This is a genomic window from Tenacibaculum xiamenense (assembly GCF_964513065.1).
Lineage (GTDB): Bacteria > Bacteroidota > Bacteroidia > Flavobacteriales > Flavobacteriaceae > Polaribacter > Polaribacter xiamenense.
Map to the genome: position 1 here is coordinate 230686 of NZ_CAZEQU010000005.1, position 57671 is coordinate 288356.

30 protein-coding genes and 2 tRNA genes (2 of these 32 only partly in view) are annotated in these 57671 nt (G+C 32.4%); 9 read left to right on the forward strand and 23 right to left on the reverse strand.

All coding sequences use genetic code 11. From position 1 onward, the window contains the following. From ACKTTV_RS01390 to ACKTTV_RS01405, 4 genes are all read right to left on the reverse strand, one after another. Window positions 1–444, reverse strand: partial view of a phytanoyl-CoA dioxygenase family protein gene (locus tag ACKTTV_RS01390; protein WP_408029012.1) — the start only. 534 nt of this gene lie to the left of the window's left edge; 444 of the gene's 978 nt are visible here — the first part of the coding sequence; its start codon is at window positions 442–444; the stop codon falls past the left edge of the window. Between the two features lie 394 nt (window positions 445–838). Further along, the gene (locus tag ACKTTV_RS01395) at window positions 839–1222 is read right to left on the reverse strand and encodes a lipocalin-like domain-containing protein (protein ID WP_408029013.1); all 384 of its coding nucleotides are present in this window, start codon (window positions 1220–1222) and stop codon (window positions 839–841) included. Between the two features lie 156 nt (window positions 1223–1378). Then, window positions 1379–1452: transfer RNA gene (locus ACKTTV_RS01400), tRNA-Asn, on the reverse strand. A gap of 63 nt (window positions 1453–1515) precedes the next feature. Further along, window positions 1516–1589 (reverse strand) — tRNA-Asn (locus ACKTTV_RS01405). 311 nt (window positions 1590–1900) lie between these two features. On the opposite strand from ACKTTV_RS01405, the gene ACKTTV_RS01410 reads away from it, so the two are divergent. The 3 genes from ACKTTV_RS01410 to ACKTTV_RS01420 all read left to right on the forward strand — a co-directional run bounded on the left by ACKTTV_RS01410 (window position 1901) and on the right by ACKTTV_RS01420 (window position 6537). After that, the gene (locus ACKTTV_RS01410; RefSeq protein WP_408029014.1) at window positions 1901–4660 is read left to right on the forward strand and encodes a 2-oxoglutarate dehydrogenase E1 component; all 2760 of its coding nucleotides are present in this window, start codon (window positions 1901–1903) and stop codon (window positions 4658–4660) included. Between the two features lie 36 nt (window positions 4661–4696). Further along, window positions 4697–5902, forward strand: a complete 1206-nt coding sequence (gene odhB, locus ACKTTV_RS01415) for a 2-oxoglutarate dehydrogenase complex dihydrolipoyllysine-residue succinyltransferase (RefSeq protein ID WP_408029015.1) — start codon at window positions 4697–4699, stop codon at window positions 5900–5902. Window positions 5903–6009: 107 nt separating this feature from the next. Continuing rightward, window positions 6010–6537, forward strand: a complete 528-nt coding sequence (locus ACKTTV_RS01420) for a GNAT family N-acetyltransferase (protein ID WP_408029016.1) — start codon at window positions 6010–6012, stop codon at window positions 6535–6537. Between the two features lie 60 nt (window positions 6538–6597). Here ACKTTV_RS01420 and ACKTTV_RS01425 read toward each other — a convergent pair whose 3' ends face one another. Beyond that, on the reverse strand, window positions 6598–7308 hold the full coding sequence (locus tag ACKTTV_RS01425; protein WP_408029017.1) for a DUF547 domain-containing protein: 711 nt from the start codon (window positions 7306–7308) through the stop codon (window positions 6598–6600). 464 nt (window positions 7309–7772) lie between these two features. Here ACKTTV_RS01425 and ACKTTV_RS01430 point away from each other — a divergent pair, with 464 nt between their 5' ends. The 4 genes from ACKTTV_RS01430 to ACKTTV_RS01445 all read left to right on the forward strand — a co-directional run bounded on the left by ACKTTV_RS01430 (window position 7773) and on the right by ACKTTV_RS01445 (window position 12989). Further along, complete coding sequence (locus tag ACKTTV_RS01430) at window positions 7773–8552, forward strand: helix-turn-helix domain-containing protein (protein WP_408029018.1); 780 nt, start codon at window positions 7773–7775, stop codon at window positions 8550–8552. An 88-nt stretch (window positions 8553–8640) separates the two neighbouring features. After that, window positions 8641–9903, forward strand: coding sequence for a S41 family peptidase (locus ACKTTV_RS01435; RefSeq protein ID WP_408029019.1), 1263 nt, complete (start codon window positions 8641–8643; stop codon window positions 9901–9903). Between the two features lie 166 nt (window positions 9904–10069). Beyond that, a complete protein-coding gene (locus ACKTTV_RS01440; protein ID WP_408029020.1) occupies window positions 10070–12409 on the forward strand; it encodes a trypsin-like peptidase domain-containing protein in 2340 nt (779 codons plus the stop codon). Between the two features lie 94 nt (window positions 12410–12503). Continuing rightward, on the forward strand, window positions 12504–12989 hold the full coding sequence (locus ACKTTV_RS01445; RefSeq protein WP_408029021.1) for an acyltransferase: 486 nt from the start codon (window positions 12504–12506) through the stop codon (window positions 12987–12989). Window positions 12990–13135: 146 nt separating this feature from the next. Here ACKTTV_RS01445 and ACKTTV_RS01450 read toward each other — a convergent pair whose 3' ends face one another. The 16 genes from ACKTTV_RS01450 to ACKTTV_RS01525 all read right to left on the reverse strand — a co-directional run bounded on the left by ACKTTV_RS01450 (window position 13136) and on the right by ACKTTV_RS01525 (window position 28532). Continuing rightward, window positions 13136–13531 carry a VOC family protein gene (locus ACKTTV_RS01450; RefSeq protein ID WP_408029022.1) on the reverse strand — a complete coding sequence of 132 codons (396 nt, stop codon included), beginning with the start codon at window positions 13529–13531 and terminating at the stop codon, window positions 13136–13138. Window positions 13532–13582: 51 nt separating this feature from the next. Then, window positions 13583–14509 (reverse strand): hypothetical protein, encoded by a 927-nt coding sequence (locus ACKTTV_RS01455; RefSeq protein ID WP_408029023.1) that lies wholly within the window; start codon window positions 14507–14509, stop codon window positions 13583–13585. Window positions 14510–14614: 105 nt separating this feature from the next. After that, complete coding sequence (locus ACKTTV_RS01460; RefSeq protein ID WP_408029024.1) at window positions 14615–15784, reverse strand: acyltransferase family protein; 1170 nt, start codon at window positions 15782–15784, stop codon at window positions 14615–14617. Window positions 15785–15873: 89 nt separating this feature from the next. Continuing rightward, on the reverse strand, window positions 15874–16749 hold the full coding sequence (locus ACKTTV_RS01465) for a LytR/AlgR family response regulator transcription factor (RefSeq protein WP_408029025.1): 876 nt from the start codon (window positions 16747–16749) through the stop codon (window positions 15874–15876). A 36-nt stretch (window positions 16750–16785) separates the two neighbouring features. Then, window positions 16786–17403 (reverse strand): hypothetical protein, encoded by a 618-nt coding sequence (locus tag ACKTTV_RS01470; RefSeq protein WP_408029026.1) that lies wholly within the window; start codon window positions 17401–17403, stop codon window positions 16786–16788. Window positions 17404–17493: 90 nt separating this feature from the next. After that, window positions 17494–18006, reverse strand: a complete 513-nt coding sequence (locus ACKTTV_RS01475) for an SMI1/KNR4 family protein (protein ID WP_408029027.1) — start codon at window positions 18004–18006, stop codon at window positions 17494–17496. Window positions 18007–18055: 49 nt separating this feature from the next. Next, window positions 18056–18574, reverse strand: coding sequence for a hypothetical protein (locus ACKTTV_RS01480; RefSeq protein ID WP_408029028.1), 519 nt, complete (start codon window positions 18572–18574; stop codon window positions 18056–18058). A gap of 399 nt (window positions 18575–18973) precedes the next feature. Beyond that, window positions 18974–19465, reverse strand: a complete 492-nt coding sequence (locus tag ACKTTV_RS01485; RefSeq protein ID WP_408029029.1) for a YdcF family protein — start codon at window positions 19463–19465, stop codon at window positions 18974–18976. 275 nt (window positions 19466–19740) lie between these two features. After that, a complete protein-coding gene (gene sufD / locus ACKTTV_RS01490) occupies window positions 19741–21054 on the reverse strand; it encodes a Fe-S cluster assembly protein SufD (RefSeq protein WP_408029068.1) in 1314 nt (437 codons plus the stop codon). A 64-nt stretch (window positions 21055–21118) separates the two neighbouring features. Next, complete coding sequence (sufC, locus tag ACKTTV_RS01495; protein WP_408029030.1) at window positions 21119–21871, reverse strand: Fe-S cluster assembly ATPase SufC; 753 nt, start codon at window positions 21869–21871, stop codon at window positions 21119–21121. A 73-nt stretch (window positions 21872–21944) separates the two neighbouring features. Continuing rightward, window positions 21945–23393 carry a Fe-S cluster assembly protein SufB gene (gene sufB, locus ACKTTV_RS01500; RefSeq protein ID WP_408029031.1) on the reverse strand — a complete coding sequence of 483 codons (1449 nt, stop codon included), beginning with the start codon at window positions 23391–23393 and terminating at the stop codon, window positions 21945–21947. 26 nt (window positions 23394–23419) lie between these two features. Beyond that, window positions 23420–23749 carry a HesB/IscA family protein gene (locus ACKTTV_RS01505; RefSeq protein WP_408029032.1) on the reverse strand — a complete coding sequence of 110 codons (330 nt, stop codon included), beginning with the start codon at window positions 23747–23749 and terminating at the stop codon, window positions 23420–23422. 114 nt (window positions 23750–23863) lie between these two features. Beyond that, window positions 23864–24922 (reverse strand): cytochrome-c peroxidase, encoded by a 1059-nt coding sequence (locus tag ACKTTV_RS01510; RefSeq protein ID WP_408029033.1) that lies wholly within the window; start codon window positions 24920–24922, stop codon window positions 23864–23866. A 34-nt stretch (window positions 24923–24956) separates the two neighbouring features. Continuing rightward, window positions 24957–25715, reverse strand: coding sequence for an MbnP family protein (locus ACKTTV_RS01515; RefSeq protein ID WP_408029034.1), 759 nt, complete (start codon window positions 25713–25715; stop codon window positions 24957–24959). Window positions 25716–25761: 46 nt separating this feature from the next. Further along, window positions 25762–27084, reverse strand: coding sequence for a hypothetical protein (locus tag ACKTTV_RS01520; RefSeq protein ID WP_408029035.1), 1323 nt, complete (start codon window positions 27082–27084; stop codon window positions 25762–25764). 2 nt (window positions 27085–27086) lie between these two features. Beyond that, a complete protein-coding gene (locus ACKTTV_RS01525; protein WP_408029036.1) occupies window positions 27087–28532 on the reverse strand; it encodes a choice-of-anchor B family protein in 1446 nt (481 codons plus the stop codon). A 144-nt stretch (window positions 28533–28676) separates the two neighbouring features. On the opposite strand from ACKTTV_RS01525, the gene thiL reads away from it, so the two are divergent. Both thiL and lysM read left to right on the forward strand, forming a co-directional pair. Continuing rightward, window positions 28677–29723 carry a thiamine-phosphate kinase gene (gene thiL, locus ACKTTV_RS01530; RefSeq protein ID WP_408029037.1) on the forward strand — a complete coding sequence of 349 codons (1047 nt, stop codon included), beginning with the start codon at window positions 28677–28679 and terminating at the stop codon, window positions 29721–29723. A 245-nt stretch (window positions 29724–29968) separates the two neighbouring features. Beyond that, window positions 29969–30439: a peptidoglycan-binding protein LysM gene (lysM, locus tag ACKTTV_RS01535; protein ID WP_408029038.1), complete on the forward strand. Its 471-nt coding sequence runs from the start codon at window positions 29969–29971 to the stop codon at window positions 30437–30439. A gap of 54 nt (window positions 30440–30493) precedes the next feature. Here lysM and ACKTTV_RS01540 read toward each other — a convergent pair whose 3' ends face one another. Continuing rightward, entirely contained in the window at window positions 30494–38242 is a 7749-nt protein-coding gene (locus ACKTTV_RS01540; protein WP_408029039.1) for an amino acid adenylation domain-containing protein, read from the reverse strand. A 1-nt stretch (window position 38243) separates the two neighbouring features. Continuing rightward, window positions 38244–57671, reverse strand: the 3' portion of a protein-coding gene (locus ACKTTV_RS01545) for a non-ribosomal peptide synthase/polyketide synthase (RefSeq protein ID WP_408029040.1). Its footprint extends 2775 nt past the window's final position; 19428 of the gene's 22203 nt are visible here — the last part of the coding sequence; its start codon lies beyond the right edge, outside the window; the stop codon is at window positions 38244–38246.

The window sequence follows — 57671 nt, forward strand, 5'->3', positions numbered from 1 at the left end:
CCAAGATGACTTGTCTTTTAGATCTGCATCAATTTGATTACAAATGAAGTCTACAGTTTTCTCACAATCTTCTTTCGAAATGGCATTTTTTAAAATTACAAAGCCTTCTTTATTCCAGTGTTCGATTTCTTTATGGGTTAAAACCTCTTCTTTTATCGAGTTCTTATAAACTTTTTCGTTTTCAATAATACTGTTGAAATGGTTTATTGCTCTTTTAGAAATTGTACCGTTTTGTTCTATCCAAGATTCAAAGTCATCAAAAGATTTTGATGAAGTCATCAAGTATTTTATGGTGGGTTCGCTACCTATTCTTAAAGTATTAAATACAGCATTAATATAATTCCATTTAATTTGTTTACTTGGTTCACGAGAATGTTTTAAATCGTTATGTTGACTCCATATTTCTTTTAAAAAATAAATTCCGATTTTTCCGTCTTTATTCATTGTAGTAGGTTTCTTTTCCTGTTATTGTTTATACATTTTGATATGTTGGTTGCTAAAGATATTTATTTTTTAAGTTACCATTGGGCTGGTTATGTTTCTTTGTGTGCAGAAAATATTCCTTGGCAGAGTTTCTAGCATTGGTAACAAAACCAACCCTTTTGAAATATTAATGAATTCACTTTCTAGTGACCTTATAAAAGGTTTAATTCGTTTTAAGTTGTTAGTTATGTTCTAGTAGACGATGTTTAATCTTTTATTTAAAGGTTGAAATATTTCAGAAATACTTTTTTGAGTCAATGGTAACGTTAAACTAAGTTATGTGGTGAAGGTATATTACCTATATCTTTCAAAAGTGTTTAGTCCAAATGATTGATATATTGCAATGTGTTTTAAATTATAGCTTGATGAATGTTCTGATAACAATTGTATTAGGCTCAATTTCTTCCATAACTAAAAGCTTTGTATCGTTATCAAAAAGTGATACCTCTGTCGTTGGTTTAGGGAAAACATCATTAAAATTAATAGAATAACTATTGTTTTCGTTTTTCCAATAGCCATTTTTTATCCCAGCTGAAGTACATGCTCCTCTAACCGAACCAAAAAATTCTGAAGATAAGGACTTATCAGATTTAAAGTGAACCACACCTTTGGTGTTGCACCTGTTTGTATGGTTTTCTCCGTTAACAGTTATATGAGTGAGTTTCCATTCACCGATAATTTTATCGGTATACACTTTTTCTTCGGTTATATCATTTTTACTACATGATAGTAATGACATAAATAAAATTATTAGCGATAAATTTTTCATGAATATATTGATTTAAGATAAACATGGTGGATGAGTCGTTGGGGTAAATGAAAGCTGACAAATTGAATAAGGTAAATTGTAAAACGAAGTAAATAAAAAAACACCACTGTTTAGTGGTGTTTTTTGCTCCTCTTCTTGGGCTCGAACCAAGGACCCTCTGATTAACAGTCAGATGCTCTAACCAACTGAGCTAAAGAGGAATGTTCTTTGATGAACAAATATATGTAAAATTTGGAAATTATCGGCTTCCAAGTTGCCTTCTGCTCCTCCTCTTGGGCTCGAACCAAGGACCCTCTGATTAACAGTCAGATGCTCTAACCAACTGAGCTAAGGAGGAATTTAAAAACTATATTGTTTTCAAATGCGAGTGCAAATTTAAGAGATTTTTATTTATCTGCAAATAAAAATGAATAAAAAACACAATGTTTTTTAGTGTGTTTTGAAAATCAATAATTTAAATCAATATAAAATTTGACTTAATTGTGTTTTGGTCAAAAAAAATAGGAGGAATACCTTGTTAAATTAAGATTAAAAAGAATCTTAGTTTTTACTAAAAGTTGTACTTTTGTAGCCATTATTCTTAGAATTCGTTTATAACATTGAAGTTTAATTGAATTCTTCTAAAAAAAGAAAAGTATAACATACAATATGGACAAGTTTTCGTTCTTAAACGCAGTACACACAGGTTTTATAGGTGATTTGTACGACCAATATCAAAGAAATCCTGATGCGGTAGAACCAAGTTGGAGAAGTTTTTTCCAAGGATATGATTTTGCAAGTGAAGATTATTTGGAAACAGATGAGAATTCATTTGAAGTTCCTGAAGAGGTTCGTAAGGAATTTTTAGTAATCGATTTAATAAATGGATACCGAACAAGAGGACATTTATTTACCAAAACAAACCCAGTAAGAGAGAGGAGAAAATATACTCCGACCTTAGATATTGAAAATTTTGGGCTTTCAAAGAACGACTTATCTACTGTTTTCCGTGCAGGTGAAATTTTAGGAATAGGAGCCAAAACATTAGCAGAAATCATTCAACACTTACAAACTATTTATTGTGATAGTATAGGGGTTGAATATATGTTTTTACGAAATCCTGAGGAGCTAAAATGGTGGCAAAATCGTTTAAATCAAAATGATAACCATCCTAAATATAATGATGAAACGAAGAAATATATTCTTTCTAAGTTAAATCAGGCAGTAGGGTTTGAAAACTTTTTACAAACAAAGTATGTTGGGCAAAAGCGTTTCTCTTTAGAAGGAGGTGAAACTTTAATTCCTGGTATTAGTATGGCGCTGAAAGATGCTGCTGAATCGTACGGAGTTAAAGAATGTGTGCTAGGAATGGCGCACAGAGGACGTTTAAATACATTGGTAAATATCTTCAGAAAGCCAGTAAGAGACTTATTTAGTGAGTTTGAAGGGAAGGATTTTGAAGATCAAGATATTGATGGTGATGTAAAGTATCACCTAGGGCTGACTTTAAGCAAGACTTATAAAGAAGGTCAGGAAATAAAAATGAACTTGGTACCTAACCCATCTCACTTAGAAACAGTGGATGCGGTTGTAGAAGGTATTGTTAGAGCTAAAATCGATAACGATTATGAAGGTGATAGTGGAAAAATTCTCCCTATTTTAGTTCATGGTGATGCTGCAATAGCAGGACAAGGAATTGTATACGAGGTGGTTCAAATGGCTCAATTAAATGGGTATAAAACTGGAGGTACAATTCACGTAGTCGTAAATAACCAAGTAGGATTTACTACAAATTACTTAGATGCGCGTTCAAGTACGTATTGTACTGATGTAGCTAAAGTTACATTATCTCCTGTACTTCATGTGAATGCTGATGATGCTGAAGCAGTTTGTCATGCAATGCAATTAGCGGTTGAATTCAGAATGAAATTCAAACGTGACGTATTCATAGACTTGTTAGGGTATAGAAAGTACGGTCATAACGAAGGTGATGAACCAACATTTACACAACCTAATTTATATAAGGCAATTGCAAAACATCAGAATCCAAAAGTAATTTATGCTGAAAAATTAAAAGCAGAAGGAAAACTGGATGATTCATATGTTGATCAAATGACAACTGACTTTAAAGGAATGCTTGAATCGGAATTCCAAGAGTCTAAAAAACAAGAGTCATCACGCGTAAATGAATTTATGCCTGAGGTTTGGGAAGGATTTATAAGAAAGCACCTAGAAGCAATGCTTCAACCTGTTGATACATCTTATGATCTTGAAAAGTTAAAAGGAATTGCGAAAGTTATTTCTACAGCTCCTGAAGGCGTTAAGTTTGTTAGAAAAGCAAATAGAATATTAAAGGACAGAGCAAAAAGAGTTTTTGAAACAAACCAATTAGATTGGGGAACTGCAGAAAACTTGGCTTATGGTACTTTATTAGAGGAAGGTTATGATGTAAGAATCTCAGGAGAGGATGTTGAAAGAGGAACATTTTCACATCGTCATGCTATCATGAGAGATGAGGTTTCAGAAGAAAGAATCAACCTTTTAAATACAAATGCGAATAATAAAGGGGAAATGACCATTTATAATTCTCATTTATCAGAATACGGAGTTCTTGGTTTTGATTATGGATATGCAATGGCAGCTCCAAATACCTTAACTATTTGGGAAGCTCAGTTTGGAGATTTTGCCAATGGAGCACAAATTATGTTTGATCAGTACATATCTTCGGCTGAAGATAAGTGGAAACTTCAAAATGGATTGGTAATGTTATTACCTCATGGTTATGAAGGTCAAGGACCTGAGCACTCTTCTGCAAGAATTGAACGTTTCTTACAATCATGTGGTAAAGATAACTGGACAATAGCAAACTGTTCTACTCCAGCAAACATCTATCATATTTTACGTAGACAGATGAAGCGTGATTTCAGAAAGCCTTTAATTGTATTTACACCAAAAAGCTTATTACGTTTACCGAAAGCTGTAAGTACCATGGAAGAATTAGCTTCTGGAGGTTTCCAAGAAGTGATCGACGACACCATTGCTCCTGAAAATGTAAAGAAAATGGTGTTCTGTACAGGGAAATTCTACTATGATCTTGAACAAAAGAGAGAATTACTGAACAGAAATGATGTTGCCTTAATTAGAATTGAGCAGTTATTCCCATTGCATACTGAGAAGATCAAAGAGATCATGGATAAGTATCCAAATGTAGAGCGTTATGTTTGGGCTCAAGAAGAACCTAAGAACATGGGAGCTTGGGCGCATATGTTAGAGCGTTTTGAATTGGCACGTTTAGAATGTGTTTCAAGAAATTACCGTTCGGCACCAGCCGCTGGATCTAAAAAGCGTTACGAACGTCGTCAAGATACTGTGATGGCAAAAGTGTTTGACTTGGATGTTGATGCATTCAGAGAGTTAACAAAAAAATAAACAAAAAAATAAATTCAGATATAAAATTTAGAACTGATGGTTTTAGAAATGAAAGTTCCTTCTCCGGGGGAATCAATTACCGAAGTAGAAATAGCAACATGGTTAGTTGAAGATGGTGATTATGTTGAAAAAGATCAACCAATTGCCGAAGTTGATTCTGACAAAGCAACGTTAGAGTTACCTGCCGAGGAAAGTGGAATAATCACCTTAAAAGCTGAAGAGGGAGACGCTGTTGAAGTTGGGGCTGTAGTTTGTTTAATTGATATGGATGCTCCAAAACCAGAAGGGGCTTCTGCAGCAAAGGTTGAACCAGCAAAAGAAGAAAAGAAAGAGGCTCCAAAGGCTGAACCAGCAAAAGAAACCTATGCAACAGGTACGGCTTCTCCAGCCGCTAAGAAAGTATTAGCAGAAAAAGGAATGAGTGCTTCTGATGTAAAAGGAACTGGAAAAGATGGTAGAGTAACCAAGGAAGACGCTGTTAATGCGGTTCCTTCAATGGGAACTCCAGGAAATGGTACTCGTACAACTGAGCGTAAAAAACTTTCTATGTTACGTAGAAAAGTGGCACAGCGTTTAGTATCTGTAAAAAATGAAACAGCAATGTTAACTACATTTAACGAAGTTAACATGCAGCCAATATTCGATTTACGTAAAGAATATAAAGAAACATTTAAAGCAAAACACGGAGTTAGTTTAGGATTTATGTCATTCTTCACTTTAGCTGTGGTAAGAGCTTTAAGAATGTATCCAGATGTAAACTCAATGATTGATGGGGATTTCAAAATATCTCACGATTTCCAAGATATCTCTATCGCAGTTTCTGGACCTAAAGGATTAATGGTTCCTGTAATTAGAAATGCAGAAAACCTTTCTTTTAGAGGTGTTGAAAGCGAAGTAAAGCGTTTAGCTTTAAGAGCAAGAGACGGTCAAATTACTGTTGATGAAATGACTGGTGGTACTTTTACTATTACAAATGGTGGAGTATTTGGTTCTATGTTATCAACTCCTATTATCAACCCTCCTCAGAGTGGAATTTTAGGAATGCACAACATTGTAAATCGTCCAGTAGCGGAAGATGGTCAAGTTGTTATTAGACCAATTATGTATGTAGCATTATCTTATGATCACAGAATTATTGACGGACGTGAGTCTGTTGGATTCTTAGTGGCTGTAAAAGAAGCTTTAGAAAACCCAGTTGAGTTATTAATGGATAACAATCCAACCAAGGCATTAGAGTTATAATATATTTTTCTAGGTATATATTAACTTTTAACATATTTGAATTAAAAAACCCATATCAATTGATATGGGTTTTTTAAATTTAAGGACATATTTAATTGATTAAATAAATGAAAAGCTACCCAATATTAGATACTGAAAGATTAACACTAAAACTAACAGATCTCGATGATGCCTCTTTTGTTTTAGAATTATTAAATACACCCAAATGGAAGCAATATATAGGGGATAGGAATGTTCATAACCTTGAAGATGCAACTCAATATATTAAGGAGAGAATGCTGCCTCAAAGTGAAAGGTTAGGCTATGGTAACTATATTGTAATAAGAAAGGAAGATGGTGTTAAAATCGGAAGCTGTGGTTTGTATGATCGGGAAGGAGTTGAAGGAGTAGATGTCGGTTTTGCTTTTTTACCTGGTTATGAAGGTAAAGGTTATGCTTACGAGGCTTCGCAGAAAATTATGGAAATGGCTTTTACCGATTTTGGAATTTCAAAAGTATCAGGAGTGACTGTAAAGGAAAATGTAGCTTCTCAAGGACTACTGAAAAAGTTAGGATTGACCTTTAAAAAATATGTCAATCTTCCAAATGATGATGAAGAACTTATGTTGTTTTCTGTTCAAAAAAAAGAGGATTAGAATAAATCTAATCCCCTACCTTCTAGACAATGTAGTAATAAGCATTATTTAACGTTGTCTTTATTTTTCATTTAATGTCCAGTCGTAATCTAAATAAACAACTTGTGCATTATCATTAGCCTTTATTTTAGAGTATTTGTTTAAGTAGTCAACAAGTGAAATTTTTAAAGTAAAATCCTCTTGGTACCATTCAAATATTTTCGAAACTTCAACTTTGTCAAGTGAAATTTTATTTTTAGTTGTGTCATTAATAAAATCACTCATTAACCCTTCTAATTTCTTGTCGATATTGGCTTCCGTAAAAGCGAAATTCACAAATTTAGGTCCAGATTTCGAAGCTGCATTTATTCCAACATGAATTCTAGGGTCGTCATGCCATCTGCGTAAAATTTTATGTTCAATATAATCTAATGAATATGTTTCGTTACCAACTTTAGCAAAAGGTATTTTCCATGCATTTCTTCCTTTTCTTTTAATAGCGGTAATCTTTTTCAGAGGGTAGCTGTCTAAGATTAATTTAATAGTATAAGCATTGTATACATTTATCCAAAATGCTTTCGATTTGTTCGAAGACCACCTTTTACCTGGAATGGTCTTTTCAAGGTGTTTTAAATAGATATTTAAAACCGCTTTGTTTTTACGTAAACCAACATAATCAACATTTCCTTCGTTGTCAACATATGTCTTTAATAAGGCATCAAAAACATCTGTTTGAGCCTGTGTTTGGACGCCTATGAAAAGAAAAAGGCAGATTGTAATTATTTTTCGCATAATTTTTCAGTTTTTGAATCTTTGATACCTTTTTGGACGTATAAAACGGGGGCTCATTACATTTTTAAATGAAAAATATCTTTAATTAGGAGAAAGTTTTTACTTTGCGTATTAGTTTTTTTGATCTAAAAGAGTATCTCTAAATTGACTGGAAAAGTTATATGAACCTATCGTTTTTACAAATTTTCACACTTATTTCTATTATTCATAGCTTCTTACTCGGAGTAGTAGTTTTATCATCTAAATTACTTAGAAGTAAAGCGAATTTTTATTTAGGGATTTCCCTTGTAATACTGGCAATTGTTGGAATTAATAATTGGTTTTGGGATATTGGTAAAAATCCTCTTCTGGTACGTTTTTTCGATCTTTTTTTATGGCAGTTTTTATATCCAACAACGCTGTTCAAATACTTTCTTCTGGTAACAAAAAGCAAATCTTTAAAAAATTCATTTAAATGGTTTTATATGCCATTTATTATCTTATCACTTTTTAACATAATAGTAACATTTCAGAATCTTTATGGATGGATAAATATTTCTTTTCTTACTGAAGAAACGATTCATATATTCTATAAAATAATAAGTTTTTTATCGATAATTTACTCATTATCCTTGTTATTGGTTTCTTTTGGAATGATTTTCTTGAAAAAAACGAAAGCTCATTTCTTATGGGTAAAGATATTTTGGGGACTTTTTTTCTTCATAGATTCGTATGGCGCCGTTTTAGAATTAGGAAGGTTTTATACAAATGAACGAAAATCCCATACATATTTATGGGTTGCTTTTAGTGTTGTTATTTATTGGATGATATACATCGGGTTGTATAAATTCAAGTTTTCCAATGAAAAGTTTGAAATCCGAAAGTTTTTAGAGAACACAAAAGCATCTAACTTAGAATCGAAAGGAACGAATGATTATTTGGATAAACTTCTCAATCTACTTACTACGCAGAAAATATATTTAAATGCGCAATTAAATAGAGAAAAGGTTGCCGAAATGCTTAACATTAGTCCTGGATATTTATCTCAGGTTTTAAGTAAAACTGAGTATAAAAACCTTACGGCAATCATTAATTATTATCGAGTAGAGGAAGCAAAACGTTTATTGAGGAACTCAGAGTTTAAAAACTATAGCTTAGTTTCTGTTGGTTTGGAAGTCGGGTTTAATTCGAAGTCTACTTTTTATAATACATTCAAAAAGCAAACAGGACTAACACCCAATGAATTCAAAAAACAGGTTTTATAGGTGTTATTTTGTTAGGATCTAACATTTCTACACCTCTTAACTCTTACATCTCCATAGGTTTGCAGTCGTAAACTTAAAAGAATTAATAATGATTAAAGAGATCGTAAAGAGTTTGTCAATGTTAGCAGTACTGTTTATCACAGTTCAATTTTCCGTGTTTCCACAATCGAAAGTGGTTAGTGATTGGTCAACAGATATTGACGTTTATCATAAAAACTTAGAAGAAAAACATATTGATCTTTATAACAAAATATCTAAAGTTGAATTTGAGAAAGAGTTGTCTTCAATAAAACAAAAGCTGCACAAGAAGAATCAAATCGATGTGATTATCGACTTAATGCGTTTAACAAGAAAGATAGGAGATGGTCACACTTCCGTTTCACTTAGAACTATCAAAAAACATGTTTTTCCTTTCGAATTATATCCGGTAAATGGAGAATGGAGGGTTGTAAAAGCTATTTCAAAGTACAAACATTTGTTAGGTAAAAGGTTGCTTAAAATTCAAGGGATGAATGTTGAAGAGGTAGCCAAAAGAGTTTCAGAGGTAGCACAATTTGTAGAAAACAGACATTCCAAAATAATACGAACGGGTCAATACATGACAATTTCAGAATTATTATTCAATCTAGGCGTAATTGATAATTCTCAAAAGGCGGAATTTTCCTTTTTGAATGATTATAATGAAGAGTTTGAAGCTGTTATTGAAGTCGTTGAAAGTAATGATTATCGAAAAAGAGAAAAGGAAAAATTAGAAAGAAAAGAAGGGGCTTTGAAGCAACCAGATAATGCTAAGCACGATTTTCTTTGGTTTACTTCTTTAGAGTCTCTTTCCGCGGTGTATATAAAGTTTGAAAGCTATCCGTCATTTGATGAAATGAAAACTTTTGGAGCTAGTGTTTTGGGGCACATTCAAAAAAACAGAACCAAACGATTAATTATTGATTTGAGAAACAATGGGGGAGGAGATTTTTTTGTTGGAACATTTTTGGCATATTACTTAAACTTGGCAGATAGCATTGACTGGAAAAATGGAGTGTATGTTTTAACAGACAAGGTTACTTTCTCAGCGGCAACAAGTAATGCTTCACAATATAGACAAATGCTTAATGCTAAAATTGTCGGTGAACCAACAGGGTCTAATCCAACTGGTTACCAAGACATGGGGCAATTTACATTACCAAACTCTAAGTTGGTAATTACATATTCAAAAAGGTTGTTTCGATTCCAAGATACTTTTATTGAAGGAGTACAACCAGACAAGGTAATTCATTATGATTGGAAAAGTTATACATCAGGAAGTGATCCTATGTTGGAATGGGTTTTTAAGGATATTAAAAACGAAAATAATTAAAAAGTGTAAGAGGTTAATAAATAATAACTTAACTAATGGTAGGATTATTGTAGGGTTTAGTGAGTTTTTCGTAGAAAATTATCTAAATTTTAACATTAATCTTGTAATATAGATTGATTATTAATAATTTAGCTGTTAAATATTAACCAATAATACCCTTCTAAAAATGAAAAATCACTTTTTCAAAGTGGTCATAATGGCCATGGTTTTTTTGTGCGCTACAACTACAAGCGCTCAGAAAATTTTTAAGATCGGAGATGAGTTTGACTCCGATATTAAAGTAACCAAAACTTACCAAAGATTTAAAAGAGCAAATTCCAACAAATCGGGAACAGAGCTTGTTTATCAGAAAGAATTTTATTCAAAAAATTCATCTTACATCAAACTTTATTTTAAGAATTTTGATTTAGCACCTGGAGACTATGTTGAGATTACAGGAAGTAACTCAAAGGAAACTATAATATATGGTGGTAAAGGGAAAATTGTAGATGATCAAATGACTATGATTAGTGATTTCTGGTCGAAAGTACTTTTTGATGATAAAGTAGTTTTAAAACTTTATTCGTCAGGAGCTGCTGAACGTTATAAAGGATTTGAAATAGGCAAAGTAGCCTATGGTTATAGCGAAGAAAAAATAGAGGCAACTTTAGCTGGACAAACAAGATCAATTTGTGGATCGGATAACAAAGAGCGTATTGCTTGTTATCAAGGAACAACAATGTTTGATAAAGGGAAAGCTGTTTGTCGTTTATTAATCGGAGGTAGTTCTCTTTGTACTGGATGGTTGTTAGGAAGTGAAGGTCACTTAATGACAAATAACCACTGTATTGGTACAGCTTCAAGAGCTCAGAATACTGATTATATTTTTAACTATCAACATCAAGGCTGTACTGGAAGTACTTTAGCTCAACAAGATGTAGTAGCACAATCAGCAACGTTTATTAAAACAAATTCTACATTAGACTATACCTTGGTAAAGTTACCAACGAATCCAACGAACACTTATGGATATTTAAGTTTAAGTTCTGCGGTGCCTGCTGCAGGAGATAGAATTTATATTCCTCAACATCCAGGAGGAAGAAGAAAAGAGATTTCTGTTAAAACTGATACGGATGCAACCGCTGGTGGATTTTCGAGAGTTTACCAAAGTTCATCAGGATCAGGTCAGCAAGTAAGATATTATGCAGATACTGAAGGAGGAAGTTCAGGATCACCTGTATTAGATTATAATTCTAACTTAGTTATTGCAATTCACAATACAGGAGGATGTCCAAATGGTTCTTACGGTAGATGTGATAATTTAATTAGTGCTATCGGTAACGACATGCCAGCAAACGGAGTTGACAACTCTGGAGGCGGCGGTGGCGGTGGCGGAGGAGATCCGAAATGTGAAAGCACAGTGTCATCTTTCCCGTACAGCCAGAGTTTCGAAAATACTTTAGGTAGTTGGAAACAAAGTACCTCAGATGATTTTAATTGGGCAACACGTTCAGGATCAACTCCATCAAGAAATACAGGACCATCATCGGCTAATGCTGGGTCTTATTATTTATATGTAGAGTCATCTTCACCAAATTACCCTTCGAAATCAGCAATCGTAACTTCTCCATGTTTTGATTTAAGTCAAGTAACAAGTGCTTCATTTACATTTGATTATCATATGTATGGAGCTTCTGGTATGGGTAACTTAAAACTTGAAGCTAGTACTGATAAAGGAGCTACCTGGACAAGCGTATGGCAAAAGTCGGGGAATCAAGGTAATTCTTGGTCATCTGCTTCGGTAAACTTAAATAGTTATGCTGGAAGTCAAGTTAAATTAAGGTTTAACGGAACTACAGGATCTACTTGGCAAGGAGATATGGCAATAGATAAATTAGGCTTATCTACCAATGGTTCTGGTGGCGGAGGAGGAAACTCTACTGTTACTTTAGAAATTGTATTGGATAACTATCCAGGAGAAACAACTTGGGAAATAAAGAATAGCGCTGGGTCAATAGTATCATCTGGTGGAACTTATTCGAACGCAGATAAACCTAAAGTAACAAAAACTATCACATTATCTAATGGTTGCTATAGTTTAACATTTAAAGATTCTTATGGAGATGGTATTTGCTGTGCGTATGGAAGTGGTTCTTATACACTTTCAAGTAGCACAGGAGCAGTATTGGCTTCAGGAGGGCAATTTGCAAGTTCTGAAACTAAGAATTTTTGTGTGGGAGAAAGTGCTAATGAATCATTCGTAGAAAAGTTTGTGCCAACAACTCAAGTAATTGATGATTTAATGATTTATCCTAATCCAGTACAAGGAGCTTTAAGTCTTAAAATTCCAGAGAGAGAATTAAATGGAACTTATAAAATTGTAAATGTTACTGGAGCGGTTATTCAAACAGGTAAACTATCTAGAGATATATCAGTTAATCAAATGCAAGAAGGAGTATATATTTTAGAAGTAAAAACTGATAAGTCAACATATTCTAAAACTTTCGTAAAAGTAAAAGGAAAATAACAACAAGAAAAAATCTAACCATAAGTTAGAGAGTAACAGAACTGCTCGGATGAAGATCCGAGCAGTTTTTTTTAACTTATTTATATAATTAATTATGATTGAAAAAAATGAAGACAGTTTTTTTATACACTCATTAGCAGATGTTAATACACCTCATATTGGTTCAAGAACAAGAGTATGGCAGTATAGTGTTATTATGACTGAGGTTTATATTGGACAAAACTGTAACATAGGTTCTCACACATTTATAGAGAATAATGTTCGATTAGGAGATAACGTAACGATAAAAAATGGTGTTTTTCTGTGGGATGGGATAACGTTGGAGAATGATGTGTTTGTGGGGCCGAACGTTACATTTACAAATGATAAATATCCAAGATCAAAGGAATATAAAGAGAGTTACCAGAAAATAACAGTGAAGAATGGAGCTTCAATTGGAGCGAATTGCACAATTTTAGGAGGTGTTGTAATCGGAGAAAAAGCTATGATCGGTGCTGGAAGTATTGTAACAAAGGATATTCCTAGTGGCGAATTATGGGTAGGAAGTCCTGCGAGGTTTGTTAGAAAAATAGAAGAATAAAAAGCTCGTTTTACTACTCATTCCGTTGCATATTTATACACTGTAGTTGGGAGCTAATGAAGTGAGCTCAATAGATATTTTCACTACAAGAATTTACTCTTCGAAAAAGTAAATAATTATAGTACGTGTTTTTTATTTAAAACTTACTAATTCATTTTAACAGGTGTGCATATTTCGATTAGAAACCCGTTGTTATCTCTTACATAACCAACTTTTTGTCCCCAAGGTTTTTCAGTTAAAGGTTCAAATTCGATTGCTCCCATTTCAAGGGCTCTTTTAAAGTCCGATTCAATATTTTCACTCACAAATGCCATCTCTACTCCTAAAGGTTTTTCACCATTGTTAGCCTGTATAAATCCATTTTTAAAGTTGGAACTACCTAATTCAATTGAACCGAAAGCAATTGTTGTTTCTCCTGAAATCAATTCTCCATAATCATTTTCTGGCGTTACGAATTTCTCCTGAAAGCCAAATGCCTTTTTGTAGAACTCAATAGTCTCTTTAACATTTTCAACATAAACTATAGTATATCCGTATTTCATTCTGCTTTTGTTTTTTGACTTATGGATACACTAAATTAGTAAATATTGAGTCTATTGTGTGGCAAAAAGCAATTCATCGGCTTTTACCCAATAAACTTCTCCTTTTACAACACCTGCCCATCCTCTTTTTTCAGGGGTGTTATATTTTCTGGAGTAGATAAAATATTTTCCGTCTGAAGACATATATGGACAATAATAGCGCCAATTGTTTTCATATTTTAAAGGTATTTCTTTTGGTTTTGTCCATTCACCATTGTCATTAAATGTAATTTGAAATTTCCCTTGTCCGTTAGTTATTGCGTAACGTTCGTCTGGTGAAACATAAGTGATAAGTTCCTTTTTTTCTGTTTTAGTATTTATAATAACAGGATTTGCAAATTTTTCATTTCCTAAATACTGTGCACGATAGGTATGCATACCACCTTTATCACTTGGTCTATTCGAACGAAAATATAAACTCCCGTCCTCTGTAACTACTGGGTAAGTTTCTATATATTCTGTAGAAATAGAAAAATCTACTTTTGAAGCTAATTCCCACTTTCCATTTACTTTTTTACTTTTATAGATGTCTGGAGGGATTCGGTAAAGCTTTTCTCGGGTAATATCATTTTTATAAAGTTTGGGATCTACACCAAGAAAATACATTGTCTTTCCATCTTTAGTAATTGTGGGATCACAAGCGACTGAAACTAAGATGCTATCACTATACATTTTAATAGGTTTGATCTTAGACCACTTACCATTAATTAATTCTGAATGATGAATAACAAAGCTGTTGTCAACAATTCTTGAGAAGAACATTTCTGTATTATCATAATTAAAAACCACATTAAGCTCAATGTTTTTAGTATTAACAACTGACGGAGCAAATAACTTTGGGGTTGTAGATGGAGGCTCTTGATCGAAATATGAAATAGCATTGTTTTTACAACTATAAAATACTACGACAAATAAAAAAATAGATAAAAGTTTATTCATTGTAATTAAAAGTTTGCCAAGGGTTTTGAATATGAAATTCAGTGCGTTTTATCCTCGCTAATTTTAAGCTTTACGATTACTCCAAATTTATTAAATTTCCTTTGTTTAAGGCTTTCGTAGCTGTTTTTTATGTATGTTGTTGTAACCCTTTTCTTTAATAGAGTTATTTTTATGATTTTTCATTCCGAAAAGTATTCTTGTTATTTTAAAGGGATAGATGAAGAAACGATAAATACATATAATCGTTAAAAACGAACTAACAGATAAAATAATTAGTTTTATTAGAATGTTAAGCTCTAGTTGAATGATATAATATGCAAAAATGACAATAATAGTTTGATGTAAAATATAAAATGGATAAATAGCTTCATTCATTCTTTTTAGGTGTTGACTTGGTTGATTAAAATAAACCTGTCCGTACCCCAATATTGTCAAAACAAAACTCCATCCTAATGTACAGCATAAGCCATACCAAATGTCCCAACGAATAGAAATACTTAAGTAGGGTTTTACAAAACTATTTGGGATGAAATAGTAACCGTAGAATAGAAGTGAGCTAATTATAAAAAGGACAAAATGAAACCGCCTTTTTGTTTTGAGGTTTTCCCAAAATATTTGAGAGTTGGCGAACAAAATACCAGCGATAAAAAAGTACGTATAGTAGAACGTTTCGGAAAGATTGGTCAAAGATGATGATCCAGAGGGATAATACCTTTTAAGAATTATTGTTCCAATAACTAAAGGAAATCCAATGAGTAAAAAACCAATTTTACGGGAAGATATTTTTTCAAACCAGTTTTTAATCTTTCCAGATCTTTTGGATTTAAGAAAGATGATTAAAGGAATTACAAGAATAGAAATTACGTATAGGTTTTCTATAAACCAAAGATGGTTGGTTTCAAATTTTACTTCCTTATATATCTGCCAATAAGAATTGAATTCAGTTATATATTGATAATATGTTTGGGGAGGTACTATAAAAATTACCCCGAAAAAAAGAGGGACTAAAAGCCTTCTGCTTCGTTCCTTAAAAAATTGCTTCCAAGTCCGTTTTGAAAATGCTAACACTGTTCCCGTTCCTGATATCAAAAAAAGTAGTGGGAGCCTAAACTGTTCAAAGTAAACCATAATATCATCTAATAACTTACTGGATTCAGAATTCATAATATGAAAATCATCTCCGTTAAAAGGCATTCCAATGTGATGAAAATAAACAGCAAGAATAGCAATGACTCTCAGCCAATCTAAATCGTATCTTCTTTTTGAAGTATTCATTTATTTTGTTTTTTGACAATGATAAAAACAAAATCAACGTGTTTTTTAGTTAAGTGATGAATGGCAATCCATAGTGACGAAAAGCAAACTTAGTTTTTTTTTAAGCTTGTGTAAACTTGGTTGAACTCTTTAATTTTTGAACGAGAAACTGGGATTGTTCTTTGGGGATAGTCTTTTAAATAAAGTGCATATCCTTGGGCATTTCCGGAAACAGATTCAATAGCGTTAAGGTTTACAACATAAGAGCGATGCGTTTTAAAAATGAACGGATAAGATTTTAACTGATCTAAAAACTCTTTAAGAGCTAGCCTTTTCAGTTTTTTTTCATAACCACTTGAATCGTCATAAAATATTTCCAGATAATTACCATCTACTTTTGCATAAATAAAGGTCTGGATGTTTAGATTAAAATTTTCCTCTTTTATTGATGTAACAATTTGGGTATTTGCATTGAGGTCATTGAAATACTGTTTGCTAATGGATATCTTTTTTAAATCATTAGAGTGCTTGTTAATCAAACGTTGTAAATTCAGCGGTAAAATAATTATCAATAAAAGAATGCCTACTAAAAAGGTATTTCTTATTTCTTCCCATAAATAACGAAAAGACCAATTGTCTGGATTTGTATAAATAAAATCTCGAATCAAGAAGCTGGCAATACCAATAAGAAACAGAAGTACTGCCAAATGCAAAAATTCCTTACCTAGGGTCCAATTTTCAATGTTTTTTATCGATTTGTTGAGCAAGAAAAAATAGATAAATGCAATAGGAATTGGTAGAACTGAGTGGAATACCATAATCCATATGTAGTCTATTTTATGTTCCTTAACATTAACAACAAATGGTTCAAATAAATATGTAAAAGTAAAACTTGCTATTGCAAGAAAACAAAGCAATAGTAATACTCTTTTTAATTCCTTATAGTAAAATGGATAAGGTTGTTTTAGGTAGGCTTTAATTTCCATAAATTTTATTTGACCAACTTTGTATTCGGATCATTGTTAATTTAAATTATCAACTACAACTGGCAATCTATAATTTTCTTGAGAATATTTCCTTTTTATTTCTTTCCCCTTTCCATTAATTTGAATGAGATGTTTTTTAATTATTACCTCATTGTTTTTATAGTTGTCTTTTATTAAACGATTGGAGTTTCGAATAACAAACCTATTTGTTGTCAAAACGTCATCAAAGCCTTTTCTATCAACGGTAATTATGCTGTCTTTGATTATGAAAGTACCATAAAAATGTGTTCTACTCGCCCAACTTCCACTGATAATTACATATTCTCCATTTTTTTTAAAATCAACATATCCACCAAATATTAAAGCTTTTATAAGTGTTGGCTTATTGACTTTTATTTCATAATATGAATAAATACCTACGTTTATTGAAATAACAAGTACACCAATTATAAGGGACTTCCAATTTGTTAGATTACCATTATTGGTTTTTTGTGATTTTATCCACTCAATAATTGATTTAAAGAACAAAAAAACCAAAGGAATTCCTAGTAATAAATATATATATAATTGGAAAATATTATCATAGTGATATGATCTATAAAGAGTAAAAGCAAAAAGACTTCCAAAAATTATTATTGAAATCTGTCTATTCATTTATTTTCATTTTCTTAAAAAGCTTGAAGTTTCTTTAATGACTGCCAATGTTTTTTGGTATGTGTAGTTGCGATTTTTTACAGATGATAATCAAAAATTATCACTAGTAACAAGACCTCGAATAAAAGTTTCAAAATTATTAGCAATAATAGTTTTTTTATAGTCATATTCTTGATCTACATGCACTACTTTAGGTTCTCCATCTTTATTTAAGTTAGCATAGTCGAGCATAACCATATCATGACCGGCAGAAGGACATGTACATATGTATATGCCTGTGTCCGGATATCCCCATTCTTCAATCATAAATAAACTACCAAGTTCACCGCATAGCGAATATTCACTTGATCTACCGATCGCCATGATTTCACTAATTGCTATGTGGTCAAAAGCCCAAGAAGTTTCTTCATTAGTTGGATAACAGTCATTAGTTGGAGCGCCACCATTTTGATGCCTCATGAATTCTATATACGAAATAGGTAGTTTATAGCCCAATTCATTTTCGATTGAGAGTACAATTTCGTCTGTTGGGTATTCGTCAGAATACTCATTGTCTGACCAAAAATCTTTAAAATTAAACCCCGAGAATATTTTCTTTTCCATATAAATTGATTTTAAATTAGGTATACTGTTTTGTTATCGAGGGTATTTATCATTTTATTTTTCCGATTTGCTTTAAAATAACAAGTGTAACTGCGAATAAAATTCCTAAACCACAAAGTAAATATCCACCGTATTTATCTTTATTCCCTCTAATAAAATAAGCATCTTCTCCTTTGTCAATAAATTGTACAGTTTTGTTGAGTCTCAAATCCCTGTTTTTTTGAAAAGGAGTTTTATCAGCGTGATAAATGGTTATTTCATCTCCAATATTCAATTTATCAAGTTGTTCAAATTTTGGGCTAAAATCACCTGTTCGTTTTCCAATAAATAAATCAAAAACTAAAGGGTAATTACTCAAATGTATATATCTATGATCTCGTTTATTGAGGTTCTGAAAAGTTTTATCAAAATAATCAATGGTTCCAGTTATATTTTGAAATTCAGATTTATTTTTACCACCTCTGATGGATAAGTAAACTCCGAATCCAATAATAAAAATACAAGCGAAAAATGATAGATAAAATATTTCTCTAGGCTCCTTTTTGTCATTGTGTAATTCTTTTTTCATAACGTTTTCTGTATGGTAAGTTGCTATTTTTTGTCAAATGTAACTAAAATTATTGGTTTTTAGTTTTGGTTAGATTTCGTTAGCAACTCTTGAGTTATTTCGTGAGAGATTGTATTGTTTATGCGTGATAGATATGTTGTGTTTGTGTAATTGTTTCAAATATAATATAGCAGAAATAGATGTGATGTAAAATATCGGTGTTTGGATGCTGATATTATAACAAAAAAACCTGAGTCATTTCGACTCAGGTTTTATATATGTAAAAGTATCTATGCGTAATAATCTTCAGGTCTCACAATCGCTCTAACTACTGGTGATTTTTGGAAAGGGAGTCTGAAACAATAAACTATAATATGGAGTTAGAAGCTTACTTATTCTCTTTCGCTATTTTTTCAATTCCTAGTAATAAAGTCCGTTTTGTTTAATAAGATCAATAGCTATATTTTCATGATTCATTAATTCATCTAATTTTTGTCTATCTAAATTGCTTTTAACTCCTACAAAATCCATCTCATATTCATTTAGAATTTCTTTAAAAATTAATGAAACCCTATCTCTATGATAATCTGAAGTGATTATAGTTAATTTAGTGTTTTTTAGATCTGTTAAAATCAACTTTATTTTCACTGCGTCATCAACGGTATTTTCTGATAGTGCGAACTCCAAAAAATCTTTTTCTGACAGTCCTTTTTTTATTAAATATTCTCTTCCGTAAAATGCATGAGGTTTATCTGATGTATTAAAATGAGGTCCCCATCCTCCAGTTAGTAAAATTAATTGTCTTTTAGTAAATATTTTATAGCAATAATCTAATCTGCTTTTAGATATTTTACTCAATTCACCTTTTGGAGAATTTGGAGAACCCAGAACCACTAATATGTTATTTTTCATTTGAAATTCGATTGATTGATACAGTTTGGATTGAAAATTTCATTAGGTTCGTTTGTAATGGTTTTATATGTAGAAAGTAACGGATTTTATTTACAGCTTTTCGGTTTTGTACTGACCCTTTAATGTTTAAACTTTCTTTTACAGTTTAAAAATTGTCATTACTTACGGCGATTGTGTCTATTGCATAAGTCCAAGGTACCTAAAATATTCTGCAATAAAAAACCTGAGTCATTTCGACTCAGGCTTTCAATGTTTTAAAGTAATTCTGTTTGGTTTTATAAATCAAAACCTATATTAACTCCAAGTTTATTTGCTATAATCTTGGTGATTCTCTTTTTTACCTCTGGTATTTTAACACTTTCCAATACCGTATTAGCAAATGCATACATTAATAATGCCTTTCCTTCTTTTTTAGGAATACCACGCTGTTGCATATAAAATAAAGCTTGATCGTCTAATTGACCAATAGTACAACCGTGAGAACATTTTACATCATCAGCAAAAATTTCCAATTGAGGCTTTGCATTGATGGTAGCTTTGTCGCTAACAAGAACATTGTTGTTTTGCTGGTAAGCATTGGTTTTTTGAGCCTCTTTCTCAACAACTACCTTACCATTAAATACACCAGTTGATCTTTCATTATAAATACCTTTATAATCCTGATGACTTTCACAGTTAGGTTCAATATGATGAACTAGAGTATGGTGATCAACATGTTGCTTTCCTTCAATAATGGTAATTCCTTTTAAAATAGAATCAATTCTTTCTCCTTTTTGGAAGAAATTTAAATTGTTTCTAGTGATGTTTCCTCCGAAAGAAAAAGTATGAACCGAACAAACACTTTCTTTTTGTTGCTCAATATATGTATTGTCAACTAAGGAAGCATTGATATTGTCATTTTGGATTTTATAATAGTCAACCGTAGCATGAACATCTGTATAAATTTCAGTTACACTGTTGGTTAATACAGGATTGTCAGTTAAGCTCTGATGACGCTCAATAATTTGTACATGAGCATTGTTATCAACAACAATGAGGTTTCTAGGTTGAACCATAGTTGCTTCTTCTTTTCCAGTAGTAAAGTTGATAATTTGAATTGGTTTTTCAACTTCAACACCTCTTGGAATATGAATAAAAGCTCCTTCACTAGCAAAAGCAGTGTTCAAAGAAGTCATATTGTCCTGTTTGGCAACCTTATTGAAATAGTTTTCAATAATAGGCTTGTATTTAGACTTCGTAAGTGCCGCTGACATTAAGCAAACATCCATTCCGTCATGAGTTGTTTCTGACAAGAATGAACTGTATTTTCCATCTATAAAAACAATCTTGTAGCTATCGATGTCATGAATAAAATATTTCTTTACATCGGCTAAATTTATAGCGATATCATGATCAGCAAAAAGACTATAATCTTCCTTTAAAATTGAATTCAAAGAAGTGTACTTCCATGCTTCCAGTTTTTTAGTAGGAAAACCTAGTTCTTCAAAGTTTGATAAAGCTTTTGATCTTATCTCGTGAACATCAGAATTAATGTTTAGTCCATTTTCAAAAGCTACGTATGATGATAATAATTTTTCTTTTAACTCCATTGTTGATAGTTGTAATTTCAAAGGTTAAAGTTTACTCACTTAGTGACATGTAAATTCTAACATTTTAACTATTCACTTCTTCTTTGATCCAGTCATATCCTTTTTCTTCAAGCTTTAAAGCCAAGGAAGCATCACCTGTTTTTACAATTTTACCATCGTGTAAAACGTGTACATAGTCTGGTACTATATAATCTAATAAACGTTGATAGTGTGTAATAACAATTACTGCGTTATCTTCTGATTTTAATTTGTTAACTCCGTTAGCAACAATTCTTAACGCATCAATATCTAAACCAGAATCTGTTTCATCTAAGATTGCCAATTTAGGCTCCAACATAGCCATTTGGAAAATCTCATTTCTTTTCTTCTCTCCTCCAGAAAAACCTTCGTTTAAAGAACGAGATAAAAACTTACGATCAATTTCTAATAATTCAGATTTTTCACGAATCTTCTTAAGCATATCTTTAGCTGGCATTTCTTCCAAACCTTGTGCTTTTCTAGATTCGTTGATAGCAGTTTTAATAAAATTTGTTACAGTAACTCCAGGAATTTCAACTGGGTACTGAAATGATAAAAATACTCCAGCATGAGCTCTTTCTTCAGGAGCCAATTCATCAATATCTTCACCTTCTAATTCAATAGAACCAGAAGTTACCTCATACTCCTCTTTACCAGCGATAATTGAAGATAACGTACTTTTTCCCGCACCATTTGGTCCCATGATTGCATGAACTTCTCCAGCTTTAACTTCAAGGTTAATTCCCTTTAAAATTGCTTTGCCCTCTACTTCTGCGTGTAAGTTTTCTATTTTTAACATTGTTACTTTATATGTTGTCTAAGCTTTTGCTTATATATGAGTTTAAAAAAATGTTTTTTCGAGTTGGTTTTAATTATCCAACACTTCCTTCCAATGATATTTCTAGTAATTTTTGAGCTTCGATAGCGAACTCCATTGGAAGTTTGTTTAGTACTTCTTTACTAAATCCGTTAACAATTAATGCTATTGCTTTTTCAGTATCAATACCTCTTTGATTACAATAGAATAATTGATCTTCTCCAATTTTACTAGTGGTTGCTTCGTGCTCAATTTGAGCCGTTTTATTTTTAGCTTCAATATAAGGGAAGGTGTGCGCTCCACATTCATTACCCATTAATAAGCTATCACATTGAGAGAAGTTACGCGCATTTTCAGCACGAGAATTGATTTGTACTAATCCTCTATAACTATTTTGAGATTTACCAGCCGAAATACCTTTTGAAATAATGGTAGACTTAGTATTTTTACCTAAGTGAATCATTTTTGTACCTGTATCTGCTTGCTGGAAATTATTAGTTACGGCAATCGAATAAAATTCACCTACCGAATTATTCCCTTTTAATACACAGCTTGGATATTTCCAAGTTACAGCTGAACCAGTTTCAACCTGAGTCCAAGAAATTTTAGCATTGGTTTCGCATAAACCTCGTTTAGTAACGAAGTTAAACACTCCACCTTTACCTGATGCATCACCAGGGAACCAGTTTTGAACTGTTGAATATTTAATTTCAGCATCGTCTAAAGCAATTAGCTCTACAACTGCTGCGTGTAATTGGTTTTCATCTCTTTGAGGAGCAGTACATCCTTCTAAGTAAGAAACATAACTACTTTCATCAGCAACAACTAAAGTTCTTTCAAATTGTCCGGTACCTCCTTCATTGATTCTAAAATAAGTAGATAATTCCATTGGACAACGAACTCCTTTTGGAATATAACAAAAAGATCCATCAGAGAATACTGCTGAGTTTAAAGCAGCATAGAAGTTATCTGTTGGAGGAACTACTGAACCAATATATTTTTTTACTAATTCAGGATGTTCTTGTATCGCTTCTGAAATAGGCATAAAAATAATACCTTTTTCAGCTAATGTTTCTTTAAATGTAGTGGCTACAGAAACAGAATCCATTACAATATCAACGGCAACATTAGCTAAACGCTTTTGTTCGTCTAATGAAATACCCAACTTCTCGAAAGTCGCTAATAACTCAGGATCAACATCATCTAAACTATCTAGTTTAGGTTTTTGTTTAGGTGCCGAGTAGTAAGATATAGCTTGAAAATCTGGTTTTTCATAAGTAACATTAGCCCACTCCGGCTCTTCCATTTGTTCCCAAATTCTAAAAGCTTCCAAACGCCATTCTGTCATCCATTCAGGTTCGTTTTTCTTTTTAGAAATAGCGCGAACAATATCTTCATTTAGTCCAATCGGAAACTTTTCACTTTCAATATCTGTGTAAAAACCATATTCATATTCTTTGGTTTTTAGTTCTTCTCGTAAATCGTCTTCAGTATATTTACTCATCAGTTATTAATGTTCTGTTTGTTTTTTTATAAGGAGAAGCTCTCTCCACATCCACATGTTCTATTGGCATTAGGATTGTTGAAAACAAATCCTTTTCCATTTAAACCACCTGAATATTCAAGAGTTGTACCCACTAAGTATAAGAAGCTCTTTTTGTCAACAATAATTTTTACACCATTGTCTTCAAATAACTTATCGTTTTCTTCTTGCTCTTTATCAAATTTTAGATCATATGATAAACCTGAACAACCTCCACTTTTAACACCTACTCTTACGTAGTCATTAACAGCATCGAAGCCATCTTCAGTCATTAATTGAACGACCTTCTTTTTTGCAGTATCTGAAACTTTTATCATATCTTAAATAGATTAAATCCAAATCAGCTACAAAGATAGTGACAAAATATGATTTATATCATTTTTTGGAATGGATATAGTCTATATTGTCATAAAGAAAGTTGATTTTATGTCTTAATTGGTGAATTCAGGGTTGTTTATGAAACTCGGATCGCTGAGAGTAAGTAAAAAAGCTTTCAAATCTGCTTTATCTTGATCGGAGAGTTGCACGCCACCTTCATGAACTTTTTTCATAAGAGGATCTACTGTTGAAGAGTTTTGTAAACCTTCGGAGTAATGATTAATCACTTCTTCAATAGTGGTAAACCTTCCATCGTGCATATAAGGAGCTGTATAAATTAAATTTCTTAGGGAAGGTGTTTTGAATTTCCCATTATCATTAGGATCTCCAGTTACTGCACCTAGACCCAAATCTGTAAAGTTCGAATCAAGGGCATTATTGTGAAATTCATTATCGGTCCACAAAGGGTTGTGTTCTCCTCCATGACAATGAAAACAATCTCCTTTATCTTCTCTGACAAAAACATCAAATCCATTGAGTTCTTGTTCCGTTAAAGAAACATTTCCAAGCAAATAATTATCAAATTTAGAGTTAGCGGAAATAAGTGTACGTTCAAATTGAGCAAGTGCTTTGGTCACAAATGTTGAATCTATTTTGGAAGTATTAAATGCTTTTAAAAACAAGTCAGGATATTCATTGTGAGTCTGTAATTTTTCAGCAACATCTTTCCAGTTGCTATGCATTTCAATGGGATCTCGTACTGGAGAAAAAGCTTGCCTTTCTATGCTCAGTTCCGCGCCATTCCACATAAAGCGTTCGTCAAAGTTCCAAGCTAAATTAAACAACGGCATTGAGTTTCTGCTACCACGTATACCGTCTACGCCAACGCTAAATTTTTCGTTGTCGGAAAAGGAATTCTCAGGCTTATGACAACTTGAACAAGATTGAGAGTTGTCTTTGGAAAGTATAGGGTCGAAAAATAATTTCTTGCCCAAAGCGATCCCTTCTTCTGTAAGTGGATTGTTAGTTGGAACTAAAGGAGCGATTAATTTTTGTTTTAAAATTTCAGGAACATCCAAGTCAACTGCTTTAGGAGTATATACTTGCACATCATTGCTCGGTGAAGAGCAACTAAAAAAAAGAAGCGCAAGTAGTATTCCTAAATATCTCAAAGTTGTATTTGCCTTTGTTTTACACCTATATTAGTTACTGGGTAATTCCTCCTAAACGGAAAACATTTTTTCCATTATCTGACATGTCTAATTGAGCGTCAAAATTCATCATTAAATCAGTACTTCTCTCAGTTAAATCCCATGCATGAGGGTTTTTAAACCATTCGGATAAATCCATTTTTATTTCAATAGTAGCATTGTTGGTCAAAGAAACACTTCCTAAGTTTAATTTAAAAGAAGTATCCTTTAACGAGTCAGTTGCTGCATCATATGCTTTTATAGCATGGAACTCATAAGGATATTGAACATCGGTAGTGTCTTTAAATTTACCGTCAAGTTGCAAGAAGTGGTAGCCTCCAGGTTTTTCAGCATGAACATTCCAATTCGCTGTATTCAAATCGGGGTAGTTTCCAGAAATATTATCATTGTCGTCAAACCCAAAAGTGAAAGATAAATTATAGGTCCCTTCTGAAATTGTTTCAGGAAGTTCATGAATTAAGCCGTCTCCTAAGGAATCAAGTACAACGAGCTTATAACCTTCAAATTTAATAGTGTCGTTATTGCTTTTTATTAAGTTAATTCTCGAAATTAAATAACGAAGACGTTCAATGCTTAAAACATTAGATTCTTGATTTTCAAAATCAAATTTATTAAAATCATCAGCATCTAGAGCGGTACCACCCCAATTATGAGTGAAGTTTAACTTAACAGAAACTTGTTTAATTGGTTCGTCATTATCGGCACTACAGCATAGTATGAAAAATGATAAAAAAATGATTGCAAATTTTTTCATAGATAAATTTGTTAATGCATAATGTAAATATACATTATAACCGTTTTTACTTTATTTTTAGTATTAGTATATCGGAAAATCCTTTGTTCTCTGCGATGTCCTTGTCGTTACTTGTACTTTCACCAACACCTATTACGGTACCATCAAGGAGTTCAACAGCATCAAAGCAAAAATCGATGTTTGAACCTCCTACATTTTTTTGCCAAATGATGTTGGCTTGTGAATCTATTTTTAAAACCCAAGCATCATTTTGTCCTTTATTTTGAATAGTTTCAAAAGAGCTTCTCGTGCTGCCCGATACTAAAAAGTGACCATCTGCCATACGACGAACAGAATTTCCGACGTCAAAATTACTTCCACCAATATTTTTTTGCAACAATAAATTGCCCTCATTGTTAATTTTAACAATACATAAATCAGCTCCACCCGAATTTTGAGCAATGTCTTGATCATTACTTCGACTATTCCCAACAATGAAAAAATTATTGTCGTTCGTTTGAACAATGGCCTTGGCTTCATCTATTTCCGAACCGCCATAGTTTTTTTTCCATAGAAGTTCACCTGTATTATTAATTTTAATAACCCAAAAATCATAGGTTCCCTTATTGTCTGTAATATCAACATCAGTACTATCGGAAGTACCTGCAATAATAAAATTACCGTTTTGAGTCTCAACAATCCCAGAAGGAGTTTCAGTAAAAGTACCTCCATAATAACGACTCCATTCAAGTATTCCTTGAGAGCTTAATTTGATAACCCAAAAATCACCACCAGCATGTAATGGTCTTGATCCTGTGTTTCCTTCACCCCCAGAGGCGGTGACATCCAGTTCACCAGAAATTAAAAAACCTCCATTTGAAGTTTCGATAATAGATGTACCGAAGTCTTTACCTAGGTAACCTAAGCTTTTTTGCCAGCTAATAGTTCCGGTAGAATCAAGTTTTAAGATCCAAAAATCTTTATCACCTGCATTTTCACTTACATCAAGATCAGAACTTTCAGAATAACCTACTAGAGCAAAGCCTCCGTCAGATGTTGAAATTATTTTTTCTCCTCTATCATCACCACTTCCACCATATGTTTTTATCCATTGTAATTCATTACTTTGAGAATATTTAACAACAAAAAAATCGAAACTCTCATTAAGCTTGGTAGAAAAATCGAAGTCATTGCTTTGTGCATAACCGAGAATAGCATAACCTCCATCGCTAGTTCTAACAATTGATTTGGCTACCTCGTTTTTTGTACCCCCAATAGTTTGAACAAAATCTATTTCTTCTTGGAAAGTGGAAGATAATTCAATTGTCTTCTCGCCACAGCTAGTTAATAGAAGGAGAAAGGTTCCTAAAAGTGTTAGTTTTTTTATCAATCTTATTGGTTTACGATTAGTTTTTTTACGGTTTTGTTGTTTATTCTTATCAAGTAGATCCCTGCAGATAAATTGTTAATATCAATTTCAAAATTTTGACTATTAATATTTTTAAAAGAAAAAATCTGTTTACCTAAAATAGAAACAATATCAATAGTTTCGATGCTACCTTTATTAATTGATACAATTGGATTTATATCGGTTGGATTTGGATAAATATTAAAGGAAGTATCCTCGTTTTCATTTGGATTTGAGCTTAAAGTACCACTTTTCCTAACAATAAACATACCTCTATTGATATCATTAATTACAATGTTTCCACTTGGAAAATAAGGATAAACACTCCAAACACCTCTAAAAGATGTATTATCATTTTCTGGATGTGTATCAAAATATCCAATTTCGGTCATTGGACTTGATGATGATGAAATATTAGATATATCCAGTACTCTCATTCCTGCCGTATAACTAGATAAGAAAAACTCATTCCCTTTTGTATAACCATTATGATCTATCGCTTTGGTTTCACCTAAATAAGTTGAAGATAAGTTAGGGTTGTCCAAATCTTGTAGGTCAAAAATAAGAGTTCTTGTGTTCATTCCATAATTTCGTTCATCTGTTTCATCGCCTAAAATAAAGTAACGATGATCTTCAGTAAACCAACCTTGATGCGTATACCCAATTTGAGGATAGTTAATGTTGGATATTCTTGTTACATTACTCTTATCCGAAACATCCAGAACTACAATTTCATTTTCATTACTACCAATATAAATTTCCTTGCCTTGGTGTTCAGTATCGGGACCGTTATAAGTTATAACTTGAGCATCATGTGAATATCCATCCGACCTATAATCACCTAAACTTGTAGGATTGGTAGGATCTGAAATGTCTATGAAAATAGGTCCTCCTCCATTAGTACTTCTACAGCCAACTAAATACGCAACTCCTTTATCTTCATTAATAACAATATTATGACAACTACCTACTCCAGTATAAATGGCATCAGCCGTAAAACTCTGTTCGGAAGTTACTCCGCGAAGTTTTGTTAAGTCAAAAACCTGCATTCCATGTTCTCCGACAATATCGGCTACAATAAAAGCGTGATTATTATAAACTTTAATATCTCTCCAAGAATTGTTTCCAGCATTAGAATCTAACCTCCCAAGAAAAATGGGATTCACTGGGTCTGTAATATCAATAAAAGCAGTACTGTTGGACATGCCTGCAATGGCATACTCTTTATTTGTTGTGGTGTCAGTCCATCCCCAAATATCACTACCGCTTGGAGATCCATTAGAATTAGCAAGCGTTGAAATTGGAATAAAAGCCATTAAATCGTAATTATTGCAGGGATACTCTCCCGCCATTCCATTTGTACAGGTGGTTTGAGAATGAATAGCTGTAATTGCTAATAAAAAGGAGATGAAAAATATATTCTTAGACATACTGAATAATTTAGGGGGTGTTTAACAAATTTATAAAATATTGATAAACAATGCGAAAAAGATTTTTGTCACTATTGTTAATTTAATGAATAGACAGGTTAAGATACAGTATGTTAATTGTTGAGATATAAGTATCTTTGCAGCATGTTAGAAAATAAAAATCAAGATAGAACTTCGTTGTCATCGTTAGGTGAGTTCGGGCTAATAGATCATTTAACGAAGCATTTTTCATTGCAACATTCAACATCAGTGAAAGGAGTAGGTGATGATGCAGCGGTGTTGGAGTCTTCTGAAAAACAAACAGTAGTAACCACAGATTTATTGGTTGAAGGTGTGCATTTTGATTTAAGTTATATGCCTTTAAAGCATCTGGGATATAAAGCTGTAATGGTAAATTTATCTGATGTGTATGCTATGAACGCAGAAGCTGAGCAAATTACAGTTTCTATTGCTGTTTCTAATAGGTTTTCTTTGGAAGCTATAGAAGAGTTGTATGCAGGTATTCAATTGGCTTGTCATACTTATAAAGTAGATTTAATTGGTGGAGATACAACTTCTTCAAATAAAGGAATATTAATTTCAATTACAGCTATAGGAAAGGCTCCGAAGGAAGATATAGTATATCGCGATGGAGCTAAACCTACCGATTTAATTGTGGTTTCCGGTGATTTGGGAGGTGCGTATTTAGGACTGCAAGTTCTGGAAAGGGAGAAACAAGTGTTTCAGGTAAACCCGCAAAACCAACCAGATTTAGAAAATTATTCCTATATCATAGAAAGACAGTTAAAACCCGAAGCTAGAAAAGATATCCCTAGGCTTTTAAGAGATTTAGAGGTGAAGCCTACTTCAATGATTGATATTTCTGATGGACTCTCATCTGAAATTTTCCACATTTGTACTCAAAGTAAAGTAGGGTGTAAAATTTATGAAGATAAATTTCCTTTAGATCCTCAGGTGATTTCTACTTGTGAAGAATTTGATATTGATTCAACAATGGTTGCTTTGAGTGGAGGAGAAGACTATGAATTATTGTTTACTGTTTCTATTAACGATTTTGATAAAATTAAGGGAAATCCACATTTAACAGTTATTGGTCATATTACTGAAAAAAACCAAGGATTGAATTTAGTTACCCGTGCTAACCAAGAAATAGCGTTAAAAGCACAGGGCTGGAATTCATTCGAAGAATAAACATCAGGTCGTTTCTAAAAACGACCTTTTTTTGCACTTTTCGCAAAGTGTATGCACGAGAAGAAAACTCTTCAAAGCCCCATTGTTTACTGATAATGAAAGTTTAAAATAGCTTAAAGAACATCCTTTTTGAAATTATAAATTTATGTAACTGTTATGTCTAATATTGCGTTGTATTTTTTTGGTATAAAAGTTGTATATTAGGCAAATAGAAACATTTATTTATTAACAAAAAATCAAAAAGAATGGGAATTTTTTCATTTATCAAAAATGCTGGTGCAAAAGTATTTGGAATCGGGAAAACCACAGAAGAAGAAGCTGCAGAAAAAGCTGGGAAATTAGTTGAAGCTGTAAATGCTTTGGACTTATCAGTAGCTGATTTAGCGGTAACTGTAGACGATGATAAAGCAACAGTTAGTGGTGAAGCTGCTGATTTAGCTACTAAAGAAAAAGTAGTGTTAGTAGTTGGAAATACCGAAGGAATTGCATCTGTAGAAGATAATATGACTGTAGCAGAAGTAGAAGAGATTAAGGAAGAAGAAATGGCGCAGTTTCATACTGTTGTAAGTGGAGACACTTTAGGTAAAATTGCCAAAAACTTTTACGGAGATGCAATGAAGTATCCTGTAATTTTCGAGGCAAACAAGCCAATGCTTTCTCATCCAGATAAAATTTATCCTGGACAAGTACTAAGAATTCCACCATTAGTGGACTAATCTAGGTTACAATATATGATAAAAAAGGCTGTCTTAGACAGCCTTTTTTTATGGTTAAACCATTTCTAATTCTTCAGTATTCTTAAAACGATACCAGAAATTAATTTTTTCTCCATAGTCGAGCATTCGTTTTATTTGTAGTTCATCTATTTCATTCCAAATAAAACCTAATTTCTTAAGAAGGTAATCCGTTTGTTCACTGCATACTTGATAAGGAATAACATTAGAAACTTCTGCATCAAAGGCATTAGAGTGTAAAAGGAAACGATTGATAAGTTCTTTCTTTTCATTGTATTGACCCAATAGGTTTTCAAAGAAATCACTCATTTTTTCAAGGGTAATCGAATAACCATTTTTATTTGCTAAATCTGCAAATTTGTTGCTATCCAACAAATGTGTATTTCTAATATGGAAGTTTCTATTGAACAATTCCTTTTTATTGAATAATAACAAAATAGCTTCGGCTACCTTGTCAATACATGAAATCTCCATCTTTTGTTGTGATACAGGCATAGCTTCAACTGCTAGGAATGATTTTATTCGATTATAAAAAGCATTGTCTTCAATGTTCTTTTGAAAACTTCCATTAGTACTATTGAAACTTAGATTTCCTACCCGATAAATATTTGCTTTTATCCCTTTTCGTCTTGCTTGATCTAGGAGTGTATCACCTTCTAATTTACTCTTTGTATAAAGATTATTGTGGTTTTGGTTCTTGTTGGTTTCTTTCTCTGTAAACAATAAAGAGGAGTCTTGTGAATTTACATTCTTAAAGCCGGAAATACTTAATGTGGATACGTGATGTATTACTTTTGAAATTCCTTGAAAAGCAAAAGAAATCATAGTTTCAATTGGGTATACATTGACTTTTTGAAAGCTTTCTAAGCTTCCATAGTGCTTAGCGTTGGCGGCAGCATTAATAATTCCATCAATGGATTGTGTTAGTTGCTCATAAAGAGGAGCATCAATTCCAAATAATGGTTTCGAGATATCTCCTGCAAAAACAACTAGGTTTTCAGTGTTTGGTAATTTTTCATCAAAATAAAACCTGAACAACTCAGACAATCTTACCCAAGCAGATTCATTATTTTCTGCTCTTACAATTGTTGTTACTTTTGACGAACTTTGAAGCAATAGATTCCTAAGAAGATTTATTCCTAAATAACCTGTTGATCCAAGGAGTAATATATTGTTGTAAGTTGTTTCTTTTTGAGTGTTTATTGTATCTAACTCATTAATCTTTGAAAGATATTCCTGCTTTTCTGTATAAATTTTCTCTGCAATAAGTTTTTGTTGTTCTAATTTTTTAGACTTTTTGTTCACCTCTTTTTGATTCTCTAACTCTCTTAATTGGGTGATACGATATTGAATTTTGTTTTTAAAGAAATCTTTTGAGTAACTTACATTCTCTGACAACTGAGCAATTGTAGGAAACTTAAATAAATCATTAATTTCAAGCTTAAAATATTCTTGAAGTTTCGCTACAAGGCGAATTGCCAAAATTGAATTACCTCCAATTTCGAAGAAGTTATCATGAATCCCTATTTTATCTAGATTTAAAACGTCTATCCATACTTTTGTAAGTTGCTCTTCAGTTTTATTTCTTGGAGCAATATAAGAATCTGTAGAAGTATTTAAAACTTCAATATCTAATAATGCTTTTTTGTCGACTTTTTTATTGTTCGTTAAAGGAAATTGATTAATTGGAATAAATGTTGAAGGAACCATAAAACTAGGTAAAGTAGCTTGTAATTCTTCTCTAATACTTTGTTCATTAAATCCATTTTCTGTAGTCAGATAACAAATAAGTTGATTGATACCTTGATTGGTTTTTTGGGCCAAAACAACGGCTTGCTTAACTTCTTTTATTTGACTTACATGATGTTCAACTTCGCCTAATTCTATCCTGTAGCCTCTAATTTTAACTTGATCGTCTTTTCGTCCTATAAACTCAATGGTTCCGTCAGGTAACCATCTAGCAAGGTCTCCTGATTTGTAAAGCTTCGTTTTTCCAGTTTTATCAAACGGATTAACCACAAACTTTTGGTTGGTTAAACTTTTATTATTTAAATAACCTCTACCAACACCTATACCCCCAATACATAATTCTCCAATAACACCTATTGGAAGAAGATTAAAGTGGTCATCTGTAATGTAAATTTTAGTATTATGTATTGGTTGTCCAATGGTAATTCTATTTGTTAAAGAACTTCTTAAAATGGTAGCTGAAATACTTGTTTCAGTAGGTCCATACGCATTAAAATAGTTATAATGTTTAGCAAATTTTTTCGCTACGTCATAGGGTATAGTTTCACCACCAGTAACGAGAGTTTTTGCTCCTTTAATATCATCAACAGATAAAAGTTGTACAAAAGCAGGAGGAAGCTTTACTATAGAAATGTTGTTGTCGGCAATGTAATTTCTTAAGTACTCAACATTCGATTTTTCACTTTCTTTATAAATATGCAAAGTACTTCCACTTAGTAGGGTAACAAAGGCTTCTAATATGGAAGCGTCAAAAGAGAAGGTTGAAAATTGAAGTAAACGATCTGTATGTGTAATTTTCAAAATATCAATAAAAGAAAACAAAGTGTTAAGAACGGATTTATGCTCAATCATAACTCCTTTGGGTCTTCCTGTACTTCCAGATGTATAAATTATATAAGCAAGGTTTGATGGGAGAGTGTTTATTTCAGGGGCTAATTTGCTATACTTATTACATTCTTTACTGAACTCATTTATTAGTCTGATATCAATAGTGATTTTCGATTTTGAATCTTCTTTTATATAGGCTTTTCTTTCCTCAGGATAGTTTGTGTCAATAGGAATATATGCCGCTCCTATTTTTACAATAGCAAGAATTGAGACGATGAACCAATCACTTCGTTCTAATATAATATTAATGAGTTCTTCATGTTCAATAAGATAGTTCTCATTTAAGAAGTTAGCCAACTGGTTCGACTTCTCATCAAGTTCTTTGTAGGTAAGTTGATTATTCTCAAAAACTAAAGCTATATTATTTGGATATTCTTGTGCTATTTTTGAAAAGTATCCGTGAAGTGTAAAATTTTCTGGAAAAATTTTGTCAAAACTGTTAAAAGTAGTTAAGGTTAACTCTTTTTCTTCCAGTGTTAAAATTGAAAGTTTATGGATAGAAACTTCGATATTATTTACGATGTTTTTTAAGAGTTGTATATATCCATTTAACAATCGTTGAATAGTGGTCTCCTCAAATAATTCGGTACGATAATTAATTCCTAAATGAATATTATTACCCTTTTCGTAAGTGCTTAAAGTTAAATCAAATTTGGCACTTTCACTATTAGTTCCAAATGGTGAAATTTTAATATCATTTAAATTAAGTCCTTCAGATTCTTCTGGTGTATTTTGCAAAACAAAAGCAACCTGGAATAATGGAGAAGTACTCAAGTCTCTTTCATTTAAAACACGATCAACTATTTTTTCAAAAGGAGCTAATTGGTTGTCATAGGCTTCAAGAGTTGTGTTTTTAACTGAGTTTAAAAATTCTTTAAAACTTATGTCTTTACTTAAATCACTTCTTAAAGCTAAGGTGTTAACGAAGAACCCAATCATTCCTTCAAGCTCTGCTTGAGTTCTGTTTGCAATTGGAGTTCCCACACAAATATCCTGTTGATTGCTCCATCTGCTTAACAATACTTTAAAGGCCGAAAGTAAAAGCATGAATAACGTAACACCTTCTGCTTTGCAAATAGTATTTAAAGAAAGGCTTAATTCAGGAGATAACTTCTGATGAACACTATTTCCAGCACTACTTTGTATAGAGGGTCTGGTAAAATCTAACGGAAGTGTAATATTAGGAACTGCTTGTAGTTTTTGTTGCCAATAGTCTAGCTGGTTTTCAAGTATTTTTCCTGAAACAAATTCACGTTGCCAGATAGCATAATCAGCATATTGGATTGATAAAACAGGTAATTCAGGTTGTTCTCCTATGCTTAAAGCTTTATATATGGTACTGAATTCATTCAAGAAAATATCTTTAGACCATCCATCTCCAACAATGTGATGGAAAACACAGGCAAACACAAAGTTTTGCTCTGAAACTTTGAATAGCTTAGCCTTTACTTTATAATCTTTGGCTAAGTCAAAAGGTGAAGAAACAAATGCTTTAACTTGTTCGTTAACTCGTTCATTTTTGTTAATTGTTTCTTGATCTAATTTCCAATTTTTTTCTGAAACTATTTTTTGAAAACCATAGCCATCATTGGATAGTAACATGGTTCGTAATATTTCGTGACGAGCAATAATTAACTTGAGTGTTTTTTCAAGAAGAGAAGGTTGAACATTCCCCGTTAACTCAAGAATCATTGGCATATCATATTCTACACTACCTTTAAATTTATCAATAAACCATAATCGTTCCTGACTAAAAGAAAGTGGAATGTATGCAGGACGTTCTTCAATTTTTAGTACTGGAGGTAGTAAAGTTTGCGTGTCTTGGTTTGATATATGTTCAACTAATAGCGCTATGGTTGGATGTTGAAAAATATCTTTAATAGCAATCTCTATTTGTATCTCTTTTCTAATAATTGAAGCCAAACGTGTGGCCAGCAGGCTGTGTCCTCCTAATTCAAAAAAGTTATCATTAACACCAATTTTTTCAACTTTTAATAATTTTGACCAAATGGAAGCTAATTGCTTTTCTAGTTTACTCTCTGGAGCAATATAAGTAGTTAAAGAAAGTAAGGAAGTATCAGGTTCTGGAAGTGTTTTTTTGTCTATTTTCCCGTTTTGCGTCAATGGCATTGTTTCAAGAGGAACCCAAATTGATGGAACCATGTAGTCTGGTAGAAGTTTTTTGAGTTGGTTTTGAACTTGTTCTTTGTTGAATTGATTTTGAGATACAATGTATCCTACTAAACGATTGTTTTCTTGATCATCTTTTTTCGCAAGAACACAACATTCAATAACATTCTCTAAGGAAATCAATGCGTTTTCTATTTCCCCAAGTTCAATTCTGTATCCTCTTACTTTTACTTGGTTATCAATTCTTCCTAAGAAAATAATGTTTCCATCTGAAGACCATTTGGCTAAATCACCCGTACGATAGATTTTCTCACCAGTTTTAAATGGGTGTTCGATAAATTTTTCTGCTGTTAAATCAGGTTTGTTTAGATATCCGTTAGCTAACTGTTTCCCACCAATGCAGAGTTCACCGGGAACTCCTTTAGGAACTAATTGTTGGTAAGCATCTAAGATGTAGATTTGATTATTGGTAACTGGGAAACCAATAAAAGAAGTTTTTTCGTCTAAATTATTGTTTTTATAGCTTAACTCATGTGTTGTTACAACATGGGCTTCACTTGGACCATAATGATTGTGCAGAGTAACATCACTTTTCTTTAAATAGTTAATAACATCTGGAGTCATTTTTAATTGTTCACCAGCCACAAAAATGTTTTTTACTGATGTTAATTTCTCAAAATAGCCTTCAGAGCTAAAAAAGTTAAAGAAGGATGTTGGAAGAAAAATAGTATCAATAAAATTTTCTCTGATATAATCTTTTAAGGCAAAAGCGTCTTTTTTGAGTTCTGCTGATACAATATATAACTCTTTACCTTGTGTTAAGGTGAAAAATATTTCTTGAAATGATACATCAAAACTTATGCTTGTAAATTGGGTTACTCTATTCCCAGGAATATTTGCTTCTTTTTGAAAGCTGATAAGATTAAAAAGGGATTTATGAGGCATAAGCACACCTTTTGGTTTGCCTGTAGAACCAGAGGTGTAAATAATATAAGCTAATTGGTTTTCTGTAACCTCAGGTAAATCTTTATTTGGGGTTACCGTAATAGTTGCCCAATCTTTATCTAATAAAATAAGTTCAATTGCTTTATTAGATAGGGAGTTTTGATATTTTTCATTGGTTAGCAACAATTGAATTCCAGAGTCTTCAATCATGTGATCGATTCTATTCTGAGGATATTCAGGGTCAATAGGTACATATGCGGCACCTGTTTTAAGGATCGCTAAAACTCCAAGAATCATTTCCGAAGAACGCTCGATACAGATTCCAATCTTGTCGTTAATTTGTATTCCTTTTTCCACTAAAAAACTAGCAACTATGTCAGATTGATAATCCAGTTCTTGGTATGTTAGCTTTTTATTTTCAAATACGAGAGCAATGGCATTTGGAGTTTTGTGAACTTGTTCTTTAAAGAGCTCTAAAACTGTTTTATGATTAAGATACTCTTTAGTGTCATTATTGAATTTATGCAATAAAAGTGTTTCCTCTTCTTGATTTAAAATATTGATCTGATCTATTCTTTCTTCAATGTTTTGAGTAATGTTTGTTAAAAGAATTTCAAAACTGTTGAGTATCTGTTGTGCTGTTGATTCTTTGAAAAGATCAGTACAATACTCCATGCTCAATGATAATTGATTGTTAGATTCACTGATTTCTAGTACTAAATCAAATTTAGAACTCTCTTTTTTAATCGCATGACCTGAAATCTTAAGGTTTTCTAGTTCTATTTCTTTTGAGTCATCGGGAGTATTATTCACAACAAGCATTACCTGAAACAAAGGAGACATACTTAAATCTCTTTTATTAGAAACACTATCAACTACTTTATCAAAAGGAACTAATTGATGATCATATCCATCAAGAGTAGTTTGTTTTACAGATTGAAGAAAATCTATAAACTTAGGGTTTCCTTCCAAATTACTTCGGAAAGCTAAAGTGTTTACAAAAAAACCAATGAGCCCTTCAAGTTCTGCTTGAGTCCGATTAGCTATTGGGCTTCCGATACAGATGTCTTTTTGATTGCTATATCGACTCATCAACATCTTAAACGAAGAAAGTAAAAAGATAAATAGGGTTACATCTTGCTGTTGGCAAAGTTTTGAAATATCGGAGCTTACTTTTTTATCTATTTTCAATTTAACGCTGGCTCCTTTTTTACTTTGAATAGCAGGTCGAGGATAATCAGTAGGAAGTAATAAGTTATGAACTCCGTTTAGTTTTTCTTTCCAATAATTTAATTGTTTCTCTAAAATAGTACCTTCAACATGTGCTTTTAACCATAAGGAGTAATCAGAATATTGTATCTCTAACTTAGGAAGGTTGCTTTCTAGGTTTTGAGAAAAACGACGGTATAGAGTAGTGAATTCATTTGTGAAAATACCTGTAGACCACGCATCTGCGGCAATGTGATGAAACATGCAAAGTAGTACAAAATTATTTTCATTTAATTCAAACAAATAAGCTTTAAACATGTAGTCTTTAGAAAGATCGAAAGGAACTTTTGTAAACTTTTCAATGTTTTCGTCTATAGTGTTTTCAGTGACTTTAACATGCTGTAAATTCCAATTACGGACTGAGTTTATCTTTTGATAAGGTATTCCATCGTCTGATAAAAGAGTTGTTCTTAAAGATTCATGCCTTGAAACAATCTCTTGTAAAGATTGTTCAAGGGCATTACTATTTAAATCACCTTCCAAACGTAAAAGGAAAGGCATATGGTATTCAATACTACCATGCAATTGATCTAAAAACCACAGTCTTTCTTGACTAAATGATAATGGAATTTTAGCTCCTTCCGTTAGCTCTTGATGGGTTATTTTAACTAAGTTGTTTTTATTTGCTTTTGATTGGCGTTTTTCGAGATATGCTATAATCTCAGTTTTATGTTCTTTTAGCTGTAAGATTAAATTTTTATCTACAGGTTTTGTTGCTTTTAGTTTAAGAGAACCTTCGTTAACTTCTAGTTTAGCTCCGTTTTGATGTAGTTCTTTTAAAATGTTTAATATATGTAAGCTCATGTTATATCTCAATAATTTCGTTAAAATCTTCTTCGTCTTTTTCGTTGTTTTTGGTGTCTTTGAATAAATCAATTAGAATTCCAAGGCCCTCAATAGTAGCATGTTCAAATACTTCTCTAATTGCAATATCAATTTCAAACTCTTGCCTTATGGCAGAAACTAAGCGGGTGGCTAATAAACTATGACCTCCTAATTCAAAGAAGTTGTCATATATGCCGATTTTTTCTATGCTCAGTAATTGTTGCCATATTGTTGTAAGAGCTTTTTCAGTAGAAGTTCTGGCCGCTACATATTCTTTATTTGTCAATAATGAGTTGTCAACTTCTGGTAATGCTTTTTTATCGAGTTTTCCGTTTACGGTGAGAGGCAATGCTTCAATTTCAATCCAAATCTTCGGAATCATATACTCAGGTAAACTTGTTTTTAATTCCTGAATAATCCTATTTTTATTTATAGGAGCTGACTCAAACACGACGTATCCAACTAGGTAATCCAAGTTGTTTTTATCCTTTTTAGCAAGAACACAACCGCTATGAATATCTTCAATGGCGAGGAGCGCATTTTCTATTTCTCCAAGTTCAACTCTGTATCCTCTGATTTTTATTTGATCATCTATCCTTCCTATAAACTCAATTGTACCATTGGGTAACCATCTTGCAATGTCTCCAGTTTTGTACATACGTTTGCCACTTTTGAATGGATGATTTACAAACTTTTCTTGAGTAAGTGTCATATGGTTTAAATAACCTCTAGCAAGACCGTCTCCTGCCAAGCATAACTCTCCAAATACCCCAATTGGTTGTAATTGATTTTCTTTGTTTATTATGTATGCTTCCGTATTAGCAATAGGAGCTCCGATAGAAACCAATTCGTTTGCGTTATTTTGGGAGTTGTATTGAAGCTTTGTAGCGGTTACGGTTGCTTCTGTCGGACCATATTCATTATAAAGTTCAGCAAAACTAGAAAGTTTTTTAGCTAACTCAGGAGAACAGCTTTCTCCTCCGGAAATTATCCTTTTTACACTTGAACAGTTTTCTAATTCGGTCAATTGAGCCAGATAACTAGGAGTACCATCAATATGAGTTATTTGGTGTTTATTTATAAGTTTCACCACCTTATTCGGATTCAAGATAACCTCCTTAGAAGCAAGAACGAGTCCAGCTCCACTTAACAAAGCTAAAAATAGCTGTTCAACGGAAGCATCAAAAACATAATTTGAAAATAGTAAAACACGTTCCTTGTCAGAGAAATCAAATTCTTTTATTTGATAATGGATTAAGTTGACAACAGAACGGTTTTCAATCATTACTCCTTTTGGCGTTCCTGTACTTCCAGAAGTATAGATGACATAAGCCAAATCTGATGATTTTGAATTGGTTATTGGATTTTCTTTAGAGAAATTCTCAATTTGAGACCAGTCTTCATCTAATCTGAATAGAGAGATATTAGGCTTACTTTCAACTGCAATTGAACTGTTTTTATCTGTTAATACAATTTTAGTTTTTGTATCGTTCAAGATATGTTCAATTCTTTTTTCAGGATAACCAGCATCTATCGGTACATAAGCTGCTCCAGCTTTTAAAATTCCTAAAATACCTATAATCATTTCAATGTTTCTATCTACACAAATCCCAATAAAATCATCAGCTTTAACACCTTGTTTTAATAAATAATGAGCTACTTTATTCGCTCTTTCATTTAGTTCTTTGTACGTGAGCTGTTGCTCATTGTATAGAAGAGCAATGTTGTTAGGGGTTTCGGTTACTTGTTCTTTAAATAGTTCGGCAAGTGTTTTGCTTTTTGGATAGTTAAATACCGAATTGTTTAGATTTACTAGTAGTTGATGTTCTTCTTTTTCAGTTAAGAAGTTTATGTTTTGAATTCTTTGTATTCTATTATCAACAATTTGTTCTAAAAGAGCTTTATAATGATGTAATAACTGATTTATTGTTTTTTGTGCAAACAGATTTTTTCTATAATTCATCAACAGTTTTATCTGTCCATCGTTTTCGTAGGCGTCTAAGGAAAGATCAAATTTAGCAAGTACAGCTGTTGAATTATAACTTGAAATAGTAGTATCGCCTAAACGAAGTTCATTGTTTTCTTCAGGTGCATTTTGAAGAGCAAACATCACTTGAAATAAAGGAGTGGTACTAATATTTCTTTCAGAAACAGTGGCATTAACAACTTTTTCAAAAGGCGCTAATTGATGATCATATGCTTCTAGTGTTGTTGTTTTTACAGTATTTAGCGCGTCAATAAAACTAGGATTGTCAGCGAAATTGCTTCGAAGAGCCAATGTGTTTACAAAGAAACCTATCATCTGTTCCAATTCAACCTGAGTTCTGTTAGCTATAGGTGTTCCAATACAGATATCATTTTGATTACTATATCTACTCAATAATACTTTAAATGCTGTTAATAGAAGCATGAAAAGAGTAACCTCTTCTTCTTGGCAAATAGCTTGTAATGATTTGGATAGTTTTTCATCAAGAATTAAAGAAAATAGTTCTCCTTCGGTATTTTGAGTTCTTGAGTGAGGGTAGTCAGCTGGTAAGGCTAAGTTCGAAACATTGTCTAGTTTGGTTTTCCAATAGTTAAGTTGTTCGTTAATAATACTTCCCTCTAAATGTTCACGTTGCCAAATAGCATAATCAGAATACTGAATAGATATTTCAGGTAGTTGAGGTTGTTCACCTTTACTTAAGGAGTCATAAATAGAGGTAAACTCATCAACTAAAATACCTTTTGACCATCCATCACCAGCAATATGATGAATAACAATGGCAAGAATATGCTTCTCTTCATGAACTTCGTACAGTTTTGATCTCAACATATAATCTTTGGAAAGATTAAAAGGAGTTTGTATATAGTTTCTTACGTCAATATCAATCAAGTTTTTGTCAGAAATTATATCTTTTTGCATTTCCCAATTATCTTCGGAAATTATCTGTTGATACTCTTGTTCATTTTCTGAAACTAATACAGTTCTAAGAACTTCATGTCTTTTTACTATATGCTTAATTGATTGCTCTAAAACAAAGGCGTCTATACGTCCATTTAATTCGATCACAAACTGCATATGATATTCTGTTGATCCTTGAAGTTTATCAATAAACCACAATCTTTCTTGGCTAAATGATAATGGTATTAACTCTTTGGATGATTTAGGTGTTACAGAAGGAATTCTGGTTTTGCTTGCATTTTGAATGCTGTTTTCAAATATTGAAGCGATCGTTTTAAACTTAAAAACATCTTTGATACTTACCTCAAGTTTGAGCTCTGATCTAATTTTAGCAACTAAACGAGTCGCTAAAAGACTATGCCCTCCTAGTTCAAAGAAGTTATCATGAATTCCTATAATATCTATTCTTAATAAGTCCTTCCATAGTTCAACAAGAGCTGTTTCAGTTTCATTTCTAGGAGCTTCATATTGAGTTGTTGATAATAAAAGAATCTCGGGTTTTGGTAACGCTTTTTTATCAATTTTTCCATTGGTAGTAAGCGGCATGCTTTCAAGTTCAACCCATGCTTGAGGAACCATGTAGTCAGGAATTTTTAATTTTAAGTCTTCCTGAATTTTCTCTTTTGTAATCCCTTTTTCAAGAACTAAATATCCAGAAAGAATACTATTGTGTTCATTTTTTAGTACCAAAACACATTGTTCAATAACCCCTGGCAGTGAAGATATGGCTGTTTCAATTTCACCTAGTTCAATTCGATAACCACGTATTTTAACTTGATTATCAATTCTACCAATAAATTCGATGTTTCCGTCAGGTAGCCAACGTGCTAAATCTCCAGTTTTGTAAATCTTTTCTATTTCATTTGAGAATGGATTTTGTATGAACTTCTCTTCTGTGAGTTCAGGTTTATTTAAGTATCCATTAGCAACACCATCACCTCCAACACATAACTCACCAACAACTCCAATCGGACAAGGAATTAGGTTAGAGTTAATAATATAGGCAGTTCTGTTTTTAAGTGGTTTACCAATAGGAATATTACTTTCTAATTCCGAAGTTTTTTTATACACAGTAGAAAAGGTCGTGTTTTCAGTTGGACCATAAACATTCATAATTTGAAGTTTAGGGAATTGTTTCATCAATCTATTGGTTAAATTGAATAGTACAATATCACCACCAACCATTAAGTAGCTTAAGTTTTTAAACGCTGTTGGGTTGGTCTCTACTACCTGATGAAACCAAGAAGAAGTCATAAAAAGCGTATTTACCTTAAAATGATTAATGACTTGCTCTAAACTATTTGGATCTAGTAGTGTTTGCGTATCCTCTAAAACTAATTTACCACCATTTAAAAGTGTACCCCAGTATTCAATAGTAGTAGCATCGAAAGCAACAGAACCTGTAGATAGCCAAACCGTACTTGAATCTAGTGTGATATAATCTGAACTCATGGCTATACTAACCACGTTTTTATGGTTGACCATAACACCTTTTGGTTTACCCGTACTTCCTGATGTGTACATGATATAAGCTAGACTCTCTAGAGTTGCTCTTTGTGGATTTAAACGTAAATAATCTTTCTTTGTAGTTAGTTCCTTATCAACAAACAATAGTTGAATTGAGTCATTGAAAATAATTTCTGAGTCTGTAGATTTAGTAATGATTAGATTGATGTTACTGTCTTCAATGATATATTCAATTCTACTTTGAGGATATTCTGGGTCTAGAGGAACGTAGGTTGCTCCGCATTTTAAAATCCCTAAAATACTCTCAATAAGATCAATACTTCTCTCTAAACAAATACCAACAAAATCGCCTTCTTGAACACCCCTACCTTTTAAAGAAATAGCAATGTTGTTTGATTTAGCATCAAGTTCTTGATAACTGAGTTCTTTCGTGCCCGAAAGAATAGCAATGTTGTTAGGGCTAAGTGCCACTTGTTTTTCAAACAAATCGATAATTGATTCATCCTTTGGGTATGATAAATCTGTATTATTGAATGTAATTAATATTTTTTCTTGATCACTTTCAGGTAAAACAGATAAGGTGTTTATTGGAGCATCACTTTGGTTGATAACATTTTCTATTAACGAAACAATGGCTTCGATCATATAAGATATCACCTTATTTCCATCAATGGTTTCATCAACTAAGGCGGTTAGATAAAATCCAGTTTCTAAGTTGTCTACATTTAATGAAAATGGGTAGTTATTTCTTTCATGGCTATCAATTGACGATACTTCAATATCACCCATCATTACCTTATTGTCGTCATTAAGATTTGGTTTAGAATGACGGTAATTGAGTAAAGAACTAATCAATGGAACATCGTTGGAAATAGCACTCCACTTATGTATGTTTGACATTGAAGTTTGTTCGTATGGGAGAAGATCATTTAAATGAGCATTAACCTTTTGTATATATTCCAGAGCATTTCCTGTTTGTTCTATATAAAAAGGAAGTGTATTAATGCACAGTCCAATTGACTCCGAAACATCTGCTGAGTTTTGTAATCTACCAGAAAATAAGGTGCCGAAAATAGCATAATCGGTATTACTACATTGGCTAACCACCATTCCAAAAGCAGCATGGAAGAGTACGGCAGGACTCATTTTATGGTCTTTACAAATATTTCGTATTTTATTGTTTAAGTCATCAGGTAATAAAGTGCGACTCTCCTTTATATTTGAAACGTTGGTTGAAGTATTTTGAATATGAAAAGGATAACTTGCTTCTTCAACTTTATTATAAATTTTCTTGAAGAAACTTTCTGCATTATTCGTTGCCTGATTATGTTGAGTAGCACCAATAAAGTCTCTATAAAGAGATGGTTTTTGCAGTTCGTTTTCTTGGTTATTTAAAAACATGTTTACTTCCGCAATCATTTTCTCTAAACCTATATGATCAGAAATTAAATGGTGTTTATTAATGATCAAATAATAGGTGCTGTTTTTATGATCATCGGCATGTTTTACATTAACCAATGGAGCTTTGCTAACATCTAACCATTGATTCCCTGGAGCAACTAACTCTTTTAATTCTTCTAAAATGTTGTTTGATGTAAGGTTTAATTGCTCGTTAATGAGTTGAGCTTTTCTTTGAACTACTTGAACAGGCTGAGATAACTCTTCATTAAAGAAACATGTTCTTAAAACATCATGACGGTCAATAACTTTTTGTAGTGCTTCAATAAATTTTAAGCGATCTTCAGGAGAATTGAAAGAATAAAGTCCAGAAAATAAATATGCATCACTTTTATCGGAACTTCCCATAGAATGATGGAAATAAATACCTTCTTGTAATGGGGAAAGTGTATAAATATCTTGAATGTTTTCAATTCCATTCGGTATTCTGGCAATGATACTGTCAATTTCTTCTTGATTAAGGTTTGACAATGGAACCATTGAAGGTGTAATTCGTTTGATTTCCGCTGTGATTCCGTTTTCAGGAATAACATATTCTACTATTGTAGTTCTTAATTTTTCTGAAATTCCTGCAATAGTAGGAGTTAAGAATACATCCTTTACTTCTACAGAATAGTTCAAAGCTCTTAACTCGGAAATCATTTTTATAACTAATAAACTATGACCTCCAAATTCGAAAAAGTTATTATGGATTCCGATTTTTTCAATATTGAGAAGCTTTTGCCAAATTTCGACTAGTATCTCTTGAATTTCATTTTCAGGAGCAACAAAGTCATCATTTTTTGTATAGTTTAGATTGGGTTCAGGTAATGCTTTTTTATCCAGTTTACCATTTGGAGTTAAAGGAATTTCATCAAGTGTAACCCAACTTGAAGGAATCATATATTCGGGAAGTAAATCCGACAGAGATTTCTTTAAATTGTCTGCCGATATGCCTTCGTCTAGTACAATGTATGCTATCAATATAGCTTCCTCTTTGGCATTGCTTTTTGCTAAAACACAAGCTTGTTTTACATGAGTAATATTTGATATTGTTGTTTCAATTTCACCTAGCTCAACTCTATATCCTCTAATTTTAACTTGTTCATCAATTCGTCCGATAAACTCAATGTTCCCATCAGGTAACCATTTGACTATGTCGCCAGTTTTATAAATAAGGCTGCCTTTTTTAAATGGGTTTGAAACGAATTTCTCTTGAGTTAATTTTTCATTATTCAAATAACCAAAAGATAAACAATCTCCTGAAATACATAGTTCTCCTGCAACTCCAACGGGTTGTATCTGATTGTTTTTGTTTAGAACATATATATCAGCATTGTCAATAGGTTTACCAATAGGTAAGGTATTACCATATTGTTTGGAAACATCATATTGATGTTCAGTAACAGAGATAGTAGCCTCTGTTGGCCCATATTTGTTGAAAAAGATGGTGTTTTCAGGAACTCCCTTGATTAGCTCGATATTACATACTTCTCCACCAGAAACTACTCTTTTGAGGTTTTCACAATTAGGAAGGTTCTTTAGCTGACTCAGGTAACTTGGAGTGGCATGTAAATGTGTTATTTTTTCTTCAATTAAAAGGTCACAGAATTTTATTGGATCGAGAATGATACTTTTTGAAGTTTGTACCAAGGTAGAACCATTCGTCAACGCTAAAAACAGTTGTTCGACAGATGCATCAAAAACGAAATTTGAAAACTGAAGAATTCTTTCCTCTGAATCAATTTTAAATGTTTTTGATTGATGATTTATATAGTTTGAAAGCGATTTATGACCAACTTTTACTCCTTTTGGAGTTCCTGTACTTCCAGAGGTGTATATAACATATGCTAAACTTAAACTATTAAATGTATGTTCAATATTGTTTTTAGAGTAGCTCGAAATACCTTCCCAATTTTCAGTGAGATTAACAACATGGTTTTCTAAACTATTGTCAATAAATGGGGCAGAACTATTGTCAACTAAAAGAACTTTTACTTTAGTGTCATTTAAGATAAAATTGATTCGTTTTTGGGGAAAGGTTGGATCAATTGGGACATAAGCTGCTCCAGATTTTAGAATCCCCAAGATACCAACAATCATATCAAAGCTTCTATCAATACTAATTCCAACAAGATCATTTGAACGTATTCCTTTGTCTTTTAGGAAATGTGCCAGTTGATTTGATTTTTCATTAAGTTGCTCATAGCTTAATTCATTATTGTTTAGTTTTAAGGCTACCTCAAAAGGTGTTTGTTGAACTCTTTCTTCAAATTGATCAATTACAGATGTTTGGTCAATATTCGGTTTTTTCGGAGAATTGAAGTTAAGTATTGTTTTTCTTTCTTCAGAAGATAAAATAGGTAAACTATGAATAAATTGGTGCCTGTTTTTTACAATACTTTCAAGAAGTGTTTTGTACTGACTTAAAAACTGAGTTATAGTTTCTTTTTTAAACAAGCTAGTTCTATATCCCATTACTAATTTCAATCTTCCTTCTATCTCGAAAATGTTTAAAGTAAGGTCAAACTTGGCATGTTTCTTTTCCTGAGAATAGTTTTGGGCTTCAATATTCTGAAGAGTCAATTTATGCTCTTTCGAAGATTTATTTTGGAGAGAGAATAATGTTTGAAAAAGAGGAGTCGTACTAATATCTCTTTTAGAAACTACTTTTTCAACTACCTTTTCAAATGGAGCAAGTTGATTATCGTAAGCATCTAGTGTGGTGTTTTTAACCTGGTTTAAGATTTCGTGAAATGTTCGATTGCCACTTAGATCACTTCTTAAAGCTAATGTATTAACAAAGAATCCGATCATATTTTCAAGTTCCGTTTGAGTTCTATTAGCAATAGGTGTACCTACACAAATGTCTTCTTGATTACTATAACGACTCAGAAACACTTTGTATCCAGTTAACATCAGCATGAATAGAGTTACGTTTTCTTCAGAAGACAATTGATGTAATGAATTTGATAATGTAACATCCAGCTCTAGAGAAGCAGTGGCACCATTAGAATCCGGTTGACTAGGACGAGTGAAATCTGTGGGCAACCATAAATTAGGAGTATTTTGTAACTTGTTTTCCCAATATGTTAATTGGTCATTAATAATACCACCCTCTAAATTGTTACGTTGCCAAATAGCATAATCAGAATAGTGAACATCAAGCTTCTGCAGTTTAGGAGTTTCGTTCTTAGTAAAGGAGTTGTAAACTGTATTTAACTCGTTTATAAATATTTTTGTGGACCATCCATCACTTGCTACATGATGAAAAACACAAACAAAAACAAATTCTTTTTTACCAGTTTCTATTAAAGTGGCTCTTATTTTAAAATCTACCGAAAAATCAAAAGGAGTCATCACAAATTGCTTTAAATATTCTTCAGTCATAGAATTGGAAAGCTGCTCTTTATGAAGCTGCCACGAGTTCGAAGGAATTACCTTTTGAAGCTCCTCTCCATCTTTTTCAATAAGCAAGGTTCTAAGTGCTCTATGGCGTTCGATTATGTAGCGTAGTGATTTTTCTAAAATATCAACATTAATATTTCCTTTTAATTTTACAATAAAAGGCATGTGGTATTCAGTTGATCCTTGAAGTTTATCAATAAACCAAAGTCTTTCTTGACTGAAAGATAATGGAGCATATTCATCTTGATTTTGCGGAACTAAAGCTGGTAGTATTTGTTTACCTTTTCTAGATGTTATATAATCATGAAATGATGCTATTGTTTTATATTCGAAAACTTCTTTAATGGCAGTTTCAAATTTCAGTCTTGAACGTATTTTAGAAGCAAGTCGTGTAGCGAGTAATGAATGCCCTCCAAGTTCGAAGAAATCGTCATGAATACCTATTTTCTCAATAGATAAAAGCTCTTGCCAAATTAGAGTTAATTGTTTTTCAGTTTCATTCCTAGGAGCTTGGTATTTCGAAGTTGAAATTAGGCTGTCATTAGGTTTAGGAAGCGCTTTTTTATCTATTTTTCCATTGGTGGTAATTGGCATTGCTTCTAATTCAATCCAAATTGAAGGAACCATGTATTCTGGTAATTGCTGCTTTAATTCCTCTTGGATGAATTGCTTGTTTATACCTTTTTCTAAAACGATATATGCAACAAGGTTATTGATGTTATTCTTGTTTTTTACGGCAAGCACAGAATGTTGAATAACACCCTTAATTGTGGAAAGAGCACTGTCAATTTCGCCCAATTCAATTCTGTAACCCCTAATCTTAACTTGCTCGTCGATTCGTCCAATAAACTGAATATTTCCATCAGGTAGCCATTTAGCTAAGTCGCCCGTTTTATAAATAAGACTGTTTTTTTTGAAAGGATTTGAAACGAACTTTTCTTGGGTTAATTTTTCATTGTTTAAATAGCCAAAAGATAAACAATCACCTGAAACACACAGCTCTCCCGCAACACCAATAGGTTGTAATTGGTTGTTTTTATTTAGAATATAAATTTCGCTGTTGTTAATAGGTTTACCTATTGGTAGCGAGTTGTCATACACTTTTGAAGCATCGTATTGATGCTCCGTAATTGATATCGTAGCTTCGGTTGGTCCATATTTATTGAAGAAATCTGTGTTTTCTGGAATTATATGAGTCAATTCTAGATTACACATTTCACCACCGGAAACGACTCTTTTGAGACTTTCGCAATTTGGTAGGTCTGTTAACTGAGTTAGATAACTTGGAGTAGCATGTAAATGTGTTATATTTTGATTACTCAAAGTTTCACAAAATCTTACAGGGTCTAGAATGACCTCTTTTGAGGTTAGTACTAGAGTTGAACCATTCGTTAATGCTAAAAATAGTTGCTCGACAGAGGCGTCGAAAACAAAATTTGAAAACTGAAGAATTCTCTCCTCAGGATCAATTTTAAATGTTTTTGATTGATAATTTATATAGTTTGAAAGCGATTTATGACCAACTTTAACGCCTTTAGGGGTTCCTGTACTCCCAGAGGTATAAATGACATAGGCCAAACTTTCTTTGTCAAAAGAATGATTCATATTAGCTTTCGGAAAACGTGAAATATCATTCCAGTTTTCATCAAGTGAAATGACCTGAATATTTTCCTTGTGGTGAACAATTGAAATAGATTTTTGATCAACCAGAAGAACTTTTACCTGAATATCATTTAGAATAAAGTCGATTCTTTTTTGAGGGAATGTAGGATCAATAGGAACATAAGCAGCTTCAGCTTTTAAGATTCCTAAAATACCTATTATCATTTCAAAACTCCTATCAATACTAATGGCGACAAGATCATTGGATTTTACCCCTTTGTTTTTTAGGAAACCTGCTAACTGATTTGATTTTTCATTTAATTGCTCATAACTCAACTCATTATTATTCAAACTTAAAGCGATCGCTTTTGGCGTTTCGAGCGTTTTCTTCTCGATTTGATCTACTATAGACGTATAGTCTAATATTGGTTTGTTGAAAGTATTGAAATTGAGTAATGCCTCTTTTTCTTTAGAGGATATGATAGGTAAACTATGAATAAATTCATGTCTGTTTTTTACAATACTTTCAAGAAGTGTTTTGTACTGACTTAAGAATCGTGAAATGGTTTCCTTTTTGAACAAGCAGGTTCGGTACCCCATTACTAATTTAAGTTTTCCTCGCACTTCGAGAACATCTAACGTAAAATCAAATTTTGTACTAATTCTATCGAGTGAATAATTGATAGTTTCAATATTCTCAAGAGCTAGTTGATGTTTTTCCGAAGATGTATTTTGAAGAGAAAATAATGTCTGAAATAGAGGGGTAGTGTTTAAATCTCTTTTTGTAACCACTTTTTCGACCACTTTTTCAAACGGAGTAAGTTGATGATCGTAGGCATCTAATGTAGTTGTTTTAACTTGACTTAAGATTTCATTGAAGGTTAAATTACCACTTAAATCCGTTCGTAGAGCTAAGGTGTTAACAAAGAATCCGATCATGTTTTCGAGCTCTGTTTGAGTCCTATTAGCAATAGGTGTTCCAATACAAATATCTTCTTGATTGCTATAACGACTCAACAAAACTTTATATCCAGTCAGCATAAGCATAAACAGAGTAACATTCTCTTTAGAGCATATTTCATTTAGAGAATTTGATAATGAAAGATCGAGTTCTATAGATTCAGAAGCGGCTTCAGAACTAGGTTTTGCAGGACGTTGAAAATCTGTTGGGAATGATAGACTTGGAGTGTCTTTTAGTTTGTTTTCCCAATAAGTCAATTGCTTATTTATGATATTTCCTTCTAGATTGGTACGTTGCCAAGTAGCGTAGTCAGAATATTGAATGTTAAGCTCTTGTAATTCTGGAGTTTCTCCTTTGAGATAAGAGTTGTAAACTTGGCTCAATTCATCAATAAAAATTTTCATAGACCATCCATCACTGGCTATATGATGGAAAATACATGCAAAAACAAATTCTCTTTCATTAACCTCAAATAAAGCAGCTCTTAATTTAATGTCTTTATAAAGGTCAAAAGGAGTTGTCACAAATCGTTTTATACGATCTTCGATAGATTTTCCTCTTAGGCACTCTTGATGTAGTTTCCAAGAACCCATTGAGATAATTTTTTGAAACTCTTCTTCGTCTTTTTCAACCAATAAAGTTCTTAATGCTTGATGACGCTGAATAATGTATTGAAGTGACTTTTCTAAAATATCGGCATGAATCTCTCCCTTTAACTTTACAATAAAGTTCATATGATATTCTGTGGTTCCTTGTAGTTTGTCTATAAATGACAATCGTTCTTGACTAAAGGATAAAGGAGCGAGTTCTCCTCGGTTTTGAGCGGTTATAAGGGGTAATACATCTTTATCTTCTCTTGAAGTAATATACTCATAAAATGAGGCGATTGTCTTGTATTCAAAAACAGCTTTAATAGTGGTTTCAAAACCTAAATCGGTACGAATTCTAGAAACAAGTCGAGTAGCCAGTAATGAATGCCCTCCTAATTCAAAGAAATCATCATGGATACCTAATTTTTCAATAGATAATAACTCTTGCCAAATGAGTACTAATTGATGTTCCGTTTTATTTCTTGGAGCCTCGTATTCCGAAGAAGAAATCAGATCTTCACTTGGTTTCGGAAGCGCTTTTTTGTCTACTTTTCCATTCGTAGTAATTGGCAGACCATCCATTTCAATCCAAATAGATGGTACCATATATTCTGGTAATTGCTTTTTAAGTGCCTCTTGAATCTGATTCTTATTTACATCCTTTTCTAAAACAACATAAGCGACTAAATTATTTGTGTTGTTTTTGTTTTTTAAAGGAAGTATAGCATGTTGAATAACCCCATTGATTGTAGAAAGTGTGTTTTCTATTTCACCAAGTTCAATTCGATATCCTCTAATTTTAACTTGATCATCCGTACGTCCCATGAATTCGAGATTTCCATCAGGAAGCCATCGAGCTAAATCTCCTGTTTTGTAGAGTTTGTTTTCAGGATTATTACTAAAAGGATTTTGAATAAATTTTTCTGAGGTCAACACATCTTTATTTAGATAACCTCTTGCTAGACTTGTTCCTGCAATACATAGCTCGCCAGTTACTCCAAGCGGAAGCATAGTATTGTTGTCATCCAATAGGTATACTTGAGTATTGTTTATTGGAGTTCCAATAGAAACTAATGATTTGGCAGAACCTTTAAACAGAGTGGCACAAATACTGGTTTCTGTTGGACCATAAGCATTCACAAAGTTGCAATGATTAGAAATTCTCTCAGCTAAGTCTAATGAGATTGACTCTCCAGCAGATATAATAGTTTCTAAACTATTTAATTTTTCAATCTCTAACAATTGTAAATATGCTGGTGGAATAATCGCTGAGGTAATTCCGTACTCGTTAATGAAATTAGTAAAGAAGTTAACATCAGATTTTTTAGATTCTTCTATGATATAAAGAGCACTTCCAGACAGTAAAGAAGTTAAGGTTTCACAAATAGAAGCATCAAAAGACGGGCTCGCAAATTGAAGATTTTTAGAGTTTTTATGGATAGAAAAACCAGGGATCAAGGCTGTAATTGTGTTTACAATTCCTTTATGCTCTATCATAACACCTTTGGGTTTTCCTGTACTACCCGAAGTATAAATTATATAAGCCAAATTATTCATTGAAATGGCTACTTTGGGTAAACTTTTTGAGTGTTTGTTTATCTCCTTTTCAAATGTTTCAATAAAAGGTTGATCAATGATAATCTTGCTATTGCTATCATCAAGAATATATTGTTGTCTTTCTTCAGGGAACTTTGAGTCGATAGGAACGTAAACACCACCTGCTTTGAGTATACCTAAAAAGGAAATAATTAGCCAAGGATTTCTTTCAAGAATAACGGCAATAGGTTCTTCTAATTGAATGTTTTTAGAGGCTAGTAAATAATTGGCTAGTTGATTTGATTTCTGATCTAAGTCTTTATATGTCAATTCTAAACCATTATAAACAATTGCAATTGAATCAGGTGATTCAACCACTTGTTTAACAAACAAATCAATAAGGTTTAAGTGATCTGTATAGGTTACGTTGGTATCATTAAAATCAACGATTAATTGTTGTTTCTCACTATTTGGAAGTATAGAAATGTTTGATATGCTTAATGTATTGTTATTTCTTAATTCCTTTAACATGCGTTTTAAAGCTTCAAGCATATACGATACCAGTCTTTCAGGATGAAGACTATTGTCAACTTGAGCATTAAGTTTGAAGGCATTACCAAAATCATCAACATTTAAAGAAAAAGGATAGTTACTGCGTTCATATGAATCTAAATATGACATTTCAACTGTTCCCATTTTAATGATATCACCATGGTTTAAAGCTGACTCCGTATGGCGATAGTTAAACAACGAACTTATGAAAGGTGTACCATTTGAAATAGCACTCCACTTATGAATATCAGATATAGAGGTTTGTTCATACGGAAGTAACCCTTGTAAATGAGTGTTTACTTTTTGAATATATTCTAAAACAGTTCCCTCAATATTTATCAATACAGGAAGAGTATTAATGCATAAACCTAATGAGTTAGAGCTTTCAGTAGCATTATTAAACCTTCCAGAAAATAATGAGCCAAATAATGCGTAATCAGTATTACTGCACTTTGCAACTACAATTGCGAAAGCTGCATGGAAAAACGAAGCAGGGCTTATAAAGTGTTCTTTACAAATACGTCGTATTTCGTTGTTGATTTCTTTTGGTAAAACAAGTTCACTTTCCTTTATATTATTGATATCTGTTAAGGTGTTCGATAAGTTAAAAGGATAGCTCGGTTCTATGATGTTCTTGTAAAGCTCGGTAAAATAGGTTTTCGGATTGTTAACTTCTCTTTGGTGTAATAATCTTCCGATAAAGTCTCTATACAGAGTTGGTGTAGGAAGCTCAGCACTTTTCTCTGTTAAAAATGATTTAATCTCCAAAATCATTTTTTCAAGGCCGATATGGTCAGAGATTAAATGGTGTCTATTTACAATTAAGTAATAGTTATTATTTAGAGGATCATCAGCGTATTTAGCATTAATCAATGGAGCTTGAGTAATATCCATCCATTGGTTTCCTGGAGTAACAAGTGTCTTTAATTCTCCTAGTATATCGTTGGAAACATTAAGGTTTAATTCTTCTGGTATTAGCTTGGCCTTTCTTTGGACAACTTGAACGGGTTGTGAAAGGTTTTCACCAAGGAAGCAAGTTCTTAAAACATCATGTCGATCTATTACTTTCTGAAGTGCTTCTATAAATCTTGAACGATTTTCAGAAGAGTTAAAAGAAAAAAGACTTGGAATTAAGTACGAATCTCCTTTTTCTGGAGAACTTAACATATGATGAAAGTAAATACCTTCCTGTAATGGAGAAAGCGTATAAATATCTTGAATATTTTGAGACTTTCCAGAAATGGTATTAGCAATAACATCTAAATCTTTTTGATTCAGGTTTGCTAATGGTACCATTGAAGGCGTTATTTCAATACTATCTGTTGTTATTCCATTTTTTGGAACACAATACTGAGTTGTTTCAGTGTTTACTTTTTTACTGAGTGTTTCAATAGTTGGGTTTTCAAAAATATCTTTTATCTCAACGGAATAACCAGCATTTTTTAGTTGTGATATTATTTTTACAATTAGTAAACTATGACCTCCTAACTCAAAGAAATTATCAGCAATTCCAATTTGATCAATCCCTAGAATATTTTGCCAAACGTTAACAAAATCTTCTTCTATTTTGGATTTAGGCGCTATATATGTTGTTTTTCTAACAATAGAATCAGATGGCTGAGGTAAAGCCCTTTTGTCTAGTTTTCCATTGGTTGTTAACGGTAGAGTATCAATTTGTATCCAAACTTTAGGAACCATGTATTCGGGTAAAGTTTGTTTTAACTCTTCAATTATTTCATCTTTATTAATGGTTGTTTCAGATACAACATAACCAACAAGATACTCTAGGTTATTAATGTCTTTAAGAGCTAAAACACATCCATTTTGAATACCTTTTATTGAAAGCATGGTACTTTCAATCTCTCCTAATTCAATTCGATACCCTCTTATTTTTACCTGATTATCTATTCTTCCCAAGAACTCTAAAGTTCCATTTGGTAACCAGCGAGCAAGATCTCCAGATTTATACATCCGTTCATTCGAATTAAGAGGGTTTTGTATAAATTTCTGTGTCGTTAGCTCAGGTTGATTTAAATAACCTCTAGCCAATCCATCACCAGTTAAACATAGTTCTCCAAAGGCGCCTATAGGTTGTATATGATTATTTTCATTTACAATTAATACTTTCGTGTTTCCTATTGGGGTTCCTATTGAAAGAAGCTTATTGGAATTATTCTCTGGAGAAAATAATAACTCTGTAGAGGTAACAGTTGTTTCTGTAGGACCATATTCATTATAAAAATCAGTAATATTTGCTAATTTTTTAGCAAGCTCTAGTGAACAACTTTCTCCACCTGATATGATTCTTTTTAAAGTTTTACACTTCTCTAAGTTCTCTAATTGGCTCAGATAACTTGGAGTTGCATGAAAATGCGTTATTTTATTATGATTAATAAAATCTGTTAGTCTGTCTGAATTTAGAGTGACCTCTTTAGGAACCAATACTAAAACACTTCCATTTAATAGTGCTAGAAATATTTGTTCTACGGAGGCGTCAAATACGTAGTTAGAAAACTGCGAAATTCTTTCTGTGTTGTCAATACCAAAACGTTGACTTTGATAGTGTATTAAATTGATAACCGATTTATTCTCAATCATAACACCTTTTGGATTTCCAGTACTTCCTGAAGTGTAAATTACATAGGCTAAATCAGAGGGACTTGTTGATGTTGACGGAGATTCGATAGGAGAATTATTGAATTGCTTCCAGTTGTCATCTATTTTAATTGAAGAAACTTGCTGATGGTTTTTAGTTATGTTAATGCTAGTTTCATCTATAAGAAGAATATCAATTTTAGTGTCATTCAAGATGTAATCAATCCTTTTTTGAGGATAGTTAGAATCGATTGGCACATAAGCAGCTCCTGATTTAAGGATTCCCAAAATACCAATGATCATGTTGATGCTTTTATCAACAGAAATACCAATAAGGTTATTTTGCTTTGTTCCTTTTTTAATTAAATAATGAGCAAGTTGATTTGATTTTTTATTTAACTCATCATAGGTAAGAGTTTCGTTTTTATAGGCAACGGCTATTGAGTTCGGTGATTTTTTCACCTGTTCTATAAAAAGATCGATGATAGTTTTATGATCAGGGTAAGGAAAATTTGTATCATTAAAATTATGGATTAAAAGTTGTTGTTCGTGATTTGGTAAAATACTAATGTCCGATACATTAGCTGTGTCTTCATTTAAACCAGATAATAATTGGTTTAATGTTATTTGCATGTAATTAAGTAGCCTTTCAGGAGCAATACTTTGATGGAGTTGTGCATTTAATTTAAATGAGTCACCATAATCATCAACATTTAAGAAAAATGGATAATTACCACGTTCTATGGCATCAACAATTGTTACCCGTGTTCCCCCCAGAGTAATGGTGTTATTAACGGATAGGTCAGTAGAGGAATGTCTATAGTTTAAAACAGCGCTTACTATTGGAGTATCATTTGGAATCGGACTCCAATTATGAATTTCAGAAATAGAAGTTTGTTCAAAGGGAATTAAACTATTTAAGTTTTGATGTACCTCCTTTAAATATTCTTTGACTGTTCCTTTTAAAGGAATTAATACAGGGAGTGTGTTTATGAATAATCCAAGTGAATCCGAAACTTCAGTTGAAGATTGAAGCCTTCCTGAAAATAAAGAGCCAAACAAAGCATAGTTGGTATTACTAGACTGTCCAATAACGATACCAAAAGCCGCATGGAAAAAAGATGCAGGACTTATTCCTAATAATTGGCACTTTAGCCTGATCTCTGAATTCAATTTCTTAGAAAGTAGGAGGTTTTCTTCTTTGATCTGATCAACTGGAGTAGCAGTATCAGATAAATTGAAAGGATAACTAGGTTCGTCAATTTCTTGGTATAAGTTTTCGAAGAATCGTTGAGCTTTATGACTGTTCTTTTGGTTTCTTATTTGAAAAATAAACTCTCTATAAAGCTTTGGTTTGGCTAGCTCTTTGTCTTTGTTGGATAAAATAAGATCAATTTCTTGTATAAGTTTACTTAAACCTACATGATCAGAAATTAAATGGTGCTCGTTAAAAACTAAATAAAACTTGTCTTGACTCTCATCGTTCGCATATTGAATATTAATAAGAGGTCCCTTTGAAACGTCTATCCATTGTTTACCATCAGCAATAATTGATTTTACTTGGGTAAGTATGTCCTCGGTATTATTTAATTTCAATGTTTCTAGAGATAATTCCACTTCTTTTAAGACTACTTGAACTGGATGTGTGATGTTTTCACTAATAAAACATGTTCTTAAAACATCGTGTCTTTTAATGACTTCTTGTAAGGCTTCTGTAAATTTTTTGCGATCATCTTTTGTTTCAAAAGAAAATAAACTTGAAAAAATATAGGGATCTCCTTCTTTTTTTGAACTTAATAAATGATGATAATAGATTCCTTCTTGTAATGGTGATAAGGAATAAATATCTTGAATGTTTTCAACTCCACCAGAAACCGTTTTTGTAATTATATATAAGTCATTTTTATTTAATTCAGCTAAAGGAACCATGGAAGGTGTAATTTCTTTATTTTCATTAGCAATTTGATTCCAAGGAATTAAAAGCTCCTCTTCTGATACCTCAATTTTAAGGCTAATTTCTTCTATGGTAGGTGAGTTAAAGATATCCTTTACTTCTAAACGATACCCTTTTGAACGTAATTCTGAAATTAGCTGAATAACTAAAATACTATGCCCTCCAAGTTTAAAGAAGTTATCCTTTATTCCAACCTTTGGCACTCCCAAGATATTTTGCCATAAAGTGGCTAATTCAATTTCCAAAGGAGAACTAGGAGCCATATATGCTTCTTCAGAAACGATGTTTATATCGGTTTCTGGTAGAGCCGACTTATCAAGTTTTCCATTTGCTGTTAATGGAATAGATTCTAATGATACCCA

Excerpts from the sequence above, each read along its gene's own strand:
- ACKTTV_RS01395 (WP_408029013.1), bottom strand. The coding sequence starts at position 1,222 with ATGTCATTACTATCATGTAGTAAAAATGATATAACCGAAGAAAAAGTG.
- ACKTTV_RS01410 (WP_408029014.1), top strand. The coding sequence starts at position 1,901 with ATGGACAAGTTTTCGTTCTTAAACGCAGTACACACAGGTTTTATAGGT.
- odhB (WP_408029015.1), top strand. The coding sequence starts at position 4,697 with ATGGTTTTAGAAATGAAAGTTCCTTCTCCGGGGGAATCAATTACCGAA.
- ACKTTV_RS01420 (WP_408029016.1), top strand. The coding sequence starts at position 6,010 with ATGAAAAGCTACCCAATATTAGATACTGAAAGATTAACACTAAAACTA.
- ACKTTV_RS01425 (WP_408029017.1), bottom strand. The coding sequence starts at position 7,308 with ATGCGAAAAATAATTACAATCTGCCTTTTTCTTTTCATAGGCGTCCAA.
- ACKTTV_RS01430 (WP_408029018.1), top strand. The coding sequence starts at position 7,773 with ATGCCATTTATTATCTTATCACTTTTTAACATAATAGTAACATTTCAG.
- ACKTTV_RS01435 (WP_408029019.1), top strand. The coding sequence starts at position 8,641 with ATGATTAAAGAGATCGTAAAGAGTTTGTCAATGTTAGCAGTACTGTTT.
- ACKTTV_RS01440 (WP_408029020.1), top strand. The coding sequence starts at position 10,070 with ATGAAAAATCACTTTTTCAAAGTGGTCATAATGGCCATGGTTTTTTTG.
- ACKTTV_RS01445 (WP_408029021.1), top strand. The coding sequence starts at position 12,504 with ATGATTGAAAAAAATGAAGACAGTTTTTTTATACACTCATTAGCAGAT.
- ACKTTV_RS01450 (WP_408029022.1), bottom strand. The coding sequence starts at position 13,531 with ATGAAATACGGATATACTATAGTTTATGTTGAAAATGTTAAAGAGACT.
- ACKTTV_RS01455 (WP_408029023.1), bottom strand. The coding sequence starts at position 14,509 with ATGAATAAACTTTTATCTATTTTTTTATTTGTCGTAGTATTTTATAGT.
- ACKTTV_RS01460 (WP_408029024.1), bottom strand. The coding sequence starts at position 15,784 with ATGAATACTTCAAAAAGAAGATACGATTTAGATTGGCTGAGAGTCATT.
- ACKTTV_RS01465 (WP_408029025.1), bottom strand. The coding sequence starts at position 16,749 with ATGGAAATTAAAGCCTACCTAAAACAACCTTATCCATTTTACTATAAG.
- ACKTTV_RS01470 (WP_408029026.1), bottom strand. The coding sequence starts at position 17,403 with ATGAATAGACAGATTTCAATAATAATTTTTGGAAGTCTTTTTGCTTTT.
- ACKTTV_RS01475 (WP_408029027.1), bottom strand. The coding sequence starts at position 18,006 with ATGGAAAAGAAAATATTCTCGGGGTTTAATTTTAAAGATTTTTGGTCA.
- ACKTTV_RS01480 (WP_408029028.1), bottom strand. The coding sequence starts at position 18,574 with ATGAAAAAAGAATTACACAATGACAAAAAGGAGCCTAGAGAAATATTT.
- ACKTTV_RS01485 (WP_408029029.1), bottom strand. The coding sequence starts at position 19,465 with ATGAAAAATAACATATTAGTGGTTCTGGGTTCTCCAAATTCTCCAAAA.
- sufD (WP_408029068.1), bottom strand. The coding sequence starts at position 21,054 with ATGGAGTTAAAAGAAAAATTATTATCATCATACGTAGCTTTTGAAAAT.
- sufC (WP_408029030.1), bottom strand. The coding sequence starts at position 21,871 with ATGTTAAAAATAGAAAACTTACACGCAGAAGTAGAGGGCAAAGCAATT.
- sufB (WP_408029031.1), bottom strand. The coding sequence starts at position 23,393 with ATGAGTAAATATACTGAAGACGATTTACGAGAAGAACTAAAAACCAAA.
- ACKTTV_RS01505 (WP_408029032.1), bottom strand. The coding sequence starts at position 23,749 with ATGATAAAAGTTTCAGATACTGCAAAAAAGAAGGTCGTTCAATTAATG.
- ACKTTV_RS01515 (WP_408029034.1), bottom strand. The coding sequence starts at position 25,715 with ATGAAAAAATTTGCAATCATTTTTTTATCATTTTTCATACTATGCTGT.
- ACKTTV_RS01525 (WP_408029036.1), bottom strand. The coding sequence starts at position 28,532 with ATGTCTAAGAATATATTTTTCATCTCCTTTTTATTAGCAATTACAGCT.
- thiL (WP_408029037.1), top strand. The coding sequence starts at position 28,677 with ATGTTAGAAAATAAAAATCAAGATAGAACTTCGTTGTCATCGTTAGGT.
- lysM (WP_408029038.1), top strand. The coding sequence starts at position 29,969 with ATGGGAATTTTTTCATTTATCAAAAATGCTGGTGCAAAAGTATTTGGA.
- ACKTTV_RS01540 (WP_408029039.1), bottom strand. The coding sequence starts at position 38,242 with ATGAGCTTACATATATTAAACATTTTAAAAGAACTACATCAAAACGGA.